At 67.7% G+C, this 57495-nt stretch carries 46 protein-coding genes (2 of these 46 cut by a window edge); 23 read left to right on the top strand and 23 right to left on the bottom strand.

Annotated features, from left to right (window positions below):
* From pdxA to lptF, 5 genes are all read right to left on the bottom strand, one after another.
* Positions 1–861, bottom strand: the 5' portion of a protein-coding gene (pdxA, locus tag FO470_RS10850) for a 4-hydroxythreonine-4-phosphate dehydrogenase PdxA (RefSeq protein WP_144342980.1). Its footprint begins 177 nt before the window's first position; 861 of the gene's 1038 nt are visible here — the first part of the coding sequence; its start codon is at positions 859–861; its stop codon lies off the left edge, out of view.
* Between the two features lie 7 nt (positions 862–868).
* Entirely contained in the window at positions 869–1852 is a 984-nt protein-coding gene (locus FO470_RS10845; protein ID WP_144342979.1) for a SurA N-terminal domain-containing protein, read from the bottom strand.
* A 96-nt stretch (positions 1853–1948) separates the two neighbouring features.
* Positions 1949–4222 (bottom strand): LPS-assembly protein LptD, encoded by a 2274-nt coding sequence (locus FO470_RS10840; protein ID WP_246659555.1) that lies wholly within the window; start codon positions 4220–4222, stop codon positions 1949–1951.
* 212 nt (positions 4223–4434) lie between these two features.
* Entirely contained in the window at positions 4435–5520 is a 1086-nt protein-coding gene (gene lptG / locus FO470_RS10835) for an LPS export ABC transporter permease LptG (RefSeq protein WP_144342977.1), read from the bottom strand.
* Between the two features lie 55 nt (positions 5521–5575).
* Positions 5576–6733 carry an LPS export ABC transporter permease LptF gene (gene lptF, locus FO470_RS10830; RefSeq protein WP_144342976.1) on the bottom strand — a complete coding sequence of 386 codons (1158 nt, stop codon included), beginning with the start codon at positions 6731–6733 and terminating at the stop codon, positions 5576–5578.
* A gap of 208 nt (positions 6734–6941) precedes the next feature.
* Here lptF and FO470_RS10825 point away from each other — a divergent pair, with 208 nt between their 5' ends.
* The 3 genes from FO470_RS10825 to FO470_RS10815 all read left to right on the top strand — a co-directional run bounded on the left by FO470_RS10825 (position 6942) and on the right by FO470_RS10815 (position 10573).
* Positions 6942–8450 carry a leucyl aminopeptidase gene (locus tag FO470_RS10825; RefSeq protein WP_144342975.1) on the top strand — a complete coding sequence of 503 codons (1509 nt, stop codon included), beginning with the start codon at positions 6942–6944 and terminating at the stop codon, positions 8448–8450.
* 67 nt (positions 8451–8517) lie between these two features.
* On the top strand, positions 8518–8964 hold the full coding sequence (locus tag FO470_RS10820; protein ID WP_144342974.1) for a DNA polymerase III subunit chi: 447 nt from the start codon (positions 8518–8520) through the stop codon (positions 8962–8964).
* A gap of 319 nt (positions 8965–9283) precedes the next feature.
* Positions 9284–10573, top strand: coding sequence for a porin (locus FO470_RS10815; protein ID WP_246659554.1), 1290 nt, complete (start codon positions 9284–9286; stop codon positions 10571–10573).
* Positions 10574–10982: 409 nt separating this feature from the next.
* Here FO470_RS10815 and FO470_RS10810 read toward each other — a convergent pair whose 3' ends face one another.
* Complete coding sequence (locus FO470_RS10810; RefSeq protein ID WP_144342973.1) at positions 10983–12854, bottom strand: ABC-F family ATP-binding cassette domain-containing protein; 1872 nt, start codon at positions 12852–12854, stop codon at positions 10983–10985.
* 81 nt (positions 12855–12935) lie between these two features.
* Positions 12936–13469, bottom strand: a complete 534-nt coding sequence (locus FO470_RS10805; RefSeq protein WP_144342972.1) for a DinB family protein — start codon at positions 13467–13469, stop codon at positions 12936–12938.
* A gap of 252 nt (positions 13470–13721) precedes the next feature.
* On the opposite strand from FO470_RS10805, the gene FO470_RS10800 reads away from it, so the two are divergent.
* On the top strand, positions 13722–14414 hold the full coding sequence (locus tag FO470_RS10800) for an aquaporin (RefSeq protein ID WP_144342971.1): 693 nt from the start codon (positions 13722–13724) through the stop codon (positions 14412–14414).
* A gap of 398 nt (positions 14415–14812) precedes the next feature.
* On the opposite strand, the gene FO470_RS10795 is transcribed toward FO470_RS10800, so the two are convergent.
* Both FO470_RS10795 and FO470_RS10790 read right to left on the bottom strand, forming a co-directional pair.
* Positions 14813–15031, bottom strand: a complete 219-nt coding sequence (locus FO470_RS10795; RefSeq protein WP_144342970.1) for a hypothetical protein — start codon at positions 15029–15031, stop codon at positions 14813–14815.
* A 257-nt stretch (positions 15032–15288) separates the two neighbouring features.
* On the bottom strand, positions 15289–15492 hold the full coding sequence (locus FO470_RS10790) for a hypothetical protein (RefSeq protein ID WP_144342969.1): 204 nt from the start codon (positions 15490–15492) through the stop codon (positions 15289–15291).
* 219 nt (positions 15493–15711) lie between these two features.
* On the opposite strand from FO470_RS10790, the gene ndk reads away from it, so the two are divergent.
* The 4 genes from ndk (at position 15712) to FO470_RS10770 (ending at position 20283) form a co-directional block, all read left to right on the top strand.
* Positions 15712–16134 (top strand): nucleoside-diphosphate kinase, encoded by a 423-nt coding sequence (gene ndk, locus FO470_RS10785; protein ID WP_144342968.1) that lies wholly within the window; start codon positions 15712–15714, stop codon positions 16132–16134.
* A gap of 360 nt (positions 16135–16494) precedes the next feature.
* Entirely contained in the window at positions 16495–17196 is a 702-nt protein-coding gene (locus tag FO470_RS10780; RefSeq protein WP_144342967.1) for a TerC family protein, read from the top strand.
* 171 nt (positions 17197–17367) lie between these two features.
* Complete coding sequence (locus tag FO470_RS10775) at positions 17368–18117, top strand: TerC family protein (RefSeq protein WP_144342966.1); 750 nt, start codon at positions 17368–17370, stop codon at positions 18115–18117.
* Positions 18118–18183: 66 nt separating this feature from the next.
* Positions 18184–20283 carry a molybdopterin-containing oxidoreductase family protein gene (locus FO470_RS10770; protein WP_144342965.1) on the top strand — a complete coding sequence of 700 codons (2100 nt, stop codon included), beginning with the start codon at positions 18184–18186 and terminating at the stop codon, positions 20281–20283.
* A gap of 9 nt (positions 20284–20292) precedes the next feature.
* On the opposite strand, the gene purN is transcribed toward FO470_RS10770, so the two are convergent.
* The 3 genes from purN to FO470_RS10755 form a co-directional block, all read right to left on the bottom strand.
* Entirely contained in the window at positions 20293–20946 is a 654-nt protein-coding gene (gene purN, locus FO470_RS10765) for a phosphoribosylglycinamide formyltransferase (RefSeq protein WP_144342964.1), read from the bottom strand.
* An 8-nt stretch (positions 20947–20954) separates the two neighbouring features.
* A complete protein-coding gene (purM, locus tag FO470_RS10760) occupies positions 20955–22034 on the bottom strand; it encodes a phosphoribosylformylglycinamidine cyclo-ligase (RefSeq protein WP_144342963.1) in 1080 nt (359 codons plus the stop codon).
* An 82-nt stretch (positions 22035–22116) separates the two neighbouring features.
* Positions 22117–23262 (bottom strand): benzoate/H(+) symporter BenE family transporter, encoded by a 1146-nt coding sequence (locus FO470_RS10755; protein ID WP_144342962.1) that lies wholly within the window; start codon positions 23260–23262, stop codon positions 22117–22119.
* Positions 23263–23518: 256 nt separating this feature from the next.
* Here FO470_RS10755 and FO470_RS10750 point away from each other — a divergent pair, with 256 nt between their 5' ends.
* Genes FO470_RS10750 through FO470_RS10735 form a run of 4 tightly spaced genes read left to right on the top strand, consistent with a single transcriptional unit; the run spans position 23519 to position 29228 of the window.
* Complete coding sequence (locus FO470_RS10750) at positions 23519–24637, top strand: AI-2E family transporter (protein ID WP_144342961.1); 1119 nt, start codon at positions 23519–23521, stop codon at positions 24635–24637.
* Positions 24638–24640: 3 nt separating this feature from the next.
* Positions 24641–25387: a P-loop NTPase family protein gene (locus tag FO470_RS10745; protein WP_246659553.1), complete on the top strand. Its 747-nt coding sequence runs from the start codon at positions 24641–24643 to the stop codon at positions 25385–25387.
* Between the two features lie 18 nt (positions 25388–25405).
* Positions 25406–27706 carry an RNA degradosome polyphosphate kinase gene (locus FO470_RS10740; protein ID WP_244616569.1) on the top strand — a complete coding sequence of 767 codons (2301 nt, stop codon included), beginning with the start codon at positions 25406–25408 and terminating at the stop codon, positions 27704–27706.
* A gap of 4 nt (positions 27707–27710) precedes the next feature.
* On the top strand, positions 27711–29228 hold the full coding sequence (locus FO470_RS10735) for a Ppx/GppA phosphatase family protein (protein ID WP_144342960.1): 1518 nt from the start codon (positions 27711–27713) through the stop codon (positions 29226–29228).
* 45 nt (positions 29229–29273) lie between these two features.
* Here the strand turns inward: FO470_RS10735 and rnd are convergent, their stop codons facing one another.
* Positions 29274–30431, bottom strand: coding sequence for a ribonuclease D (rnd, locus tag FO470_RS10730; protein ID WP_144342959.1), 1158 nt, complete (start codon positions 30429–30431; stop codon positions 29274–29276).
* Positions 30432–30585: 154 nt separating this feature from the next.
* Here rnd and FO470_RS10725 point away from each other — a divergent pair, with 154 nt between their 5' ends.
* Positions 30586–31053, top strand: coding sequence for a DUF992 domain-containing protein (locus FO470_RS10725; protein ID WP_144342958.1), 468 nt, complete (start codon positions 30586–30588; stop codon positions 31051–31053).
* A 147-nt stretch (positions 31054–31200) separates the two neighbouring features.
* Entirely contained in the window at positions 31201–32973 is a 1773-nt protein-coding gene (gene aspS / locus FO470_RS10720) for an aspartate--tRNA ligase (protein ID WP_144342957.1), read from the top strand.
* A gap of 94 nt (positions 32974–33067) precedes the next feature.
* On the opposite strand, the gene FO470_RS10715 is transcribed toward aspS, so the two are convergent.
* Positions 33068–35062 carry a hypothetical protein gene (locus FO470_RS10715; protein ID WP_144342956.1) on the bottom strand — a complete coding sequence of 665 codons (1995 nt, stop codon included), beginning with the start codon at positions 35060–35062 and terminating at the stop codon, positions 33068–33070.
* A 163-nt stretch (positions 35063–35225) separates the two neighbouring features.
* Here FO470_RS10715 and FO470_RS10710 point away from each other — a divergent pair, with 163 nt between their 5' ends.
* The 4 genes from FO470_RS10710 to FO470_RS10695 all read left to right on the top strand — a co-directional run bounded on the left by FO470_RS10710 (position 35226) and on the right by FO470_RS10695 (position 38911).
* Positions 35226–37505: an NADP-dependent malic enzyme gene (locus FO470_RS10710; protein ID WP_144342955.1), complete on the top strand. Its 2280-nt coding sequence runs from the start codon at positions 35226–35228 to the stop codon at positions 37503–37505.
* A 107-nt stretch (positions 37506–37612) separates the two neighbouring features.
* On the top strand, positions 37613–37930 hold the full coding sequence (locus tag FO470_RS10705) for a glycine zipper domain-containing protein (RefSeq protein ID WP_144342954.1): 318 nt from the start codon (positions 37613–37615) through the stop codon (positions 37928–37930).
* A gap of 262 nt (positions 37931–38192) precedes the next feature.
* Positions 38193–38405, top strand: coding sequence for a cold-shock protein (locus FO470_RS10700; RefSeq protein WP_144342953.1), 213 nt, complete (start codon positions 38193–38195; stop codon positions 38403–38405).
* A 290-nt stretch (positions 38406–38695) separates the two neighbouring features.
* Positions 38696–38911: a cold-shock protein gene (locus tag FO470_RS10695; RefSeq protein ID WP_013165949.1), complete on the top strand. Its 216-nt coding sequence runs from the start codon at positions 38696–38698 to the stop codon at positions 38909–38911.
* Positions 38912–39038: 127 nt separating this feature from the next.
* Here the strand turns inward: FO470_RS10695 and FO470_RS10690 are convergent, their stop codons facing one another.
* Both FO470_RS10690 and FO470_RS10685 read right to left on the bottom strand, forming a co-directional pair.
* Positions 39039–39449, bottom strand: a complete 411-nt coding sequence (locus FO470_RS10690) for a GFA family protein (RefSeq protein ID WP_144342952.1) — start codon at positions 39447–39449, stop codon at positions 39039–39041.
* 115 nt (positions 39450–39564) lie between these two features.
* Entirely contained in the window at positions 39565–43281 is a 3717-nt protein-coding gene (locus FO470_RS10685; RefSeq protein WP_144342951.1) for a vitamin B12-dependent ribonucleotide reductase, read from the bottom strand.
* Positions 43282–43844: 563 nt separating this feature from the next.
* Between FO470_RS10685 and FO470_RS10680 the strand changes: the two genes are divergently transcribed.
* The 3 genes from FO470_RS10680 (at position 43845) to FO470_RS19860 (ending at position 46344) form a co-directional block, all read left to right on the top strand.
* Complete coding sequence (locus FO470_RS10680; RefSeq protein ID WP_144342950.1) at positions 43845–45035, top strand: MFS transporter; 1191 nt, start codon at positions 43845–43847, stop codon at positions 45033–45035.
* Positions 45036–45148: 113 nt separating this feature from the next.
* Complete coding sequence (locus tag FO470_RS10675) at positions 45149–45562, top strand: NADH:ubiquinone oxidoreductase subunit NDUFA12 (RefSeq protein WP_272482971.1); 414 nt, start codon at positions 45149–45151, stop codon at positions 45560–45562.
* A gap of 131 nt (positions 45563–45693) precedes the next feature.
* Positions 45694–46344: a DUF2155 domain-containing protein gene (locus FO470_RS19860; RefSeq protein ID WP_144342948.1), complete on the top strand. Its 651-nt coding sequence runs from the start codon at positions 45694–45696 to the stop codon at positions 46342–46344.
* Here FO470_RS19860 and aat read toward each other — a convergent pair.
* The 6 genes from aat to FO470_RS10640 all read right to left on the bottom strand — a co-directional run bounded on the left by aat (position 46275) and on the right by FO470_RS10640 (position 51736).
* Positions 46275–46955, bottom strand: a complete 681-nt coding sequence (aat, locus tag FO470_RS10665) for a leucyl/phenylalanyl-tRNA--protein transferase (protein WP_144342947.1) — start codon at positions 46953–46955, stop codon at positions 46275–46277. The two genes, FO470_RS19860 and aat, sit on opposite strands and share 70 nt — an antisense overlap.
* 54 nt (positions 46956–47009) lie before the next feature.
* Positions 47010–48362, bottom strand: coding sequence for an acetyl-CoA carboxylase biotin carboxylase subunit (accC, locus tag FO470_RS10660; protein WP_144342946.1), 1353 nt, complete (start codon positions 48360–48362; stop codon positions 47010–47012).
* A 10-nt stretch (positions 48363–48372) separates the two neighbouring features.
* Positions 48373–48855 (bottom strand): acetyl-CoA carboxylase biotin carboxyl carrier protein, encoded by a 483-nt coding sequence (gene accB, locus FO470_RS10655; protein WP_418655053.1) that lies wholly within the window; start codon positions 48853–48855, stop codon positions 48373–48375.
* A 33-nt stretch (positions 48856–48888) separates the two neighbouring features.
* On the bottom strand, positions 48889–49326 hold the full coding sequence (gene aroQ, locus FO470_RS10650) for a type II 3-dehydroquinate dehydratase (RefSeq protein ID WP_144342944.1): 438 nt from the start codon (positions 49324–49326) through the stop codon (positions 48889–48891).
* Positions 49327–49490: 164 nt separating this feature from the next.
* Positions 49491–50276 carry a DsbA family protein gene (locus tag FO470_RS10645; protein WP_144342943.1) on the bottom strand — a complete coding sequence of 262 codons (786 nt, stop codon included), beginning with the start codon at positions 50274–50276 and terminating at the stop codon, positions 49491–49493.
* 68 nt (positions 50277–50344) lie between these two features.
* Positions 50345–51736 (bottom strand): M48 family metalloprotease, encoded by a 1392-nt coding sequence (locus FO470_RS10640; RefSeq protein ID WP_335880663.1) that lies wholly within the window; start codon positions 51734–51736, stop codon positions 50345–50347.
* 216 nt (positions 51737–51952) lie between these two features.
* Between FO470_RS10640 and FO470_RS10635 the strand changes: the two genes are divergently transcribed.
* A complete protein-coding gene (locus FO470_RS10635) occupies positions 51953–53155 on the top strand; it encodes a pyridoxal phosphate-dependent aminotransferase (RefSeq protein ID WP_186291924.1) in 1203 nt (400 codons plus the stop codon).
* A gap of 79 nt (positions 53156–53234) precedes the next feature.
* Here the strand turns inward: FO470_RS10635 and FO470_RS10630 are convergent, their stop codons facing one another.
* Entirely contained in the window at positions 53235–55952 is a 2718-nt protein-coding gene (locus tag FO470_RS10630; protein WP_144342941.1) for an Rne/Rng family ribonuclease, read from the bottom strand.
* Between the two features lie 773 nt (positions 55953–56725).
* Here FO470_RS10630 and FO470_RS10625 point away from each other — a divergent pair.
* Positions 56726–57495, top strand: the 5' portion of a protein-coding gene (locus tag FO470_RS10625; protein WP_144342940.1) for an N-acetylmuramoyl-L-alanine amidase. Its footprint extends 538 nt past the window's final position; only the first 770 of its 1308 coding nucleotides appear in the window; its start codon is at positions 56726–56728; the stop codon falls past the right edge of the window.

The raw sequence follows: 57495 nt of genomic DNA, 5'->3' as shown, positions 1-57495 counted from the left end.
CGCGCGGTCGAAGGCGAGGGCCTTCACCGGCGCCAGCACCTGATCGTGATAGGCGCCGATGGCGACGTCGTAGGTCTTGCGGGCGGCGGCATGGAACAGCGTGTCGGCCGGAAGCGGGCCGCGCGCGTCGATGCCTTCCTGGCGCAGGGCCTCGACGGCCGGGCGCGTGACGATCTCGTCCTCCAGCCCGAGCGTGCCTTCCTCACCGGCATGCGGATTGAGCCCGCAGATCGCAAGCCGCGGGGCGGCGATGCCGAAGCGGCGGGTCAGGTCGCGGGCGGTGATGCGCGCGGTTTCGATCAGCAACTCGCGCGAGAACAGGTGGGGCACCTCGGCGAGCGGCACATGAATGGTGGCCGGCACCACGGCGAGTTCCGGCGACCAGATCATCATGACCGGCCGGGGGGCAGGATCGCCAGAGAGATAGGCGAGGTACTCGGTGTGGCCGGGAAAGGAGAAGCCGGCGGCGTAGAGCACCGCCTTGGAGATGGGATTGGTGACGATGGCGGCGGCACGTCCCGCCTGGACGAGCCCCACGGCCGTATCGATCGCCGCACGCGCGGCCGGCGCGCTCGACGCATCCGGGCGACCGGGCGCCGCCGTCGTGGCGGGACCGGTGGGGACGACGGGCAGGGCAGTGGCGAAGTGCGCGGCCGCGTCTTCGGGAGCGCACGCGACGACCGGCACGGCAAGGCCGAGATGGGCGGCGCGGGCGCGCAGCAGCTCGGCATCGCCGGTGATGAAGAAGGGCGGAAGCTGGTGCTCTTCCCGCCGCAGCCAGGCGGCGAGGGCGACATCGGGGCCGATGCCGGCAGGCTCGCCCGCCGAGAGGGCCAGGGCGGGCGAGAAAGCGCGCGTCATGACCGTATCAGCGGCGATACTGGATCATGGCGGACTTGCGCGCGTCCTGGAGCAGGCGCTTGGAGACCGCCTCGAACTGCTTGTTCTCCAGCTCCGCGCGCACTTCGCGCTTCTGGGCGCTCTCGCCGACGACCTCGCGGCGGGCACAGATGGCGACCATCTCGATGCCGGCGCGGGTGACTTCCGGCGGCGTGAGCTGGCCGACCGGCGTCTCGTCCATGAGCTTGCGCACGGGAGCGCTCATGTCGGCGCTGGTGCGGATCACCGGATCGCGCACCACGGTCTCGCGCATGCCGCGCACCCGGTCGACGCTGCCTTCGCAATCGTTGAAGGTCTTGCGCAGGCTGTTGGCCTCGCCGAGGCGCCGCGAACGTTCCGCCGGATTGGCCGTGCGGCCGACGACGAGGACGACCTGGCGGATGGTGTATTCGGTGGTGCGCTGGGCGCGGGTGAGGTCCTCGCCCTTGGTCTGAAGGGCGGCGAACACGTCGGAATCACGCACCGTGGCGGCCGAGGAGAAACGGCCGCGCACATAGTTGTTCCACACATAGTCCGCCCGCATCTTGGTCTTCAGCATGCGGGCGTCGAGGCCGGACTGGGCGAGCGCCTGGGTGAGCTGGTCGGCCGTGCGGCCGGAACGGCTCGCCATGCGGGCGAACATGCGGTTCAGCTCTTCCTGATCGGCGACGATACCGTAGCGCTCGGCGGTGATGATCTTGAGCCGCTCGTCGATCAGGTCCTCGAGCGCTTCCTTCTGGGAGAGGTTGCGGCGCTCGGTGAGCTGGGTCAGCTTGGCGCGCTGCGCGACGTCGAAATTGGTGATCGGCTGGCCCTGCACCATGACGAGGATCTGCTGGGCCTGGGCCATGGCCGGCAGGGCGGTGGCGGCACCGAAGGCCACGAAGCCGGCAACAAGTGCCCGGGCGAGCCCGCTACCCACCCGACGCCGGCCGTCCGGCCGGCTATCCCGCTTCCAAGCACGTCCGAGCATTTCCGTTCCGCTCTCCTCCGGTCCGCCGTCAGGCGAACGATCCCGCAATCGACGCTGTTCTGATCGGCGGATGTGGCGTCAATGCGACGCTTACCGTCAGTTGTCGCTCGATGATCCGAAGCCCGATCCGACATCCGTCTGGAAGCCGACTTCGCCCAGCGTCTTGAGGGTGATCGTCACGAGGACCGTATCGACCCGCTGGCGGTTGCCGCTCTCGGTGTAGTCCGAGCGGTAGCTGAGCGCCAGACCGAAGCATTCGTCGATATAGGAGATGCCGAACAGCGTGTAGTCGACCTCGTCGAGGTTGAGGTTGTAGCGCGCCGCAGCCCGGATGCTCCAGTTCTCGTTCAGCTTGAGCGTGCCGGTACCGAGAATGCCTTCGCGCTCCTCGTAATAGCCGAGCTCGGGCTGGGCCGTGTACAGGCCGTACAGGGCGGAGACCGACAGCTTGTTGAAGAGCTGGGCGCGCCCCTCGACCTCGTAGCGCTGGACCGACCAGTCGTCGCGGTCGAAACGGAAGCGGTTGATGACCGAGAAGTCCTTGGTCGGCTGATAGTAGAGGCGCGCGACATAGTCGGACGCGTCGTCCTGCAGGCCCGACTCGGCGCCCGTGTTCGCCATGTCCTCATAGGCGTACGAGTTCTTGCCGAAGAGCTGGTAGGACTGGCCGAACAGCGCGTTGATCTGGCTGCCGTCGTTGAAGTTGGCGGTATACTGCACGCCGACATTGGCGCGCCCGCCGCCCTCGACGCGGTCATAGCCGGAATATTTGTTGATCTCGAACAGGTTAGTGTCGTCGAAGATCAGGCTCTGCGCGTCTTCGTTCGGGAACTTGCCGATATCGCTCTCGTCCGGGCGGATGATGACCTGGGCGATGGGCTCGATCGTCTGGGTTCCCCAGCTCTGCGTCGCGATGAACGGATAGCGGTATTCGAGGCCGACGGCCGGCATGGCACGCACGAGCGACTCGTCGCCGCTGGGCAGCCACGGATAGTCTTCGGCCTCGGTCTGCACCGACGCGACGTCGAGCTGCATGTTGAAGAACGGCGTCCACATCTGGCCGGCCGAGTCGATGACGGTCCGGCGCCAGTCCACCACGCCGGACAGGCGGGTGTAGGTGCCGGCCATGCCGCGCATCAGGCAGTCTTCACGCTGCTTGGCCGGATCTATGCCGACCTTGGTGAGGTCGCACTGGTTGGTGGGGCCGTCATAGAGCGTCGGAAAAGTCGGCGCGAAGGCCGCCGAGGTGGCGCGCAGGTCGATCTCGTTGCGCGTCAGGCTGGTGAAGTTGACGTCATAGCTGAACTGGCCGCCGAAGACCGACTCGCCCAGCGTCTTGCTGTAGTCGATCACCGGGTGGATGACCGGCTGCTGATCCTGGATGTCATAGGAAGTCAGCCCGGTGAAATACATCGCCCGCGCGTCGAAATAGCTGCGATCGCCCTGGCCCACGAGGTAGAGCTGCGAGGTGACCTCGCGGACGTTTTCGCCGATGAGCTTGTAGTCCTGCAGGAAGGTCTCGTCCGACGTCAGCCAGCCGTCCCAGCCCCAGTACCAGTTCTCGTTGATGTTGAAGCGGCCGTGCGTCTCGACCATGCCGCGCTGGTCGCGATAGCCGGGCTGACCGAAGAACTCGTCCTTGTCCTGCTGCTCGATGCCGGCCGCGCGGATGCTGTAGCTGCCCGTCTCCAGCCGGTGGCGGAACTCGCCTTCGAGCATCACGCCCTGCTTGGAAACGATGAGCGGCGAGAACGTCACGTCCATGTTGGGCGCGATGTTCCAGAAATACGGGATCGAGGCGCCGTAGCCGATTTCCGACGTGTGGATGAAGGTCGGGATCAGGAAGCCCGATTTCCGCTTCACCGTCGGATCCGGCATCTCCATATAGGGAGCCCACGCGATCGGAACGCCCAGGAACTCGAACCGGGCGTCCTCGAAATAGATCATCTGTTCTTTTTCTTTGTGGATGATCTTGGCGGCCTTCACCTGCCAGAACGGCGGCTTCTCAGGCTTTTCCTTACAGGGTTCGCACGGCGTGTAGGCGCCGCTGGTCAGCACCGTCGTGTCGCCGCCGGAGCGGTCGGCGCGCGCGGCGACGAAATGCATGTCCTCGGCCGTGTCGATGCGCAGCGAGTTCACGAAGCCGTCGGTGAAGTCCTGCGACAGGTCGAGATTGTCGGCGGCGATGACGGTGCCGTCCTTGTCCTTGAGACGGACGCCACCTTCCGCGCGCAGGCGGTTGCTGTTGCGGTCATAGACGACGCGCTTCGCCTCGAGGACGGCGCCGTCGTAATAGATCTGGACGTTGCCTTCCGCGATCACCTCGTTGCGCGTGTTGTCGTAGACCAGCTGGTCCGCCGTCACGAGCATCTTGGCGTTCGGGTCCGTCTGGCGATTGCCGACGATTCCCGCCGCGAGAGGCGAAGTTCCTGGATTTTGGGCAAAAGCCGTCGACGCCGGTCCAAACGCGACCAGCGTAGCGGAAGTTACCGCGAAGAGCAGCCAACAGGCAGAAGCGTTGAGTCGGCGGCGATGCCGCTTGCCCACCGTTTCTGCCTGGCCGGCGATCACGCTGCCGACCTTCATCCGTCCTCCCGGTGAAGCAGGATGAGAACTCCCATCAGTGCCCCAACGACCGCTGGAAACCACGCTGCAATAACGGGATGCACAATCCCGGCCTCGCCAAGGTCCTCGGCGAGCTTGGTAGACACATAAAGCAGAAAGCCGGCGGTGACGCCACCGAGAATCGTCTGCCCGATCCCGCCGAACCGGAAAACGCGCAGGCTTACCGAGGCGGCAATAAGCACCATCGCGAGCAGCAGCATAGGCCGCGCCAGCAGGCTCTGATATTGCAGCCGGTAACGCTCCGCGCCGAACCCGACGCGGGTTGCCGCGTCGATCGCGGCCGGCAGGTCCCAGAACGGAACGGTATCGCTTTGCAGCGTTTCCTGGACCTGATTCGGCGTGAGGTTGGTGGCGAGCATGTAGACCTCATACTCCTGCAACCCTATTCCAGGAGTTAAGACGCGCGCATTTTCCAGCCGCCATGCACCGACATCGAGGACAGCCCGACGCGCCTCGATGCGCTCGATGAGCTTGTCGTGATCGTCGAACAGGAAGACGTTGACGCCGGTGAGCTCGCGCCCGCCATTGCCGGTGGCCGCCGCCTGGATGATCGCCTGCCCGTCCACGCTCTGCTGGCGCATCCAGAAGCCGCCGGTGGTCGTGGAGAACAGGCCGGTCTGCCGGTTGAAGATCTCCGCCTCCATCCGGCTGGCGCGGTCCTTGAACTCGGCCGAGGCGGGATTGTAGACGGTCGTCGAGAACACGCCGAGCAGCACGGCGAGCAGGCAGGCGGGTGCGATGAACTGCCACGCCGAGATGCCCGCCGCGCGGGCCACCACCAGTTCCAGCCGCCGTGACAGCGTGAGGAAGGTGCCGATGGCACCAAAGAGCACGGCAAAGGGCAGGAGCTGCTCGGTGAAGAACGGCATCCGGTAGAACACCAGCAGAGCCAGCGTGCCGAAATCGACGTCGCGCTCGCCCACGCGCCGCGACAGCTCCAGCAGGTCGATGAGCATGATCAGCCCCGCGCACCCGACGAAGATGCCGAGAACCGAGGAGAGGAATCGCCGGCCGAAATAAACCCCGAGCGTGCGCCCGATCACGAGGCGGCTCCGCTGCTGTCCCGGACGATGTCGTCGTGTCGCGTCATGTAAGGTCCTAGTTCACGGTAGCGCGCACCACGCGCTGCGCGAGCCGGTCCACCCGGCGCCGAATCGCTTCCGGCATGCGCGGCTTGAAGCGGCCGCTGAGCGAGAGCAGGGAGCCCACGATGAAGACGATCGGCACGATATACACGAATGGTATGAGATCGGGATTGCTGCGCACCTGATTGATGAGGCCGAAGCTTGTCACCTGCAAGGTGATGATGAAGGGGGCCGTCGCCGCCAGCGCCAGGCCGCGGCCCTCGCGCGTGGTGCGTGGTTCCGCCAGGGCCGCGCAGGCGATGCCGAAGAAGGCGAGCACATAGAGCGGCAATGACAGCCTTCGGTGGATCTCCTCGGTGAAGCGTCCGGCTTCCAGAAGGAAGGCGACGTCCTGCGAACTGGGATTCAGCAGGTCGCGGAAGGAGCGCTCCGGCGCGCGGTAGACCGTGGCTTCCCCGTTCGAGGTGAAGGGGGAGAGGTCGAAGGCGTAGCGCTGGAATTCCACCACGTTGCTGTCCGGCTTGCCGGTCGTGCGGCGGTGGATGGCGCCGTCCTCCAGCACCAGGAAGGTGCCCTCGGCGCTGTCGACCACCTGCCCGCGCTCGGCGAGGTAGGTGTTGACCTGATTGGGATCGCGCGCGTCGTTGATGAAGATGCCGCCGAGCACGCCGTTCGCGTTGCGCTCGCGCACATGGAACACCATGCCCTGCGCCAGCGTGGTGAAGCGGCCGGGCTGGGCGATGAACGCCACCACGTCCGCCCGCACGCGCGAGATCTCGAACCGGAACTGGCGCAGCGCCGCCGGCACCAGCTCGAGCGAGAGCGCCGCGCAGCACGTCGCCACGATGAGCGCGAGAATCACCAGCGGACGCAGGAAGCGCCACGTCGAGATGCCCGCCGCGCTCGCCACGACGATCTCGGAATCGCTGTTCATGCGGAAGAGCGTGTGCGCGACCGCCATGAACAGCGCCGCCGGCGCGAGGCCGAGGATGAGCGCGGGCAAGGCGAGGCTGGTGATGAAGACGAAGGCCAGGATGGTCTGGCCCTGCGTGGTCATGATGTCGAGCTCGCGCAGCGCCTGCGTGACCCAGATCATCGCGGTCAGCACCAGAAGCGTTCCCAGAAAGGCCGTGGCGGCCGATCGGAACACGTAGCGGTCCAGGCGGTTCATCGAGCGGCGTTCCCTGACTTCCCGAATCTGCGAAACGTCCGCCGCCCCGGCGCGACCGTCTTCACTCCCGATGAATAATTGCCCGCGCGATCGGGCGCAAATCGGGCAGCGTGGCCTAATCGTCGCGATCGCCCCGGAAGGCTCGTCGCCCGGCCCGCATTCGGCTAAAGAGAAGGGATCGACTGCCGAGGCCATTCAAGGTGCGAAAATGCCCGATAACGTGAAGATCAGTTTCGCCAAGCTCCCGACCGCCCTGGAAGGGATCGTCGTGCTTCTCGCCGCCGAGCCGGCGGAAGGGGAGGGGCCCGCCTTCGCTCCGGCGGTCGAGGCGCTGCTCGCGCCTGCCGGCGATCTGGTGTCGCGCGCCGCGAAGGCGGACCGCTTCACCGGCAAGAATGGCAAGGTGCTCGAGCTCGTGGCGCCGACGGGGCTCGACGCCTCGCGCCTCATCGTGGTGGGCGTGGGCAAGGCGGCCGAGCTGAAGTCGCTCGACTGGCTGAAGATCGGCGGTTCCATCATGGGCCGGCTGCCGGCCTCGGCGAAGGATGTGGGCGTGGTGCTCGCGCTGCCCGGCGGCGAGGTGCCGGCGGAGGCCGCGGCCGAAGTGGCGCTGGGCCTGCGGCTGCGCGCCTATTCCTTCGATCGCTACAAGACCAAGAAGAAGGCCGACGAGGCGACGCCGAAGCCCAAGGCGACTCTATATATAGAGGACGACGCGGCGGCGAAGCGCGCGTGGAAGAAGCGCGAGGGCACCGGCGAGGGCGTGATCATCGCCCGCGACCTGGTGAACGAGCCGGCCAACGTGCTGACCCCGACCGAATTCGCCAAGCGCACCGGCGACCTCGCCAAGGTCGGCGTGGACGTCGAGGTGCTCGGCGAGAAGGAACTGCGCAAGCTCGGCATGGGCGCGCTTCTCGGCGTCGGCCAGGGCTCGGCGCAGGAGAGCCGCGTCGTGGTGATGCGCTGGAACGGCGGCAAGGCCGGCGAGGCGCCCGTCGCCTTCATCGGCAAGGGCGTGGTGTTCGACACCGGCGGCATCTCCATCAAGCCGGCGGCCGGCATGGAGGACATGAAGGGCGACATGGCGGGCGCGGCCTGCGTCGTCGGCCTGATGCACGCGCTGGCGAGCCGCAAGGCGAAGGTGAACGCGGTCGGCCTCATCGGCCTGGTGGAGAACATGCCCGACGGCAACGCGCAGCGGCCGGGCGACATCGTCACCTCGATGTCCGGGCAGACGATCGAGATCATCAACACCGACGCCGAGGGCCGCCTCGTGCTCGGCGACGTGCTCTGGTACGCCAAGGAGCGCTTCAAGCCGCAGTTCATGGTCGACCTCGCCACGCTCACCGGCGCGATCATGGTCGCGCTCGGCACCGAGCATGCCGGCCTGTTCTCCAACAATGACGCGCTTTCCGAGCGGCTGACCGATTCGGGCCTGTCGACGGGCGAGAAGGTGTGGCGCCTGCCGCTCTCGCCCGACTACGACAAGCTGATCGATTCCAAGTTCGCCGACATGAAGAACACCGGCGGGCGATTCGGCGGCTCGATCACCGCCGCGCAGTTCCTGCAGCGCTTCGTCGGCGACGTGCCGTGGGCGCATCTCGACATCGCCGGCACGGGCATGTCCTCGCCGGCGAACGAGTTCAACAAGAGCTGGGGCGCGGGCTGGGGCGTACGCCTGCTCGACCACCTGGTGGCGCGCCACTACGAATCGTGACGTGCCGGCGCCTGCGGTGGAAATGTCTGCCGCAGGCCGAACGGCAGAGGGATGAGCGAAGCCCTTCATGACGGAAGTGTTCTTCTATCATCTGCAGAGCCGGCCGCTCGAGGCGGCGCTGCCGCAGCTTCTGGAGAAATGCCTGGAGCGCGGCTGGCGCTGCGCCGTCCAGACGACCTCCTCCGAGCGGGTCGACGCGCTCGACCAGCTGCTGTGGACCTATGACGAGGCGTCGTTCCTGCCGCACGGCACCGATCGCCAGCCCGAACCGGCTCGCCAGCCGATTCTCCTCACCACCTCCGAATCGAATCCGAACGAGGCTGCGGTCCGATTCCTGATCGACAGCGCGTCGATACCGGACCTCTCGCCCTATGAGCGGGTGATTCATCTGTTCGACGGAAACGATTCCGACGCCATCGATCAGGCGCGTGGCGCGTGGCGCGAGGCGCGGGCCGGAGGGCACGAGGTGGCCTATTGGCAGCAAGGGCCGGACGGGCGCTGGCAGCGGCGTTGAATCCGGCGGGATGGCGGCAGGCCGTGCCATAATTCAACGGCGCGGCTCGTTCGGCGGCGTTTGACGCCTTTTGTTAAGCCTTGATTTACCAAGGCTTTCCACCATGGCCCCTGCGGGAGCCATCTGCCGGCCGGGCCGTCGTGAAAATTGTGTCTCGATGGCAACACTTCGATGCCGAATGGTCAGCCAGGGCACTTTCCGGCCACTTTCGCTTTGCACCGCCGGGGCGTTTCAAACAATATCACTGTGGATGCCGCGCTTCGCGGCGGGGTCCTGACAATTGAAAACCCAACATTGGTCCAATTTGGGGGAGAATGAAGTGAAGACGGTCATCAAGAATGTGCTGCTCGGCTCGGTTGCCGGGCTTGCTATGGTCGGGACTGCTGCGGCGGCCGATCTGCCTGTGAAGGCGAAGGCTGCGGAATACGTGAAGATCTGCTCCACCTACGGCGCGGGCTTCTATTACATTCCGGGCACCGATACCTGCCTCAAGGTCGGCGGTTACGTCACCGCTGATACCTACTGGACGGATCTGGACGTCAAGGATCGCTACGCTGGTCTGCCGGTTGCCGGTGGCCGTCTCGATCCCGACGGGCAGTTCGACTTCACGACCCGCGCGGCGATCCAGCTCGACGCCCGCACCCAGACCGAGTACGGCACCCTGCGTTCGTACATCGAAGCCCGCTTCGAGGCTGGTGAGTCGTTCGGCTACGGCCAGAACGAAGACGGCACCTCCTTCGGCTTCGACGACGTCGGCGGCAGCGATGCCTACCTGAAGTACGGCTACATCCAGTTCGCCGGCTTCACCTTCGGTCGCGCTCAGTCGACCTTCGACTTCTGGGCCGGCGACTTCTGGTACGGCATCCGTCCGGGTAACTTCTACTCGGATACGACCACCCAGCTCGTGTCGTACACCGCTGACTTCGGCAACGGCTTCTCGGCGACCATCGCCCTCGAAGACGGCTATGCTCGCGACGGCGACTTCGGCGGCACCTACTTCCTGCCCGACTTCACCCTCGACTCCGGGCAGCAGGTTCCGGACGTGGTGGCCAACATCGCTTACGAAGGCACCTGGGGCGCCTTCAAGCTGTCGGGCGCTTACCACGACATCGGTGACGTCTCCTGGTTCGGCGCGCCGGTTTACGGTTCGGACAGCTCCGGCTGGGCGGCTCTGGCCGGCGTTCGCTTCGACTTCGCTGAGACCACCACCCTGTACGTCGAAGGCGCTTACGCCGACGGCGCGCCGGGCTACCTCGGCCTGAAGGGCGCGATCCCGACCGTTGACTACTTCGGCAACACGGTCTCCGGCTGGTACGTCGGTGGTGCTCTCCAGCACTACTGGACCCCGTCGGTGTTCACCAGCGTGGTCGGCAGCTACACCCAGACCGACTCCTTCCAGATCTTCCCGGACGTCAGCGCTGAGTTCGTTGGTTACAACGTCGGCGCCAACATCGGCTGGATCCCGGTCAAGGGCCTGACCCTCGTCCTGCAGTACGACTACCTGTCGGCTGAGTACAAGGGCACGGACGCCTTCTTCCTGCCGCCGGTCGGCTACAGCGAAGAGACCACCCAGAACCGCATCACCTTCTCGGCGAAGCGTTCTTTCTGATCTCTTCCGAGATCCTGACTACGGAAAGCCCCGGCCTTGTGCCGGGGCTTTTTGCTTTTGAGCCGATGCGGATGGGAAGGGGTGAGCCGTGGACGCACGGGGGCGAGGCTCGTGCCAACGAATGAGTGGCTGAAGTGGAAGCGTGACGAACGCCGGCTCGCCCGCGTGGTGAGGGCTCCGCCTGCCTGCCCCTTTGATCGCCGTGTGCAACAGGCAAGGCGCCCAGCTCGACGGGGCGTGCGGGGAGGTCGCTTTGCCGGCACATGGAGAACCCCGTCCGAAGCCATCCTGATACGGATTGGCGAACGGGCTCGGCGTGGCCGAAAATCGGCGGCGCGTTACGAAAGGCGGTGAGCCCGCGGCAGGGCGTGGAGGCCGATGGCAGGGAGCTCCCCCCGGGGCCTTTCGTTCAGGAAGCCATGGCCTCGTCGAGCGCGGCCGAGTGCTCCAGCCACTCTTCTTCCGCCCTTGCCAGGGCCAGGGCGGCGTCGGCGCGCTCGCGGGCGAGGCGCTGGGCTTCGGCCGGATTCTTCACATAGAGCGCTTCGTCGGCCAGCTTCTCGTCGAAGACGGCGATGCCCCGCTCCAGCTTGGCCATCGCGGTCTCGATCTCCTTGATCTTCTTGCGCAGCGGAGCGGTTTCCGCCCGCCGGTCGGCGGCCTGCCGCCGTTCGTCTGCGCGCGAGCTCGTCGCCTCCTTGCGCTGGGACGATGCACTGCGACCGACGACGAGCTTCTGATACTCGTCGAGATCCCCGTCATAGGGGCGCACGGTTCCCTCGGCGACCAGCCAGAGGCGTTCGGCGCTGGCGTCGAGCAGCGAGCGGTCGTGGCTGATCAGGATAACCGCGCCGGGAAAGTCGTTGATCGCTTCCATCAGCGCCTGACGCGCGGCGATGTCGAGATGATTGGTCGGCTCGTCGAGGATGAGCAGATGCGGTCCGTGGAAAGCCGCGAGGCCGAGCAGCAGCCGGGCCTTCTCGCCGCCGGACAGCGCGGAAATGGTGGTGTTGGCGGTAGCGCCGGAAAAGCCCATCTCGGCGGCACGCGATCGTACCTTGGCTTCGGGCGTCTCCGGCATCAGCCGGCGCACGTGATCGTAGACCGTCTCGCCGGCGACGAGCTCGTCGAGCTGGTGCTGGGCGAGATAGGCGATCTCCAGGCCCGCCGCCTGGACCATCTTGCCGCCGAGCGGCGCCAGGCGCCCGGAAATCAGCTTGGCGAAGGTCGACTTGCCGTTGCCGTTCGGCCCGAGCAGGGCGATGCGGTCGTCATGGTCGATGCGCAGGGTGAGGTTGCGCAGGATCGGCCGCCCCGGCTCGTAGCCGGCGGATACGCCGTCGAGGGTGAGGATGGGCGGGGAGGGAATGCGCTCGGGGTGGCGGATGGAGATCGCCGCCGCGCTCTCGCCGACGGCCTCGGCGATCGGGGCGAGCCGCGCCAGCGCCTTCAGCCGCGATTGCGCCTGCCGCGCCTTGGATGCCTTGGCGCGGAAGCGCTCGACGAAGGCCTCCATGTGCTTGCGCTTGGCTTCCTGCTTGAGGCGCGCTTTCTGGTCGAGCGCCTGCTTTTCGGCCCGCTGGCGCTCGAAGGAATCATAGCCGCCACGCCAGAGCGACAGCTTGCCCTGGTCGAGATGCAGGATGAACTGCACGGATTCGTTTAGCAGCTCGCGGTCGTGACTGACGATGAGCACGGTGCGGGGATAGCGGGCGAGGTAATCCTGCAGCCAGAGCGTGCCTTCGAGATCGAGATAGTTCGTCGGCTCGTCGAGCAGCAGCAGGTCCGGCTCGGCGAAGAGCACGGCGGCGAGCGCCACGCGCATGCGCCAGCCGCCGGAGAATTCCGAGCAGGGCCGCTGCTGCGCCGCTTCGTCGAAGCCGAGGCCGGCGAGGATGCGGGCGGCGCGGGCGGGAGCCGCATGGGCGTCGATATCGACGAGGCGCAGCTCGATCTCGGCGATGCGGGCCGGGTCCGTCGTCTCCTCGCGCTCCCTCAGCAGATGCGCGCGCTCGGTGTCGGCGGCAAGCACGACGTCGATCAGCTTCTCCGGCCCGGCGGGGGCCTCCTGCGCGACCTGGCCGATGCGCGCGCCGGCGGGAATGCGGATGTCGCCGGTCTCCAGCGCGATGTCGCCGGTGATGGCGCGGAACAGCGTCGTCTTGCCGGTGCCGTTGCGGCCGACGAGGCCCACGCGCCCGTCCTCGGGCAGGATGGCGGAGGCATGGTCGATCAGCAGTCGCCCGGCGACGCGCAGCGAGATGTCTTCGAATACGATCATGGAGCGTCTTGTGCCGTGCAGCCGCCCGCCCGGCAAGAGCGATGGCGGGGCTCAAGGCGCCTGGCGGAGCCTTTGTGGCGCCTAGCCCGGCCGCGCGAGGCCGCTCTCGCGCTGGAAGGCGATGAGATCGAGCGACGGCGCGCCCTCATTGCCGAGAAAACCGCTGACGAGGCAATGCAGCTGGCCCCGGTGGTGGGTCTGGTGATTGAAGAAATGGTCGAGCACGGTGGCGAGCGGCTGGACGAAGCGGGCACCCGCCACATTCGCGTAATGCAGCTCCGCCGCGAGGGCGGCGGCGTCGAGGCCGTCCATATGGGCGGATATGCGTGCATCCTCGGCGGTCCGTGCCTCGGCAAGCTCCGGCAATGTCCGGAACAGGATGGTATCGAGGCGCGCCGGCTCGTCGCCCGTGCCAGTGATCCGCCGCATCCACAACCGGTCGCCCACAAGCAGATGGTTCAGCGTGCCGTGCACCGAACCGAAGAAGGCGCCGCGATCGGCCCGGTACTGGCCGTCGCCGAGCCGGCCAACCGCCGCGTAAAGGCGCCGGTTGGCCCAGGCGTTGTAGGCGGCGAGATCGCGGTAGCGGCGGACGAAGAGCTGGTCGGGCGTCATGGCTGGGCTCGCGGGGACAGGGATCCGGTGCCGCTGGGCGGCGCTGCACACTGATTGGGCCATGCTGCCCGGGCGGGATGTCGTTGGCCAATTCCCTCTCGTGATGGCCGCCATCACACGCGCATGTGAATGGTAGGCCGATCCGTGCCCCTCAAGGGCTTGACCCGAATCGCCGTGAGGCATCTCCTCGCCGGAGGTACGTACCTATGGGGCGTATCCCAATTCGGGCGTCATTGAACAAGGAATAGGCGCATGAAGAAATATGTCGCTGAATTCATCGGCACCGCCGTTCTGGTGCTTTTCGGGTGCGGTTCGGTCGTCGTGACCGGCTTCGCCGAGGCCTCGCCGGTCTGGTTCCTGGCGGTCGCCTTCGCCTTCGGTCTGTCGGTAACGGCGATGGCCTATGGCATCGGGCCGATCTCGGGCTGCCACATCAACCCCGCCGTCAGCGTCGGCGTGTGGGCGGCCGGACGTCTCTCCTTCGCCGACCTCATCGGCTACATCATCTTCCAGGTGCTCGGCGGCATCGCCGGCGCGGCGCTGCTCTACCTCATCATGTCCGGCAAGATCGGCGGCTTCGATATCGCAACCGCGGGCCTCGGCCAGAATGGCTGGGGCGAGGGCTATGGCCGCAACTTCGGCCTCTCGACCGCGATCCTTGCCGAGCTGATCGGCACCTTCGTGTTCCTTGTCGTGATCCTCGGCGCGACCAGCAAGGCCGGCACCACCCCGGTCGCGGGCCTCGCCATCGGCCTGACGCTGGTGCTGATCCACATCGTGTTCATTCCGGCCACCGGCGTGTCGGTCAACCCGGCCCGCAGCATCGGCCCGGCGCTGTTCGTCGGCGGCAAGGCGCTGGAGCAGCTCTGGCTCTTCGTCGTGATTCCGCCGATCGGCGCGCTGATCGCCGGCCTGCTGTTCAAGGCCAAGCTGCTCGAAGACTGAGTTCGGCATCGAAGGCACCGGGCGGCGGAGGATGCTTCGTCGCCCGGTTCTTTTCCGGCATCCGGACGGGTGCCCAGAAACGGCGACGGTCCGGACCGGACCGTGCTTGCGGCGACAAAATAAACCCCGGCCCTGCGAGGACAGGACCGGGGCTTTTTTTTCGAGCGCGTGCCGGGTCGGCGGGAACGGCCTGCGTCGAGCGATCTTCCGTTGCCGGAACGCGCTTATCCTGCACGCGCCAGTGCAACGGCGGCTGAACGCGCCGTTGGCCGATGTTCATCTTCCGGCGGGCGGATAAAAGTTGCCCCGGCTCCCTGGGGGAGGAGCCGGGGCGCTAAGGGCTCGCGTGGGGCTTGGGGGAGTGGGGATGCCGCGAGCCAAGTCTCGAAAAGCCAGCGTCAGTAGCAGACCGCGCGTTCGACCTGGACCATGCGGCCCGCGTCGCTCAGCCAGCGGCCCTGGGTCACGCAGTCGCCGGCGACTTCCTCAGTCGGAATCTCCACCGTCGCGACCGGTACCTGACGCTTGAAATATCCAGTGGCGGATGCCGCGCCGATGAACAGGGCGGTGAAGCCCATGGCTGCAGCAACGGCGCTTATGACAATGGTCTTGAACATGCCCGCACCTCATCCACCACCCGGTGGACGGGGCCACCGGCGTTCTAACCAGTCATTACTTCTCTCTCAACTTCGGAAGGAGACGCGGAGGCCGCCACATACTCGCCTGCGTCGCGATTATTTCTCGCGCGTCTGGCGGAACGAAACAATACGCGTTCGTTCATACGTGTTTGCCTCAATCCAATCCGTTAACGTCCCCTTAACGTGCGTGCTCGCGGTAAAGTTCCAAGGGGCGTTCATGAAGTCGTGATCGACTTTTATTCGGCGAATACGCAGCGGCGTTCCCTGATCATGCGCGGCGCGCCGTCCGTGAAGGTGGCGCGGCGTTCCATGAAGCAGGTCTTGTAGCCCGCCGGCTCTTCGGCGCTGGTCGTCGCGTCGGCGGGCGGCAGGAAGGAAAGCGTGAGCAGGCCAACCACGATAGCGGCCGCGCTCAAGGCAATGATCAGGCACTTCTTCATCTTCGTCATCCCTGCGGGCGGTCGGCCGCCTCGTGTCGACGAACAGATGGCGCGTTGCGCGACGCTCCGCAACCTAGCCCTTTCGACGTCGCACGATTCCACCGGACAGCTGTCCAAACGCTGTCGAGAACGCCGCGTTCCCTCATCTTGTCCGGATCGGGAGGCGCCGCTATAAGCCGCTGCGAACCAACGTCCCCCACAGTCCCAGGGAATGAGACCATGGCGCTCGAGCGCACTTTTTCGATCATCAAGCCCGACGCCACCCGGCGTAACCTCACGGGCGCCATCAACGCCTATATCGAGAAGGCGGGCCTGCGCATCGTCGCGCAGAAGCGCATGCTGCTGACCCGCGCCCAGGCCGAGACCTTCTACGCGGTGCACAAGGAGCGTCCCTTCTTCGGCGAGCTCGTGGACTTCATGATCTCCGAGCCGATCGTCGTGCAGGTGCTGGAAGGCGAGAACGCCGTCGCCAAGTACCGCGACGTGATGGGCGCGACCAACCCGGCCAACGCCGCCGAAGGCACCATCCGCAAGGATTTCGCCCTCTCGGTCGGCGAGAACTCGGCCCATGGCTCCGATAGCCTGGACAACGCCAAGATCGAGATCGCCCAGTTCTTCGCGGGCAACGAGATCGTCGGCTGATCGCCACAGTTCTCGCGGCTTCCTCCGCTAAGGTCACGCCCCGTCGGTACATGCCGGCGGGGCGTTGTCGTTTTGCGCAGCAGCGTAGAACTGCGCGCCCGCAGCACGATCCGGCCAGGAAATTTCGGTATTCGGGCTTGGCCACCCCATGAATTATTATGTATGTTGCTGTCATGGCGCTGCGGGGGTCCGGCCACGGAGAAGTGGCCCGCAGCGGGGATGCCGTTATGGCGCGCCAAGAGCGCCCGGGAGTGGGCCCGCCGGAGCCACCTCCTCTTGCCTCACCGTAGCACGGCGCGCCAACGCCGAACGAACCATATTCTTGTCCCGTCCACGCGGACGGGCGGTGAGGGAACGACAATGAGCTATCTTGAGCCGCTTTTCTGGCTGGCACTGCTGAAAATCATCTGGATCAACGTGCTGTTGTCCGGCGACAACGCCGTGGTCATCGCCATGGCCTGCCGTTCGCTGCCCGACCGGCTGCGGCGCACGGGCATGATCCTCGGCGCGGGCGTCGCGGTCGGCATGCGTGTCGTCTTCACCGCCATCATTGCGGTGCTGCTCGGCCTGCCCTGGCTGCGCATCGTGGGTTCGCTGGCGCTGATGTACATCGCTGTCGATCTGGTGCTGCCGGAAGAAGCCGAAGATGGCGGCGTCGCGGCTCATGACAGCCTGTGGCGCGCGGTCGGCACCATCGCCGTGGCGGATCTGGTGATGAGCCTCGACAATGTGGTGGCCATCGCCGCCGTGGCCGACGGCAACTGGGCGCTTATCGTTATCGGCCTCGTCATTTCCATTCCCATGATCATCGCCGGCGCGGCGCTGATCATGGGCCTGCTGTCGCGTTTCCCCGTGCTGGTCTGGGCCGGCGCGGCGCTGCTCGGCTGGGTCGCGGGCGAGATGTTCATGTCGGACGTCAAGGTGCTCGAATATCTCGGCGAGAGCGTTGTTCATAATGTCGAGTACGTCGCTGCCGCGGTCGGCGCGGCACTGGTGCTGGCGATCGGATGGACGCTGTCGCGCCGGCGCAGCGCGCATTCGACGGGTTCGCACGGTTCGTAAGAGCGTCGGGATTCCCTCCCCGTAGACGCCCGCGGCCTCGCACGTCGCGGGCGTCTTCAGTTCGAGGGGAGAATGCTGGCCTACTTAATAAGGTATGCCAGTTTTCTTCCCATGACGGGGGACAGGAAACTCTCGCGACGCATCAAGGCTTAGACGATCAGAGAGGATAAGATGGATTTCACAAGCCCCGTCTTCTGGGTGTCCCTGCTCCAGATCATCTGGATCGACCTGCTGTTGTCGGGCGACAACGCGGTCGTCATAGCGCTGGCGTGCCGCTCGCTGCCGGAGAAGCAGCGCAAATGGGGCATCCTGCTCGGCGCCGGCGCGGCCGTCGGCCTGCGCATCCTGTTCGCCCTGGCGGTGTCCTTCCTGCTCGGCGTGCCCTTCCTCAAGGTGGTCGGTGCCGTCCTGCTGTTCTGGATCGCGATCAAGCTGGTCCTCGACGAGGGCGGCGAGGGCCATCATGTCGAGAGCGCGGACAGCCTCTGGAAGGCGGTGCGCACCATCGCCATCGCCGACGCGGTGATGAGCCTCGACAACGTGGTGGCCATTGCCGCCGCGGCGCGCGGCCATGCCGAGCTGTTCATCTTCGGCCTGTTGCTCACCATCCCGCTCATCGTCTTCGGCTCGCAGCTCATCCTGAAGCTGATCTCGCGCTTCCCGATCCTCGTCTGGTTCGGCGCGGCGCTGCTCGGCTGGATCGCCGGCGAGATGCTGGTGAGCGACAAGGTGGCGCTGGAGGCCATGCAGGGCTGGTCGGCAAACCTCGTCGAGGTGGTGCAGGACCCCGAGGATCCGATCGGCCTGAAGGCGGCGGCGCTGCCGCACTATCTGGCGGCGGTGATCGGCGCGGCCTTCGTGATCGGCTTCGGCTGGATCGTGAAGAGCCGCCGCTCGGAGGCGGCCGTCGGCTCGCACTGAGCCGGTCCTCCGTTACGGTGTGAAAAGACAGGGCGCTCCGCTACCATGGTGGCGGAGCGCCTTTTCATGAATCAGCATATTTCGCCGACCATCCCGCCTGTCCGCACCGGCTATTCCGCCTGCCCGCACGACTGCCCCTCCACCTGCGCATTGGAGATCGATATCTCCGGCGGGCGGATCGGGCGCGTGCGCGGCTCCAGCGCCAACACCTTCACCGCCGGGGTGATCTGCGCCAAGGTCGCGCGCTATGCCGAGCGCGCGAACCATCCCGACCGGCTGACGCAGCCGCTGCGGCGCGTCGGGCCGAAGGGGGAGGGTGCGTTCGCTCCCATCTCCTGGGACGAGGCGCTGGACGAGATCGCGGAGGCGTTCCGCAAGGCCGAGCGCGCGCACGGGCCGGAGGCGATCTGGCCCTATTACTACGCGGGCACGATGGGGCTGGTGATGCGCGACGGCATCAACCGGTTGACCCACGCCAAGGGCTATTCGCGCTTCTTCTCCTCGATCTGCGTCAATCCGGCCTGGAGCGGCCTTCTCGCCGGCACGGGCAGGCTGGCGGGGCCCGACCCGCGCGAGATGGCCAAGGCGGATCTGGTGGTGATCTGGGGCACCAATCCGGTGGCGACGCAGATCAACGTGATGACCCATGCCATCCGCGCCCGCAAGGAGCGGGGCGCGAAGATCGTGGTGGTCGATGTCTATCGCTCGCCGACCATGGAGCAGGCCGATATCCCGGTGCTGATCCGCCCCGGCACGGACGGTGCGTTGGCCTGCGCCATCATGCATGTGCTGTTCCGCGACGGCTTCGCGGATCGCGCCTATCTCGCCGCGTTCGCCGACGATGCCGCCGGCCTCGAAGCGCATCTTCGCACGCGCGATCCGGAATGGGCGGCCCACATCACCGGCATGCCGGTTGCCGAGATCGAGGCACTCGCGCAGGCCATCGGCCGGACGCCGAAGACCTTCATCCGCGCCGGCTACGGCTTCACCCGCTCGCGCAACGGCGCGGTGGCGATGCACGCGGTGAGCTGCATTCCCACGGTGACCGGCGCCTGGCAGCACGAGGGCGGCGGCCTGTTCCATTCCAACAGCGCCATCTATCGCTGGAACAAGCAGATGGTCGAGGGGCGCGACATCCGGGGCGTCACCTCGCGCGAACTCGACCAGTCGCGCATTGGGGACATCCTGACCGGCGATGCGGAAGCGCTGGTCGGCGGGCCGCCGGTGACGGCCATGCTGATCCAGAACACCAATCCGGTATCCGTCGCTCCCGATCAGGAGAAGGTGCGGCGCGGCTTCGCGCGCGAGGACCTGTTCGTCGCCGTGCACGAGCAGTTCATGACCGAGACGGCGCGGATGGCGGATATCGTGCTGCCGGCGACCATGTTCACCGAGCATGACGACCTCTATCAGGGCGGCGGCAACCAGTATGTCATCCTCGGCCCCAAGCTGGTGGAGCCGCCGGGCGAATGCCGTACCAACCACGAGGTGATCTGTGCGCTGGCCGAGCGCCTCGGCGCCGAGCACCAGGGCTTCCGGATGAGCCCGCGCGAGCACATCGACTGGATGCTGCAGGCGACCGACCGCGGCACGGTGGAGGAGCTGGAGGAGAAGCGCTTCCTCGACATCCAGCCGGATTTCGAGACCGCGCACTATCTGAAGGGCTTCAGCTGGCCGGACGGCAAGTTCCGCCTCAAGCCGAACTGGGCGAAGGTGCCCTATGCGGCGCCGGCCAAGTTCGGACCCTACGAGACCATGCCGCAATGGCCGGACCACTGGGCGGTGATCGAGGAGGCGACGGAGGATTTCCCCTTCCGCCTCGTGACCTCGCCGGCCCGTTCCTTCCTCAATTCCAGCTTCACGGAGACGCCGGGCTCCATCGCGCGCGAGAAACGGCCGGAGCTGATGATCCACCCCGAGGACGCCGCCGCGCACGGGCTCGGCGAGGGCGATCTCGCCCGGGTGACGAGCGAACGCGGCGCCGTGCTTCTCCATGTGCGGCTGTTCGACGGGCTGCGGCGCGGCGTGGTGGTGGCTGAATCGATCTGGCCGAACCGCTCTCATCAAGGAGGCCGCGGCATCAACAGCCTGACGGGCTCCGACCCCGTCGCCCCCGTGGGCGGCGCGGCGCTGCACGACAACCGGGTGCGGATCGAGCGGGCGTGAGGCGCGCCCTTATCCCGCCGGCGGCACGACGAGGGCGGGAGGGATGGTCTCGAATTCGTCGACGGCGACGCGGTTTCCCGCCAGCCGCGCCCGGCCGTCGCTGACGAGGCGCAACGCGGCCGGATAGATCACGTGCTCCTGCTCCAGCACGCGCGCGCCCAGCGTGTCCGGCGTGTCGCCCTCCAGCACCGGCACGGCGGCCTGCATGATGATCGGCCCGACATCCATCTCGGCGGTGACGAAGTGCACCGTGCAGCCGTGGATCTTCACGCCTTCCGCCAGCGCCCGCTCATGGGTGTGCAGGCCCTTGAAGCTGGGCAGCAGGGCGGGATGGATGTTGATCATCCGGCCCGACCATTTCTGGGTGAAGCCGGCGGTGAGAAGGCGCATGAAGCCGGCCAGGCACACGAGGTCGACCTGCTCCTCCGCCAGCGCCGCGTCGAGCGCCGCGTCGAAGCCGGCGCGATCCGCGAAGGCCTTGTGGTCGATGGCGCGGGTCGGGATGTTGGCCGCCTGCGCGCGGGCGAGGCCGTGCGCGTCGGGCCGGTTGGAGATCACCACCGCGATCTCCGCCGGAAAGTCCGGCGCGGCCGCCGCCTCGATCAGCGACATCATGTTGGAGCCGCGCCCGGAGATGAGGACGGCGACGCGGGGCTTCGTCATCACGGGCCTCAGAGCGGCTCGCCGACGGCCAGCGTGCCGTCATAGACGGTGCGCGCGGCGCCTTCGCCCGGCTCGATGGCACCGAGATGCACCACCTCTTCGCCGGGATCGGCGAAGGCGTCCGCCACCGTCTCGGCATCCTCGGGCGCGCAGACCACGACCATGCCGATGCCGCAGTTGAAGGCGCGCAGCATCTCTTCCGGCGCCACCTTGCCGACCTGCGCCAGCCAGCGGAACACCGGCGGGACGGCGAGCCCGGAGAGATCGATGCGCCCGATCGTGTGCTTGGGCAGCACGCGCGGGAGATTCTCGGTGAGGCCGCCGCCGGTGATGTGGGCGAGCGCCTTCACCTTGCCGGTCGAGCGGATCGCCGCCAGCGAGGACTTCACATAGAGCCGCGTCGGGGTGAGCAGCGCCTCGCCGAGCGTCATCGCCGGCGCGAACGGCGCGGGCGCGTCCCAGGGGAGCCCGGAGACCTCGACGATGCGGCGCACCAGCGAATAGCCGTTGGAGTGCACGCCGGAGGAGGCGAGGCCGAGAAGCACGTCGCCCGGCCGCACGTTCGGCGAGGGCAGGAGACGGCCGCGCTCCACGGCGCCGACCGAGAAGCCGGCGAGGTCGTAGTCGCCATCGGCATACATGCCGGGCATCTCGGCCGTCTCGCCGCCGATCAGCGCGCAGCCGGCCTCGGCGCAGCCCTTCGCGATGCCGGCGACGATCTTCGCGCCGACATCCGGCGCGAGCTTGCCGGTGGCGAAATAGTCCAGGAAGAACAGCGGCTCGGCGCCCTGCACCACGAGGTCGTTGACGCACATGGCCACGAGGTCGATGCCGATGGTTTCGTGACGGCCGGTCTCGATGGCGATCTTCAGCTTGGTGCCGACGCCGTCGGTGGTGGCAACGATGAGCGGGTCCTTGAAGCCGGCGGCCCTGGGGTCGAACACGCCGCCGAAGCCGCCGATCTCCGCGTCGGCGCCGGGGCGGCGGGTCGCCTTCACCAGCGGCTTGATGAGGTCGACCAGCCGGTTGCCGGCGTCGATGTCGACGCCCGCGTCGCGATAGCTGAGGCCCTTTTCCGTACCGCTCATCTCAACCCGTTCCGGCCGTTTTCCAGGATGTCCGGGGCTTAGCCGCTTATGGGCGCCCCCGCAAGCCGGAGCGGGTTCGAGGTCAGCGCTTGCCGGCGCGGTCGATGCCCAGCGCGATCAGCCCGGCCGTCAGTCCCCAGAAGGCCGAGCCGATGTCGAACAGCGACACGCCGGAAGCGGTGACGGCGAAGGTGAGCACGGCGGGAAAGCGCTTGGCCGCATCGCCCATGGCGGTGCCGAGCGCATTCACCAGCGGGCCGAGAAGGGCGAGGCCGGCAAAGGTCGCCACCAGTCCGGGGGGGAGGGCGGCGATGAGCGCGACGACGAAGGCGCCGCCGGCGGCCAGAACGAGATAGCTGAGCGCGTAGAAGGGCGTCGCCATCCACCGCTTTTGCGGATCGGGATGGGTGTCCGGCCCGGTGCAGATCGACGCCGTGATGGCGGCGAGGTTGCTGGTCAGCGAGCCGAAGGGCGCGGTGATCAGCGAGGCGACCGCCGTCGAGGCGAGGATGGACTGGGTGGGCGGCTTGTAGCCGGCCGCCTGCAGCACGGCGAAGCCCGGCAGGTTCTGCGAGGCCATGGTGACGACATAGAGCGGCAGGCCGATACCGATCAGCGCCTGCGTGTCGAAGCGCGGCAGGATGAATTCGAGTGTCGGCAGCGGCGTGCCGGAGGGCAGCGGTCCGACGAGGCCGAGGAAGAAGGCGAGCGCGATGCCGATGACCAGCACGGCGAGCACCGAGCCGAACGGGCTGATGCGCCGGGCGACAAGGAAGATCAGCACGAGCGGCAGCACCAGCAGCGGATCGGCCTGCCCGGCGGTGAAGACGGCGGTGCAGAAGCGGAACAGCACGCCGGCCAGCATGGCCGCCGCAATGGCGACCGGCAGGCGCTGCACCAGCGAGCCCAGCGGCTTGACGGCGGCGGTGACGAGAATGAGCACGCCCGCGAGCAGGAAGGCCCCGACGGCGGTCTCCACGGTCAAGCCGTGCGAGCCGGCGATCAGTGCCGCGCCCGGCGTCGTCCAGGCGGTGATGATCGGCATGCGGTGGCGCCAGCCGAGCCAGGCGGAGGTCAACGCCATGGACAGGCACAGGCCGACGACGCCCGAGGTCGTCTGCCCCGGCGTGGCGCCGACCGCCTGCGCGGCGGCGACGATCAGGGCGAGCGTGCCGCCGAACCCGACGAGGGCGGCGACGACGGCGGAGGTGACGAGGGAGGAGCGCATCGGAGGGATCACGGCAGGCAGACCAGGACACCGCCTTGTGCCACGTCGCGGCCGATGCGTCACGGTCCCGCAGGGTGAAGAGTGGCTCTTCTTCCGCGAGGCAGGCGCCGGCGGCGGGCCGTGGCGGCCGCCCGGACCACCCCACCGGCCTTCACGGCTGTGAATGGCGGGGGCGGTATCGCTTGTACATCGCTCGCGCCGCATTTTCCTGTATCTATGATGCGACGCGTAACGGTTGTTGGTGAGGTGCGTTCGCATGGCCTGGCACAAGCAGGTGACGTTCTGGCTGACGGTGCTGGCGCTGTTCATCGCGGCGGCCTGGCTGCTCAGCAGCGTGCTGCTGCCCTTCGTCGCCGGCCTCGCGCTCGCCTATTTCCTCAATCCGGTGACGACCCGGCTGGAGCATTGGGGCGTCAACCGGCTGGTGGCGTCGCTGGCGGCGATCGCGCTGACCCTGCTGCTTGCCATCCTGCTCATGCTGCTGGTGGTGCCGATCTTCGGCGCGCAGCTCGCCGCCTTCATCCAGCGGCTGCCCGAATACATCGTCAAGCTGCAGAATCTGATGACCGGCGAGCGGGCCGAGTGGCTGCGCGACTTCGTCGGCGACCGCATGCCCAGCATCCAGCAGGGGCTCGGCGATCTGGTCACCCAGGGCGCAGCCTACATGCTCACCCTGATCCAGGGGCTGTGGACCGGCGGGCAGGCGCTGATCTCGCTGTTCTCGCTGCTGGTCATCACGCCGGTGGTCGCCTTCTACATCCTGAACGACTGGAACCACATGGTGGAGAAGGTCGATTCCTGGCTGCCGGTGAAGAACCGCGAGGTGATCCGCAGCCTCGCCATGCAGATGGACCGCGCCATTGCCGGCTTCGTGCGCGGGCAGTCGATGGTGTGCGTGATCCTCGGCAGCTTCTATGCCGTCAGCCTCACCATGGCGGGGCTGAACTTCGGCTTCGTCATCGGCTTCGTCTCGGGGATCATCACCTTCATCCCCTATGTCGGCTCGCTGACCGGGCTGGTGCTGGCGGGCGGCGTCGCCATCGTGCAGTTCTTCCCCGACTACACCATGATCGCGGTGGTCATCGGCATCTTCATCTTCGGCCAGTTCATCGAGGGCTACATCCTCTCGCCCAAGCTGGTCGGCGACAGCGTCGGGCTGCACCCCGTCTGGCTGATGTTCGCCCTGCTGGCCTTCGGCTATCTGCTCGGCTTCCTCGGCCTGCTGCTCGCCGTGCCGCTGGCGGCAGCCGTGGGCGTGCTCGTTCGCTTCGCCATCAGCCGCTACCTCGAAAGCCCGCTCTACACGGGCGAGGGTGAACCCTCGGGCGCGCCGCCGGAACCCGCCCTGACGGCGCCGGAAGTGCGGGCGCACTGAGCCATGGCGTCGCGCCAGCTGCCGCTCGACCTCCCGCACGCCGACAGCCGGACACGGGACGACTTCCTGCCCGGTCCGGCGAACGAGGCGGCCCTGGCGCTGATCGACGCCTGGCCGGACTGGCCGGCGCGCGCGGTCGCGCTGGTGGGGCCGGAGGGGTCGGGCAAATCGCATCTTTCGGCCATCTTCGCGGAGGCGGCCGAGGCGCCCGTCGTGGCGGCGGCGGCACTCGACATCGCCGCCATTCCCGCCCTGCTGGCCGGCGGCTCGCTGGTGGTGGAGGACCTCTGCGAGGGAGAACTGCCCGAGGCGGCGCTGTTCCATCTGCTCAATCTGGTCGGCGAGCAGCGCGCCAGCCTTCTGGTGACGGCCCGCCGCTCTCCCGCCGCACTGGCGGAGACGGTGGCGACGCGCGATCTGGCCTCGCGCCTGCGGGCGATGCCCGCCGTCACGCTTGGGCCGCCGGACGAGCCATTGCTGGCGGCGGTGGCGGTCAAACTGTTCGCCGACCGCCAGATCGTTCCCGACGAGGGGCTGCTGAACTACCTTCTGCCGCGCGTGGAGCGCTCCATCGCCGGCCTTCGCGATATCGTGGCCGAGCTCGACCGCGAAGCGCTGGCCCGCAAGCGACCCCTGACCCGGGCGCTGGCGTCGGAATTGCTGCGTGCCCGCATGGCGGTAGCGGAAGGCGAGGGCCTCAGCCACGAGGAGACGTCCGACGCCGTGCCCGCCCACCCCTTCACGACTTGACCATAGGTTAGGCGCATCATGTCATCCAGCCGTCACGAAGCCCGGCGACCTTCCCGCCGGACAAAGCGGGTACCCCGCAAGAAGGATGGAGTGGCAAGGGTGAGCGAAACCGAATCGCAGGTCGAGGCGGAAGTCGAGGTGGGACAGGCCCCGGCGCATGAGCCCGTGGCGACGCGGCCGCTCGAGGACGAGCTGATGACCTCGCCCGAGCGCTTCATCAACCGCGAGCTTTCCTGGCTGCAGTTCAACCGCCGCGTGCTGGAGGAGGCGTCCAACGGCGAGCATCCGCTGCTGGAGCAGCTGCGCTTCCTCTCCATCTCCGCGAACAATCTGGATGAGTTCTTCATGGTCCGCGTGGCGGGCCTGAAGGAGCAGGTGCGCGAGGGCTATGGCGGGCGCAGCCCGGACGGGCTGACTCCGGCCGAGCAGCTTCCGCTGATCGGCGCCGCGACGGCGCAGCTTGCCCAGGACCAGCAGGCGCGCTGGGGTGAGCTGCGGAAGGAGCTCGTCGGCAGCGGTATTGTGCTGGTGGACGGCGCGGATGTCGAGCGCACCGACCGGGCCGTGCTGGACGACTTCTTCCTGGCTCACGTCTTCCCGGTGCTGACGCCGCTGGCTATCGACCCGGCGCATCCTTTCCCGTTCATTCCCAATCTGGGCTTCTCGCTGGCGCTCCAGCTCTCCCGCATCCATGACGGGCGGGCGATGAACGCGCTCATTCGCGTACCGGCGAAGATCGACCGGTTCATCCGCCTGCCGGACGGCGAGAACGGCACGCAGCGCTTCATCACCCTGGAGCAGATGATCGGCCTGTTCATCGGCCGCCTGTTCCCCGGCTATCAGGTGAAGGGGCAGGGCGGCTTCCGCATCATCCGCGACAGCGACCTCGAAGTGGAGGAAGAGGCCGAGGACCTGATGCGCCAGTTCGAGACGGCGCTGAAGCGCCGGCGCCTCGGGCAGGTGATCCGGCTGGAGATCGACGCGTCCATGCCGGAGGAGCTGCGCTCCTTCGTGGCCCGCGAACTCGGCGTCGCCGGGGACGAGATCTTCCTCGTGGACGGCGTGCTGGCGCTCAACGAGTTCAGCCAGCTCGTCGGCATCGATCGGCCGGACCTCAAGTTCAAGCCATATAATCCGCGCTTTCCCGAGCGCATCCGCGATCATGCGGGCGACTGCTTCGCGGCGATCCGCGAGAAGGACCTCGTGGTCCATCACCCTTACGAATCCTTCGACGTGGTGGTGCAGTTCCTGCGTCAGGCGGCGCGCGACCCGAACGTCGTCGCCATCAAGCAGACGCTCTACCGAACCTCCTCCGACAGCCCGATCATCAAGGCGCTGGCCGAGGCGGCGGAGGCCGGCAAGTCGGTCACCGCGCTGGTCGAGCTCAAGGCGCGCTTCGACGAGGAGGCGAACATCCGCTGGGCGCGCGATCTGGAGCGCGCCGGCGTGCAGGTGGTGTTCGGCTTCCTGGAGCTGAAGACCCACGCCAAGCTGTCGCTGGTGGTGCGCCGCGAGGGCGGCTCGCTGGCGAGCTACTGCCATGTCGGCACGGGCAACTACCACCCGATCACGGCCCGCATCTACACCGACCTGTCCTTCTTCACCGCCGATCCGGTGATCGGCCGCGACGTGGCGCGCATCTTCAACTTCATCACCGGCTACGCCGAGCCGGCGGAGCTGGAGACGATGTCCATCGCCCCGCTCACGCTGAAGAAGCGCATCCTCGAGCACATCGACGCCGAGATCGGCTTCGCCAAGGCCGGCAAGCCGGCGGCGATCTGGCTGAAGATGAACTCGCTGGTCGATCCGATGATCATCGACGCGCTCTACCGCGCCAGCCAGAACGGCGTGCCGATTGACATCGTGGTGCGCGGCATCTGCTGCCTGCGTCCCGGCGTGCCCGGCCTGTCGGAGAACATCCGCGTCAAGTCCATCGTCGGGCGCTTCCTGGAGCACGGGCGCATCTACGCCTTCGGCAACGGCCACGGCCTGCCGCATTCGGAGGCGGCGCTCTACATCTCCTCCGCCGACCTGATGCCGCGCAATCTCGACCGCCGCGTCGAGACGCTGTGCCCGATTACCAACCCTACCGTCCACATGCAGATTCTCGACCAGATCATGGTCGCCAACCTGCGCGATAACCAGCAGAGCTGGAACGTGTTGCCCGACGGCTCCTCGCAACGCATAGTGCCGGCCGAGGGCGAGGAAAAATTCAACGCCCAGCAGTATTTCATGACCAATCCGAGTCTGTCTGGACGTGGCAAGTCGCTCAAAGAATCGTCGCCGCGAAACCTCCTCCGACGCCGCGAGCGTGCGTGATCGCATGAGCGATAATTCGCGTGAGGCCGGCGACGGCCTCGTCTCCGGTGCGCCGATCGCGGTGATCGACATCGGTTCGAACTCGGTGCGTCTCGTCGTCTATGAGCGCCTGTCGCGCAGCCCGACGCCGATCTTCAACGAGAAGGCGTCGTGCGGGCTGGGGCGGGAGGTGCTGACCACCGGGCGGCTCAATGCCGACGCGGTGGCGAAGGCGCTGTCCACGCTGCGGCGCTTCCGCGTGCTGTGCGACCGCATGGGCGTCGGCAAGCTCTATGTGCTGGCCACCGCCGCGACGCGTGATGCCTCGAACGGGCCGGACTTCGTCGCCGCCTGTACCGAGATCTGCCGGACCGAGGTCGAGGTTCTGTCCGGCAAGCGCGAGGCCCAGCTCTCTGCCCTCGGTATCCTTTCCGGCGTGCACCACGCCAATGGCGTGGTGGGCGATCTCGGTGGCGGCTCGCTGGAGCTCGCGGACCTCCACGGCCAGCGCATCGGCTCGGGCGCGACCTTCCCGCTCGGCGGTCTCGCGCTACAGGACACGTCCGGCCGCTCTCTCAAGAAGGCGGACAAGATCGTCAAGGACCTGCTGACCAAGGAAACGCACCTCGAGCATCTCAAGGGGCGGACCTTCTATGCGGTGGGCGGCACCTGGCGCGCGCTGGCGCGGCTGCACATGTTCCAGCGCGGCTACCCGCTGCATGTGATGCACGGCTATTTCATCCCCGGGAAGGAGGCGCTCGAGTTCTGCCGCCTCGTGCGCCGCGTGCCGGTCGACACGCTCTCGCGCATCGACACCGTGTCGGACGTGCGCCGCCCCCTGCTCGCCTATGGCGCGCTGGTGCTGGAGCACATCATCCGCATCGGCAAGCCGGCGAACGTCTACATCTCGGCGCAGGGCGTGCGCGAAGGGTTGCTCTACGAACTGCTGTCCGATGCCGAGCGGCGTGCCGATCCGCTGATCGCCGCCGCCGCGGAGCTGAACGAGGTGCGCTCGCGCTCCCCCGCCCATGGCGCGGAGCTGATCGACTGGACCGACCATTTCATGGAGACGACCGGCATCGACGAGAGCGTCGAGGAGAAGCGGTTGCGTCACGCCGCCTGCCTGCTCTCCGACATCAGCTGGCGGGCGCATCCGGACTATCGCGGCGAGCAGAGCCTGAACCTCATCGCCCATGCCGCCTTCATCGGCGTCGATCATCCCGGCCGCGCCTTCCTGGCGCTGGCGATCTACTACCGACATGTCGGCCTGATCGACGAGGACCTGTCGCCGCGCATCCGCGAGCTGGTCTCCGCCCGCTTCCTCGACCGGGCGCGCATTCTCGGCGCCGCGATGCGGGTCGCCTATATCCTCTCCGCCGCCATGCCGGGCACGCTGCCGCTGACGCCGCTGACGGTGGAACGCGGCAAGCTGGCGCTGAACCTCAAGGGCGATCTCGCGCCGCTCGGCGGCGAGCGTATCGCCAACCGGCTGCGCACGCTGGCGCGGCTGATCGGGCGCGATCCGCTGCTCGTGACGGAGTAGGGGCGTCCCGCTCCGTCCGCTTCTTTCCTGAGAAGACCGGCGCTCTTAGGCGTCCGGCCGGTCGAGTGCGATGACGCGCCCGCGTTGCATGGCGAGGGCGAGATGGCCGGACTTGAGCGCCAGCGCCCGGTCGCCGAACAGCTCGCGCCGCCAGCCGTGCAAGGCCGGCACGTCCGGTTCGTCTTCCGAGGCGATGCGTTCGAGATCGTCGACGGTGGCGATGACCTTGGCGGCCACGCCGTGCTGCTCGGACGTCATGCGCAGCAGGACCTTCAGCAGCTCGACCGTCGCCGACGCACCATTGGAGAGCGGCTTGTCGCGCTCGATGCGCGGCAGGGTCTTGGGATCGCGGGCGAGGCCCGCCTTCACCGCCTCGACGATCATCTCGCCGGCGCGCGAACGCTCGAAGCCCTTGGGAACGGAGCGCAGCTGGCCCAGCTTCTCGATGGTGGCGGGGTGCTGGGAAGCGATCTCGCCGATCACGTCGTCCTTGAGGATGCGCGAGCGTGGCGTATCGCGGGACTGTGCCTCGCGCTCGCGCCACGCCGCCACCTCCATCAGCACGGCGAGGTCCTTGGGCTTGCGCGCGCGCGAGCGCAAACGCTCCCAGGCGCGCTCGGGCTCCTGACGATAGGTGTCGGGTGAGGTCAGCACCGCCATCTCCTCGCCCACCCAGTCGGCGCGGCCGCGCTTCTTCAGGTCCGCGTCGAGCTTGAGGAAGACGTCGCGCAGATGGGTGACGTCCGCTTCCGCATAGGCGATCTGCGGGGCGCTGAGGGGGCGGCGGGACCAGTCGGTGAAGCGCAGCGACTTGTCGAGCACGTGGCCGGTGAGCCGCTGGACGAGCTGGTCGTAGGAGATGGAGTCGCCGTGTCCCAGCACCATCGCCGCCACCTGGGTGTCGAACACGGGATGGGGGATGATGCCGGCGAGGTGCCAGACGATCTCGATGTCCTGCCGGCCGGCATGGAAGACCTTCAGCACCTTCTCGTTCGACATCAGCGCGAAGAAGGATGAGAGGTCGATGCCGTCGGCTACCGCGTCGACCACCACCGCCTCGTCGGGGCTGGCGAGCTGCACGACGCACAGCTTCGGCCAGAAGGTGGTCTCGCGCAGGAATTCCGTGTCGACGGTGATGAAGGGATGCCGGGCCAGCCGCTCGCAGGCGGCGTCGAGAGCGTCGGTTGTCGTGATCATGTTCATGTTGAACCGTTACATAGCGGAGTCGGGGCGGCGATACGACTCCCGAATGGCGCCGCCGGCCCGCCGGCAAGCGTTAACCATCTTCGACTAGCATCGATGACGATTCGGCGCCGGGCGTACCGGCTGTCCGTGCACCATCCCAAGGGGACCATTCATGAAGAAGGCAATGCTTGCTCTCGCCGCCGCCGGGGTTCTGGCTTCGGCGTTCTCCGCCCACGCGGCCGATCGCGTCGATGCCGGCGTACTGGTCTGCTCCGTCGGCTCCAGCATCAGCATGATCGTTGAGTCCAAGCAGGAGCTGAGCTGCACCTACAAGCCGACGCAGGGCCCGGACGTGACCTATACCGGCGTGATCCAGCGCGTGGGCGTCGATCTCGGCGTCACCGGCGCGGGCATGCTGACCTGGGGCGTGGCCGCCGTGACCAAGGCCGTGGCGCCCGGCGCGCTGGCCGGCAAGTATGCCGGCGTTTCCGGCGATGTGGCGCTCGGCATCGGCGTCGGCGCCAATGCGCTGGTGAGCACCGACAATTCCATCGCGCTCAACCCGGTTTCGGTCGAGGGCAATATCGGCGCCTCGCTGGCGCTGGGCGTTGCCGAGCTGACGCTGACCTACAAGCCGTGAGCCTTCGCGCTGGCGCCGGGACCCTTTCGGCACCAGAGCATTCTTGACAAAGCCAAGCCTCGCATGCACCCCTCCGCGCGCCCCGCGCAGAGGGGTGTTTTGTTATTTCCGCCGCGGATCGGCGGCACTCAAGCCCGGGAAGATGCCATGCACCGCTATCGCTCGCATACCTGTGGAGCCCTTCGCGCGAGCGATGTCGGCGCCACCGCGCGGCTGTCCGGCTGGTGTCATCGCATCCGCGACCATGGCGGCGTGCTGTTCATCGATCTGCGCGACCATTACGGCCTGACGCAGGTGGTGATCGATCCCGACAGCCCGGCCTTCAAGCTGGCCGAGACGGTGCGTTCGGAATGGGTGATCCGCGTGGACGGGCGCGTGCGCTCGCGTCCCGCCGGCACCGAGAACCCCGAGCTGCCGACCGGCCAGGTGGAGGTCTACGCGGCGGAAATCGAGGTGCTGGGCGCCGCCGCCGAGCTGCCGCTGCCGGTGTTCGGCGATGTCGAGTACCCGGAAGAAACGCGCCTGCGCTACCGCTTCCTCGACCTGCGCCGCGAGAAGCTGCACAAGAACATCATGACGCGCGGCGCCATCATCGACGCCATGCGCGCGAAGATGAAGGCTCAGGGTTTCTTCGAATTCCAGACGCCGATCCTGACCGCTTCCTCGCCGGAGGGCGCGCGCGACTTCCTCGTGCCGAGCCGCCTGCACCCGGGCAAGTTCTACGCGCTGCCGCAGGCGCCCCAGCAGTACAAGCAGCTGATCATGATGAGCGGCTTCGACCGCTACTTCCAGATCGCGCCCTGCTTCCGCGATGAGGACCCGCGCGCCGACCGCCTGCCGGGCGAGTTCTACCAGCTCGACCTGGAGATGAGCTTCGTCGAGCAGGACGACGTGTTCGCCGCCGTCGAGCCGGTGATCACCGGCGTGTTCGAGCAGTTCGCCGACGGCAAGCCGGTGACCAAGAACTGGCCGCGTATCCCCTATGCGGTCTCGATGCAGAAGTACGGCACCGACAAGCCGGACCTGCGCAACCCGATCGAGATGCAGGACGTCTCCGAGCATTTCCGCGGCTCGGGCTTCAAGGTGTTCGCGCGGCTGCTGGAGGCCGAGCAGAACCGCGTCTGGGCGATCCCAGGCCCGACCGGCGGTTCGCGCGCCTTCTGTGACCGCATGAACTCGTGGGCGCAGGGCGAGGGCCAGCCGGGGCTCGGCTACATCATGTGGCGCGAGGGCGGAGAAGGCGCCGGCCCGATCGCCAACAACATCGGCCCGGAGCGCACGGCGGCGATCCGCGACCAGCTGGGTCTCAAGGAAGGCGATGCCGCTTTCTTCGTTGCCGGCGATCCCTCGAAGTTCGTGAAGTTCGCCGGCGCCGCCCGCACCAAGGTGGGCGAGGAGCTGGACCTCGTCGATCACGACCGCTTCGAACTCGCCTGGATCGTCGACTTCCCCTTCTACGAGTGGAGCGAGGACGAGAAGAAGATCGACTTCTCGCACAACCCCTTCTCCATGCCGCAGGGCGGGCTCGACGCGCTGAACGGGCAGGACCCGCTCACCATCAAGGCGTTCCAGTACGACATCGCCTGCAACGGTTACGAGATCGCCTCCGGCGGCATCCGCAACCACCGTCCCGAGGCGATGGTGAAGGCGTTCGAGATCGCCGGCTATGACGAGCAGACGGTGATCGAACGCTTCGGTGGCCTCTACCGCGCCTTCCAGTATGGCGCGCCGCCCCATGGCGGCATGGCGGCGGGTGTCGACCGCATCGTGATGCTGCTGTGCGGCACCACGAACCTGCGCGAGATCTCGATCTTCCCGATGAACCAGCAGGCGCAGGACATCCTCATGGGTGCGCCGAACGAGGCGACGCCGAAGCAGCTTCGCGAGCTGCACATCCGCACCAACGTGCAGGATAAGTGAGCGCTTGGGCGGCTCTTGCCTGCGGATAAAGGGAAAGGGCGGCCGCGAGGCCGCCCTTTGCTTTTGGAGGATCGGTCGCGCCAGTAACCGGGGTTCAGGGCGTGTCGGCGACCTCGACGTCGAGCTCGTCGACGACGCCGAGCGGGTTGTCGCCGTTCAGCGTCTCGACGATCGTCATCACCGGGAGCGGCTCGCTGCGCGGAGTGATGCGCAGCGCCAGCGTGCTCATCGGCTTCTGGATGAAGCTGACGAAGGCCTGCACCGCGGGGCCGAGCTCGGGCCGCTCCGACACCGTCTCGGACAGTAGCAGCTCGGCGAAGCCGGCGAAGAGCTGGCGGATTTCCGCCGGCTTGATCCCCTGTTCCTTGGCGGCCTCCTCCAGCTTCTGGTCGTAGAGGCCGGCATCGGTGACGCTGATGACGAGCTGGCCCAGATTGACCTGCGCCGCGCCGGCGATGGCCTCGTCGGGCTGGGCGGAAAAGACGGAATCGTCCACGTCGTTCAGCGTGAGCCTGGCCGACACGGCAAAGGCGTCGGACACTTCGACATAGATGGGATCGAGCGTGGCCGTTCCGCTGCCCTCGTTCCAGTCGGCCTTGACGTCCATCGCGACGTTGACGCGCTGCGCCTGACCCGGCACCAGCGCGAAGGCCGTATCGGCGGCGCTCACCGCGTCGGTGGGACCGGTCATGCGGAGCGTGGCGGCGATGCGGGTCGGCAGCGCGTCGGTCTCGCCGTTCCAGGAGAGCGAGAGCTTGTCGATATTCACGGGCTCGCCCTTGTCGGTGGGGGCTTCCGCGTCGTCGAGCTCGAAGGTTCCCAGCACGCTGAAAAGCCGCGCCGGCCAGTTGAGCAGGGCCTTGGCGTCGCGGGTCGCCTCGGCGGCGAGGTCCATCATCGTGCCGGGCCGAAGGCCCCCGACGAAGAGCCGGGCGACGCGGAAGGTCTTGCCGTCCGCCTCGGTGCCGCTGAGCTTGTCGAGCGCGATCTGGTCGAAGCGGCCGCCTTCCAGCGGACCGGCCTTGAGAGAGGCGAGGGACGCCTTGCCGCCGTCCGGCGTGGTGCCGTCCATGCCGTCAAAGACGATGGAGCCGATGCGCAGCCCCTCGTCATAGACGCCGGCCACGAGCTGCATGATCTGAGCGGCTTCTTCCGGCGAGGGCTCCTTGCCTTGCGTGGCGAGCTGTTGCAGGCGCTGGCCCATGGCGAACAGCTCCTCGGCCGGTATGGCGGAGGGGCGGATGGCGAGGTCGCGCAGCGCCATGGACTTCCACCGCTGGCGCAGGCCTCCGTCGGTGGTGACCTCGTAGCCGTCCACCGAGATGGCGCCATAGACGGTGCGGAACGCATCCGCCGCCAGCCGCCGCTCCGGATCGAGCAGGACGAGCATGGCGCCGACATCCACCCCTTCGGCGCTGACCCGGCCGACGGAGCCCTTGCCGGCATTCCGCGGGGCGCCGCCGAGGGTGAAGGTGGAGGGTTCGATCGTCGCGGTGGCGAAGCGGCCGTCGACCAGCCGTTCGAACGTCACCGCGCCGTGGGTCACATCGGTCTCGATCCGCGAATCGCCGGCGCCGGCGCGCGTCGAGACCGTCGATTCGGGAATGGCGATGCGGTCGGCGGTGACCTGCTCGAGGAAGGCCAGCGCGACCTGCCATGCGGTTCCCGCGCCCGGCGTCGCGGAAGGAATCTCCAGCGCCGTCACGTCGATGCGCGGCGCGCGGTAGCTGGCGTCGATCTCCGGCGCCAATGGCAGCGGCCCGTCGAAGACGATGCCCTCGATCTCCACCTTTTTGGCGAAGAGGCGGGCGGGGGAGGGGCGCTCCACGCCGGTGGCGAGGAAGGAGGCGACCTTCAGCGCTCCCTGCCCCGGTGCGGCAAGGGCGATGTCGCGCAGCTCGAAGCGGCCGTCGAACACATCGTAGCGGACCTCGCCGGTCGTCGCCTCCACGCCGTTCGCCTTGAGATTGGCCAAAACAGCGGCGACATGGCTGCGGGCGAGATAGCCGACATAGAAGGTGAAGCCGAAGTAGCCGCCTATGCCTGCGACCAGGAGAGCGACGAGAGCGACGATGAACGTCTTGCGCATGCGGGCATGACCTGAGAAGGACGGGGGCGCGGCCTCGGGCCGCACGCCTGGGAGGGCACCATAAACCAACCGTCGAAAGGCGGGCATTACAAAATGGGAAAGACGTTGTACGGCGAAGCAGAAACCCTATGCTCCGCCGCCAGCTCCGGGGGAAGGAAACGTCATGGCGTCTTATATTTCCGATGATCTGCGCTCGGGCGCGATGTTCTATCACCGCATGCCCCGGCCGGGTAAGCTGGAGATCCAGCCGACCAAGCCGCTCGCAAACCAGCGCGATCTCGCTCTTGCCTATACTCCCGGCGTTGCCGCCGTCTGCGAGGCGATCGCGGCCGACAAGCCGCTGGTCTCCGAGCTTACCGCCCGGCAGAACCTCGTCGCGGTGGTGTCGAACGGCACCGCGGTGCTGGGCCTCGGCAATATCGGCCCGGAGGCTTCCAAGCCGGTGATGGAGGGCAAAGCGGTCCTCTTCAAGAAATTCGCCGGCATCGACGTCTTCGACATCGAGATCAACGCGCTGGAGCCCGACCACGTGGTGAGCGTGGTGGCGGCGCTGGAGCCGACCTTCGGCGGCATCAACCTCGAAGACATCAAGGCGCCCGAGTGTTTCGAGATCGAGACCCGGCTGCGCGAGAAGATGAACATCCCGGTGTTCCACGACGATCAGCACGGCACGGCGATCATCGTCGCGGCGGCGATCGTCAACGCGCTGCACATCGGCGGCAAGCAGCTGTCGGACGTGAAGATCGTCACCTCCGGCGCCGGCGCGGCGGCCATCGCCACGCTCAACCTGCTGCTCTCCATGGGCGCCGCGCGCGAGAACATCTGGGTCACCGACATCGAAGGCGTGGTCTATGAAGGCCGCGAGAAGCTGATGGACCCCTATAAGGGGGCCTTCGCGCAGAAGACCGACGCGCGCTCGCTCGCCGAGGTGATCGTGGGCGCGGACATCTTCATCGGCCTGTCGGCCGGCGGGGTGCTCAAGCCCGAAATGCTGAAGACCATGGGCGAGCGTCCGCTCATCATGGCGCTGGCCAACCCGACGCCGGAGATCATGCCGGACCTCGCCCGCGAGGCGCGCCCGGACGCGATGATCTGCACCGGCCGCTCGGACTTCCCGAACCAGGTCAACAACGTCCTGTGCTTCCCCTTCATCTTCCGTGGCGCGCTGGATGCCGAGGCGACCACGATCAACGAGGAGATGAAGGTCGCGGTGGTGAACGCCATCGCCGAGCTGGCGCGGGAGACGCCTTCCGACGTCGTCGCCCGTGCCTATGGTGGCGAGACGCCGGTGTTCGGCCCCAACTCGCTCATTCCCTCGCCCTTCGATCCGCGCCTCATCCTGCGCATCGCCCCGGCGGTCGCCAAGGCGGCGATGGATTCGGGCGTCGCCAGGCGGCCGATCGCCGATTTCGACGCCTATCTGGAGCAGCTCGACCGTTTCGTGTTCCGTTCCGGCCTGGTGATGAAGCCGATCTTCACCCTCGCCAAGCAGGCGCCCAAGCGCGTGATCTACGCCGAGGGAGAGGACGAGCGCATCCTGCGCGCCGCGCAGGTGGTGGTGGAGGAGGGGCTGGCGCGCCCGATCCTCATCGGCCGTCCCTCGGTGATCGAGACCCGCCTTCAGCGCTTCGGCCTGTCCATCCGCCCGGGCCAGGAGTTCGACCTCATCAATCCCGAGGACGATCCGCGCTACCGCGACTATGTAAGCACCTATGTCGAGCGCGCCGGCCGCCGCGGCGTGACGCCCGAGCTCGCCCGCACGCTGGTGCGCACGACGCCGACCGTGATCGCCGCCCTAGCGGTGCTGCGCGGCGATGCCGATACCATGCTGTGCGGCGTGGAGGGGCGCTTCATCCGCCACCTGCGCCACATCCGCACCATCATCGGCATCGCGCCCGGCGTGCGCGACGTGGCGGCGCTCTCCATGCTGCTGACGTCGAAGGGCGCGTTCTTCCTGTGCGATACGCAGGTCACGCTCGACCCTTCGGCCGAGGATCTGGCCGAGATGGCCCAACTCGCCGCCGCGCATGTGAAGCGCTTCGGCATCGAGCCGAAGGTGGCGCTGCTGTCGCACTCCGACTTCGGCAGCCGCGACGACGCCAGCGCCACCAAGATGCGCGATACCCTCGAGCTGCTGCTGGAGCGGGCTCCCGGCCTGATGGTCGACGGCGAGATGGAAGGCGACAGCGCGCTGGTGCCCGAGATGCGCGAGCGCGTGATGCCGGAGAGCCGCCTGCAGGGCGTCGCCAACATCCTCGTGATGCCCAATCTCGATGCCGCCAATATCGGCTACCAGATGGTGAAGGTGTTCGGCGATGCGCTGCCCGTCGGGCCGATCCTGCTCGGCACGGCGCGGCCAGCGCACATCCTCACCCCCTCGGTCACGGCGCGTGGGATCGTGAACATGACGGCCATCGCGGTGGTCGAGGCGCAGGGCTGCTGACCGTTTAACGGTTCGCTCGCCAGTTTGATCGGGCGCAAGGGCGCCCGCTCACCGGATCGGCTAGGCAGGTGCGAGGGATCGCGCCTGCCTTTTTCCTGGAGAGTTTCATGTCGCATCGCTGGACATTCGCCGCCCTGCTGGCCGCCGGGCTGGCCCTCTGCTTCGCCGCGCCGGCGAGCGCGCGCAATGACACGGCGCGCGGCGCCCTGATCGGTGGCGCGACCGGCGCGGTCATCGGCGGCGCGGTGACGGGGAGCGGCGGCGGAGCCGCGGCGGGGGCGCTCATCGGCGCGGGAACGGGCGCCGCCGTCGGCGCCAACCGCAGCCGCCGTGCGCGCTCTTCTTATTTCTGGCGAAACGGGCGGTGCTATGTGCAGCAGCGCAATGGCCGGATCGTGCGGGTGGACCGCCGCCACTGCCGTTGAGCGGGTGCTTCGTTCCGCTCTTCAGTCAGCATCGGAGCGATGACGTAGCGGAATGTTTTTCGCCTAAAAGCTGCTTTGTGCTCGAAATGTGGCCGTTCTTGCCGTGGAATTGCCATATTTCTGACCAAGCTGCTGGGCGGCACGAATTTGTCTGAATGACTGGGCGACCCTCCGGGCGAGCGGTTCTTCGCAAAAGTCGGCTGCGAAATCGGCGGTCCTCGCGGGGCGCCGGCTGTTACACAGGTCTCGAAGGTTCTTTCTAATGGCGGATACCGGCACGGTTAAGTGGTTCAACGAGCAGAAGGGCTATGGTTTCATCCAGCCCGACAGCGGCGGCAAGGACGTGTTCGTCCACATCAGCGCGGTCCAGCGTTCGGGCCTGCAGGGCCTGCGCGACGGTGACAAGATTTCCTTCGAGCTGCAGACCGACCAGCGCTCGGGCAAGACCTCCGCGGTCAACCTGCGCCCGCTCTGAGCCGCGCTTTCGACGCGCGCGAAACGGACTGGGTTGTCCGTTTGGAGGAAATACAATGTCGTCGCTCCTCTTGGATCGACGACATTTCTGCTGCGGGCGATTCATATAATGTTGCTGCCCCTTGCAAAGACAGCCATTCGCGCTAGTCTCCTGCGCAGACTTTGGCTGGACTCTGGGCCGTTTCACCTTGCGCACGCAGGTGCACGTTCAGCTTTTCTTCCAAATTCGACCCAGCGGTGGGGGCCATGTCCCCGCTGAATGTGCAACCTCGATGCGAGAGACTACCCACTATGTCTACCCAGACCGGCACCGTTAAGTGGTTCAACGACCAGAAGGGCTACGGCTTCATTCAGCCTGATGGCGCGGGCAAGGACGTGTTCGTCCACATCAGCGCGGTCCAGCGTTCGGGCCTGCAGGGCCTGCGTGACGGCGAGAAGGTGTCCTTCGAGCTGCAGACCGACCAGCGCTCGGGCAAGACCTCCGCGGTCAACCTGCGCGTCGGCTGATTGCCGGAGGCGTCCGGCGGGCCGCCTCACACGATCAAGATCGGAAAAGCCGCTGGCCTTGGGCCGGCGGCTTTTTTGTTTCCGTGCTCATGGTCGAAGGGCGGGGCATGGGCGCCTCGTCCCGGTCTCAGGCGGCGCGCCCGTTGAACGGGGTGGGCGAGAGTTCGGCAAGATCGACACCGTGCAGCGCGCGCACATTGACCGCCACCATCGCCGAGCCGTCCGGCGCGGTGCCGCGGGCAAAGGACTCGACTCCGCAGGCCGCGCAGAACAGATGGCTGATCACATGGCGGTTGAAGCGGTATTCCTTCAGCTTGTCCTCGCCGCTGAGCAGCGCTAAGCCGCTCGTCGGCGCGAAGGCGAGGATCAGTCCCTTGGTGGTGCAGATCGAGCAATTGCAGGCGATCGCCTTCGACAGGTCCAGGCTCGTCTCGAAATGGACGGCGCCGCAATGGCAGGAGCCGCTGAAACGGCGCAACGGCGCGGGCTGCGATACGTCGTCCGTCGTCACCGCGCCTGTCTCCTGATCCGTGCTCATGTGCTCCTCCCGGCGAGCTTTCGTTGGCGCGCACCTTCCGCCAGCCGGGGAGGGCCGTCAAACGCAAACGGCCGGGCAAGCGCCCGGCCGTCGCGTCTGTCGATGTCCGGCGAACTCAGCTGCAGCCGGTGGTCGAGCCGCAGGTCTCGCACTTCAGGCAGGTGCCGTTGCGCACCATGGTGAAGTTCTGGCACTCGGGGCAGGCCTCGCCCTCATAGCCCTTGGCGCGGGCGATGGCACGGGCCTCCGCCTTGGTCGGCGCGGCCGCCGCGGCGACCGGAGCGGTGGCGGGCGAGCTCCAGGGGAGGGCGTCGGTGCTGCCCGCCGCCTCTTCCTCGGCTTCCGGCTCGGCCTTGAGGGCGGTTGCGCCCTGGATGCCGCCGCGCAGGGCGGTGACGTTCGAGGTGGCCGGCGCGACGGTCGTGCCCGCCGGCACCACCATCAGGCCCACCGACTTGCCGCGCGTCAGGCCCTTGGAGACCATGCGCGAGGCCGGGGTAGCGGTCGGCGTCGCCTTGCCTTCGTCCACGCCCTTGCCGAGCGCGTCGAAGTTCGACTCGCCGGCGTCGACATGGCCGAGATCGTTGCGGCCGAGATAGGATACGGCCAGCTCGCGGAAGATGTAGTCGAGGATCGACGTCGCGTACTTGATCGTGTCGTTGCCCTGCACCGGGCCCGCAGGCTCGAAGCGGGTGAAGGTAAAGGCGTCGACGTACTCCTCCAGCGGCACGCCGTACTGGAGGCCCAGCGACACCGAGATGGCGAAGTTGTTGATGAAGGAGCGGAGCGCCGCGCCTTCCTTGTGCATGTCGATGAAGATCTCGCCGAGGCGGCCGTCATCATATTCGCCGGTGCGCAGATAGACCTTGTGGCCGCCGACCACCGCCTTCTGGGTGTAGCCCTTGCGGCGGTCGGGCATCTTCTCGCGCTCGTGCACGGCGACGATGCGCTCGACGATCTTCTCCACCACCTTCTCGGTGATCTGCGCGGCGCGGGCGGCGGCGGGCTTGTCGAGGAACGCCTCGATCGCGTCCTCCTCATCGTCTTCGTCGGCGATGAGCTGCGAGTTGAGCGGCTGCGAGAGCTTGGAGCCGTCGCGGTAGAGCGCGTTGGCCTTCAGCGCCAGGCGCCAGGAGAGCAGGTAGGCCTCCTTGCAGTCCTCGACGGTCGCCTCGTTCGGCATGTTGATGGTCTTGGAGATCGCGCCCGAGAGGAAGGGCTGCGCCGCCGCCATCATCAGGATGTGGCTGGTGACCGAGAGGTAGCGCTTGCCGATGCGTCCGCAAGGGTTGGCGCAGTCGAACACCGGGTAGTGCTCGGTCTTCAGGAACGGCGCGCCTTCGAGCGTCATGGCGCCGCAGACGTGGATGTTGGCGGCTTCCACGTCCTTCTTGGTGAAGCCGAGATGGGCCAGCAGGTCGAAGGCCGGGTCGGCGAGCTTGTCGGCCGGCACGCCGAGCTTGGCCAGGGCCTCGTCGCCGAGCGTCCAGCGGTTGAATACGAACTTGATGTCGAACGCGCTCTTCACGCCGGCATCGATCTTGGCGAGCATCGCGTCGTCGAAGCCCTTGGCGCGCAGCGTCGAGTGGTTGATCGCCGGGGCCTGGGTGATCGAGCCGTGGCCGACCGCATAGGCCTCGATCTCGCCGATCTGGCTTTCCGAGTAGCCGAGCGTGCGCAGCGCTTCCGGCACGGCGCGGTTGATGATCTTGAAGTAGCCGCCGCCGGCCAGCTTCTTGAACTTCACCAGCGCGAAGTCGGGCTCGATGCCGGTGGTGTCGCAGTCCATGACGAGGCCGATCGTGCCGGTGGGCGCGAGCAGCGTGGTCTGGGCGTTGCGGTAGCCATGCTCCTCGCCCAGCGCCAGCGCCTGGTCCCAGGTCGCCTTGGCGCGCTCGACGAGGATCGGCTGCGGGACCTTGCCATGGTCGAGCGGCACGGGGTTGGTGTTCAGCCCCTCATAGCCGCCCTTCTCGCCATAGGCGGCGCGACGGTGGTTGCGCATCACGCGCAGCATGTGCGTGGCGTTCGGCTTGTACTCGGGGAACGGGCCGAGCTCCCTGGCCATCTCCGCCGAGGTGGCGTAGGCGACGCCGGTCATGATGGCGGTCAGCGCGCCGCAATAGGCGCGGCCCTCGTCGGAATCGTAGGGAATGCCGGAGGTCATCAGCAGGCCGCCGATATTGGCGTAGCCGAGGCCGAGCGTGCGGTACTCGTAGGAGAGCTTGGCGATCTCCTTCGAGGGGAACTGCGCCATCAGGATCGAGATCTCGAGCACGACGGTCCACAGCCGGCAGGCATGCTCGTAGCTCTCCACGTCGAACGTGCCGTCCGCCTTGCGGAACTGCAGCAGGTTCAGCGAGGCGAGGTTGCACGCGGTGTCGTCGAGGAACATGTACTCCGAGCACGGGTTGGAGGCGCGGATGTCGCCGCCCGCCGGGCTCGTGTGCCAGTCGTTGATGGTGGTGTGGAACTGGATGCCGGGATCGGCGCAGGCCCAGGCCGCGTAGCCGATCTTCTCCCACAGCTCCTTGGCCTTGAGCGTCTTCGTCACCTTGCCGGTGGTACGCGAGACGAGGTTCCAGTCGCCGTCGGCCTCGACCGCGGTGAGGAAGGCGTCGTCGACGCGCACCGAATTGTTCGAGTTCTGGCCGGAGACGGTGAGATAGGCTTCCGAATCCCAATCGGTGTCGTAGATCGGGAATTCGATGTCGGTGTAGCCTTGGCGCGCGAACTGGATGACGCGACGGATGTAGTTCTCCGGCACCTGCGCCTTCTTGGCGGCGCGGATCTCGCGCTTCAGCGCCGGGTTCTTCTCCGGCTCGAAGCAGTCGTCGTCCTCGCCCTCGCAGTTCACGCAGGCCTTCATCACGGCCTTCATGTGCTTGGCGACGGTCTTGGAGCCGGTGACGAGGGCGGCGACCTTCTGCTCCTCCTTCACCTTCCAGTCGACATAAGTCTCGATGTCGGGATGGTCGGCGTCGACCACCACCATCTTGGCGGCGCGGCGGGTGGTGCCGCCCGACTTGATGGCGCCGGCAGCGCGGTCGCCGATCTTGAGGAAGCTCATCAGGCCGGAGGAGCGGCCGCCGCCGGAGAGCTTCTCGCCCTCGCCGCGCAGCGCCGAGAAATTGGAGCCGGTGCCCGAGCCGTATTTGAACAGGCGCGCCTCGCGCACCCACAGGTCCATGATGCCGCCCTCGTTCACCAGGTCGTCGGAGACGGACTGGATGAAGCAGGCATGCGGCTGCGGGTGCTCATAGGAGGACTTGGAGCGCGTCAGCTTGCCGGTGGCGTAGTCGACATAGAAGTGGCCCTGGCCGGGGCCGTCGATGCCATAGGCCCAGTGCAGGCCGGTGTTGAACCACTGCGGCGAGTTCGGCGCGGCCATCTGCATGGCGAGCATGTAGCGATGCTCGTCGAAGAAGGCCTGCGCGTCCTCCTCGCTATCGAAATAGCCACCCTTCCAGCCCCAGTAGGTCCAGGTGCCGGCGAGGCGGTCGAAGACCTGGCGGGCATCGGTCTCGCCGACGAAGCGCTCCTTCTCGGCGAGGGCGCCGAGCGCCTTCTCATCCGCCGCGCCGCGCCAGAGGAAGGAGGGAACCGTCTCCTCCTCGACCTTCTTCAGGCGCGCGGGGACACCCGCCTTGCGGAAATACTTCTGGGCGATGATGTCGGTCGCAACCTGGGAGAAATGCTCGGGCACGTCGATCCCTTCGAGGCGGAACACCACCGACCCGTCGGGATTGCGGATTTCGCTGGTCGCCTTGCGGAACGCGATGTCCGCATAGGGTGAACGGCCGGCCTTCGTGTAACGGCGCTCGATGCGCATTCTCTTCGTCCCCGCTTCGCGGCGAGCCCTGTCGTCCGGCCCGCTCATCGACATTCAAAGCCACGGATCTCGGTCCGCGCACGCCTGTCTTCCGGCAACGTGATCGACCTGACGGCCGTTCCGCTCCCGCTTGTTTTTGGCACGCACAACGCCCCGCCGGGATCAACATGCCGGCGACGGAGTCCGCTTCAATCTGGATGATGCCGGGCACAAAACCTACGCTGCGTCCGACGAGGCCAAACTGGCCGACTCCCTTTTTTTCGTCAACCTTCCGTCACAAACTCTAGTGTGGAAGGGATGAAAAATATCTAAATATAGATGGTGACGCCAGTCCTCGCGCGCCACCCCGCGAAGCTCCAATCGAGCGCGGATTCGCGCCGTGAGTCCAGTCTGAATGCAGGCCCCCGCGAGGGGCGGTGAAGAACGGGGATGTCGGGCATGCCTCTGTCGGGAGCGCACGGCAGGGATGCGCGGGCACGCGAACTGACCTACCGGCATCTGGACAGGCGGCCCCCGCGCCCTCAAATGGCATGTCTCCGCCATTTTTGCCCCGGCCATATCCCATGACCCAATCCACCGACGCGGCTCCCGCCGCCGGCGCGCTCACCTTTTTCCTGCTCGCGCTGGCGGCGGGGCTGGGCGCCGCGAATCTCTACTACGCCCAGCCGCTCATCGCGCTGATCGCCGACGACATCGGCCTCGACGAGACGCTGGCGAGCCTCGTCGTGACGGTCGGCCAGATCGGCTACATATTGGGGCTCCTGCTGCTGGTGCCGCTGGGCGACATACTGGAGAACCGGCGGCTCATCGGCTCCATCATCCTCGCGGCGGCGGCGGGTCTTGGCCTCGCCTTCGCCTCCACCACACCTTCGCTCTTCCTGCTCGCCGCGCTGGTCTACGGCATCGGCTCGGTGGTGGCGCAGGTGGCGGTGCCCTTCGCGGCGCATCTGGCGCGGCCGGAGGAGCGCGGGCGCAAGGTGGGCAGCGTGGTCAGCGGGCTGATGACCGGCATCCTGCTCGCCCGGCCGGTGTCCTCCATGGTGGCGCACTGGTTCGGCTGGCGGGCGGTGTTCCTGATCGCGGCGCTGGCGATGCTGGCTTTGGCCGTCGGGCTGCGCGCGGCGCTGCCGCAGCGCCATCCCGGCGGGAAGGCGACCTATCGCGCGCTCGTCGGCTCGCTCTGGCCGCTCATGCGCTCGCAGCCGGTGCTGCGCCGGCGCGCCGCCTATCAGGCCACCATGTTTGGTGCCTTCACCCTGTTCTGGACCGCCGTGCCGCTGCTGCTCTCGGCGCCGCAATTCGGGCTCGGGCAGCAGGGAATTGCCATCTTCGCGCTCGCCGGGGCGGCGAGTGTCGTCATCTCGCCGCTGGCCGGCTGGTTCGCCGACCGCGGCTTCTCGCGCGCGGCGACGGGCGTGGCTCTCCTTTTGGCGATCGCCGGCTTCCTCGTCACCGAACTCGGCGCGGCGATGTCCTCGGTCGTGGTGCTCGCCATCGGCGCCATCGTGCTGGACTGCGCGGTGACGGCAAATCTCGTCTTCGGGCAGCGGGCCATCTTCATGCTGGCGCCGGAGATCCGCTCGCGTCTCAACGCGCTCTATATCGCGACCTTCTTCTTTGGCGGCGCCCTCGGCTCGGCGCTGGCGAGCCCGCTCTATGAACGGGGCGGCTGGGGCGCCGTCACCATCGCCGGCATCGCCATCATCGCCCTGGCGCTCGCCTACTACACGACGGAGTTCCGCCGCCGCGATTGAGCGCCTCGCTCCATCGTGCGTAAGCGCCGCGCGGGCGCTCGCGCGGCTGGACACCGGGCGGCTCGGGTGGCATGTTCCGCCCGAGCTTTAAAGCCGGCGCAGGGACGAATTCCGTGAAGCTTTCCGACTTCATCACCGAGACCTTCACCTGGTGGAAGGGTCAGACCATGGGCACGCGTTTCCACACGTGGCGCTACGGTGAGTTCGTTGGGGAGGACGAGTTCGGCAATCGCTACTATCGCACCAAGGGCCGCAAGATCGACCCGACGCTCGGCTTCGAGCGCCGCTGGGTGATCTTCAACGGCTATGCCGAGGCGAGCGCCATTCCGCCGGGCTGGCACGCCTGGATGCACCAGCGCTCCGATGTGCCGCCGAGCGAGGAAACCTACGTTCCCCGCGAGTGGCAGAAGCCGCATCGCCCCAACCCGACCGGCACGGCGAACGCCTATCACCCGCCGGGCTCGACGCTCGGCTTCGGTCACCGCCCGGCCGTCACCGGCGACTACAAGGCCTGGACGCCCGAGTGACATCGCATCCGCCGGCAAGGCGCGCGGGGGATCGTGCACCCGTGTCCCGCTCGCCCCGACATCGCCGCATTGCCCCGCATCTTGGCCGGTGGCGCGCCCCGGACGAGGCGCGCGGCTTTCGAGGCTATCCGATGTTCGCCGGTCCGCTCCGTTCTGCGCTCCTGACGGCCGTGGCGCTCCTCGCGCTCGCCGGCCCGCTCGCCGCCCAGCAGGGCTGGCAGGGCGGCGTCGATTCGCAGCCGCTGGCGCCGCCGGCCGACGTGCCGTCCGGCGCGGTCGACAATCCCGATTCGCCTCCGCCCGGCGGTCCCGGCGTTCCCTCCATCATGGAGGATCCCGACGCGGACGCGCCGCGCGCGCCGGCCCCGACACAGCCCGAGGTGCCCGGCCAGGCCACGGTCGGTCCCAGCGGCGACATCGAGGTGGTGCAGCCGCCCGATCAGAAGATCGAGAACAAGACCGCCGTGTTCTCCGGCCTCGACAAGATCACCGGCCGCATCATCAGCTTCGACGTGGCGATCAACGAGACCGTCCAGTTCGGCGCGCTCCGCATCACGCCGCGGGCCTGCTACACGCGGCCGCAGACCGAGCAGCAGAACACCACGGGCTTCGTCGAGGTCCAGGAAATCACGCTGGAAGGCAAGATGCAGCCGTTGTTCGGTGGCTGGATGTTCGCGTCCAGCCCGGGCCTGCACGGCGTCGAGCACCCGATCTATGACGTGTGGCTGACCGACTGCAAGCAGAGCGCGCCGGTGATCGCCTCGCCGGGCGGCCAGCAGTAGAAATCGCCCTCGCCATCCGCCAGGGCCTGCGACAGTAGCCGGTGATAGTGCCGCCGGGGCACCTCGATGGCGCCGAAGCTCTTGAGATGATCGGTGACGAACTGCGTGTCGAGCAGGGTGAAGCCGCCCTGCTTCAGCCGCGCCACGAGATGCACCAGCGCCACCTTCGAGGCGTCGCGCGCGGTGTGGAACATGCTCTCGCCGAAAAAGGCGCGGCCGAGCCGCACGCCGTAGAGCCCGCCGACCAGCTCGCCATCTTGCCACGCCTCCACCGAATGGCAGTAGCCGCGCGCGAAGAGATCGCAGTAGAGCTTGCGGATGCGCCGGTTGATCCAGGTGGAGCCGCGCCCTTCGGCGGGTGCCGCGCAGCTGTCGATCACCGCCTCGAAATCATGATCGATGCGGACCTCGAAGCGGTCCGAGCGCACGGTGCGCGCGAGCCGGCTCGAAATGGAGAACCCGTCGAGCGGGATGACGCCACGCCGCTCCGGCTCGATCCAGTAGAGGCCGGGGTCGTCCGCGCTTTCGGCCATCGGGAAGATGCCGCAGGCATAAGCCTTCAGCAGCACTTCCGGGGTGATCTCGACCTGATGTTCGCGCGGGTGTGACATGCCGCCAGCATGGCGGAGATGCGCGGCGCTGTGAAGGCGCCGCGCATGGGAGACTCAGCTTGCCGGCTCGCCTTCCGCGAGGAAGTGCTCGAGCCAGTGGATGTCGTAGGCGCCGCGCTTGATGTCGTCGTTCTCGACCAGCTCGCGGAACAGCGGCAGCGTGGTCTCGATGCCTTCCACGACGAACTCGTCGAGCGCGCGACGCAGGCGCGCCAGGCATTCCTCGCGGGTGGCGCCGTGGACGATGAGCTTGCCGATCATGCTGTCGTAATAGGGCGGGATCACGTAGCCCTGATAGACGGCCGAATCGATGCGCACGCCGAGGCCGCCCGGCACGTGCCAATAGGCGAGCTTGCCCGGCGAGGGCCGGAAGGTGCGCGGATGTTCGGCATTCACCCGGCACTCGATGGCATGGCCCTTCAGCACGACGTCTTCCTGGCGGAAGCTAAGGGGCTCGCCGGCGGCCACGCGGATCTGCTCGCGGATGAGGTCGAAGCCGGTGATGGCCTCCGTCACCGGATGCTCCACCTGGATGCGGGTGTTCATCTCGATGAAATAGAACTCGCCATTCTCATAGAGGAACTCGATGGTGCCGGCGCCGAGATACTGCATGTCGCGCATCGCCTTGGCGACGGTCTCACCGATCTGCGCGCGCTGCTCCGGCGTGATCACCGGGGAGGGGGCCTCCTCGAGCACCTTCTGGTGCCGGCGCTGCAGCGAGCAGTCGCGCTCGCCCAGATGCACGGCATTGCCGCGACCATCGCCGAAGACCTGGATCTCGATGTGGCGCGGCGTGCTGAGATATTTCTCGATATAGACCGCATCGTCGCCGAAATTGGCGCGCGCTTCCGAGCGGGCCGTGGAGAGCGCCGTGGACAGCTCTTCCGGCGAGCGGGCGACCTTCATGCCGCGTCCGCCGCCGCCGGCGGCGGCCTTGATGAGCACGGGGAAGCCGATCTCGGCGGCGACACGGGCCGCTTCCTCGTCGGTGGAGACCCCGCCTTCCGAACCGGGCACGCAGGGGATGCCGAGCTTCTTGGCGGTCTTCTTCGCCTCGATCTTGTCGCCCATGATGCGGATATGCTCGGGCTTCGGTCCGATGAACTTCACGCCGTGGTCGATGAGGATCTCGGCGAAGCGGGCATTCTCGGACAGGAAGCCGTAGCCCGGATGCACCGCCTCGGCCCCGGTGATCTCGCAGGCGGCGAGAAGGGCCGGGATGTTGAGGTAGCTGTCCTTGGCGGGCGGCGGGCCGATGCACACGCTCTCGTCGGCGAGCTTGACATGCATGGCATCGGCGTCGGCGGTGGAGTGCACCACGACGGTGGCGATGCCGAGCTCCTTGCAGGCGCGCAGCACACGCAGCGCGATCTCGCCGCGATTGGCAATCAGGATCTTGCCGAACATCAGGCGGACCTCACTCGATGATCAGGAGCGGCTCGCCATACTCGACCGGCTGCGCATTCTCCACGAGGACACGGGTCACGGTGCCCGCGCGGGGAGCGGGGATCGCGTTCATGGTCTTCATCGCCTCGACGATGAGGAGCGTCTGGCCTTCCTTCACCACGGAGCCGACATCGACGAAGAACTTCGCGCCGGGCTCGGGGCCGAGATAGGCCGTGCCGACCATCGGCGAGGTGACGAGACCGGGGTGCTTCGACACATCCTCGGCGGCAGCGGCAGGCGCGGCGCCGATGGACGGGGTCGGCGCGGCGGCGATGGGAGCGGGTGCGGCCACGGCCACCGGGGCCGGCGCGGCGTAGACCGTCGGCGCGGCGCGGGCGACGCGGATGCGGAGATCCTCGTGCTGCACCTCGATTTCGGTGAGGTCGCTCTCGGAGAGCAAGTTGGCGATCTCGCGCACCAGCGCAGGGTCGATGTTGGGCTTGTTGGTTTTCATCATGATCCTGTGACGGTGCTCCCCGTCTCCCCTTCAGCTCACTCGACTGCCGGCGAGCGCGTCGATGGCGAGCCGGTAGCCGTCGATCCCCAGCCCGCAGATCACCCCACGGGCGACCGGCGAAATGTATGAATGATGGCGGAAGGCTTCCCGCGCGAAGACGTTGGACAGGTGGACTTCGACGACATTGAGGCCGACCGCCTTGATGGCGTCGGCGACAGCGACGGAGGTGTGGGTGTAAGCGGCGGCGTTGAGGACGACGCCCAGCGAGCCGCGCGCTTCCTGCAGGAAGGTGACAAGCTCGCCCTCGTGATTGGTCTGGCGGAAGACGAGCCCGAGGCCATGGCGCTCGCAGGCGGCGCGGCAGGCGGCCTCGACATCGGCCAGCGTCGCGCGACCGTACACCTCCGGCTCGCGCGTGCCGAGCAGGTTGAGGTTCGGACCGTTGAGTACATGCACCGTATCGGGCATCGCGCCTCAGGAAGCCAGCCGCCGCCCGACCCGTGTCGGAACGGCCGCGGGTTTATAGGCAATGGCTTGGCTCGCGCCAAGCCCTGCCGTGCTTTGCGGGCGAATAACCCCCAGCCGGTTATGCGCGACTGGTGTTCCGGTAGTCCCGGCCGGCCTCACGTGACTCAGCACTGGGTCTTGCCGCAGGACCGCATGGACTGGATGGCATCGCGGATCTGGTCGTGGCCGACCGCACCGACGATGACCGAGTCGCCCAGCACATAGCTCGGCGTGCCGTCGATGCCGAGCGCGTCGGCGATCTGCAGGCTTTCCTGCAGCGAGGCGTCGATCTCCGGGTTCGCCAGCGCCTTCTCCAGCTTCGCCTTGTCGATGCCGACCTCGGCGGCGGCTTCCAGCGCCTTGGCCTTGTTGGCCTGGCCGCGGTCGCTGAGCAGCTTCTGGTGGAAGGCGTAGTACTTGTCCGGCTCGGTGAGGCGGACCGCGACGGCGACGCGCGCCGCCTCCACCGAGCCCGGGCCGAGCACCGGGAATTCCTTCAGCACCACCTTGAGCTTGGGATCGGACTTGACCAGCTCGACGAGGTCGCCAAGGGCGCGCTTGCAGTAGCCGCAATTGTAATCGAAGAACTCCACGAGGGTGACGTCGCCCTTGGGGTTGCCGACGACCACGCCGCGCGGGGAATCGAAGATCAGTGGCTTGAGCTCGGTCAGCGCCTTCTGGCGCTGGCCCGCCTCGGCGGCGGCCTGACGCTTCTGGAGCTCCATGATCGCTTCCTGGATCACCTCGGGATTCTTCAGCAGGTAATCGCGGATGACGCCCTCGAACTCCTGACGCTGGGCGTCGTCGAGTGCGGAGGCGGGCGTGAGGCTGGCGCCGGCGGTGAGGCCGAGGACGAGCGCGGTGGCGATGGCGCCGCGTCCGAGACGGCGAAGGAAGGTCAGCGGCAGCATGGGTATCTCCGAGGAAAAGGGGCGAGGCAGGGGGCCATCCGCCCCGGCATGGGTCGAACCGGCGTCGTCTACGGCGGAGGCTTCTTCCGGGCGCGTGGATCGACGGGCGGCTTGTAGTTGACGATATCGTCGGCCTTCAGCCATCCGGGCGTGCCGAGCTTGAAGCCGTTGCGCGCCCGCGTCGCCAACTCCCGCGAGAGGCGGAAGTCGCCGCCCATGAAGGCGGACTGCGCGGAGGCGAGGTCGGCGTTCGGAATGTCGCCCTTGCGGCCATAGGCCATGGCGAGATAGCGCCAGCCCGCCGGTGAGGACGGCTCGCGCTGGAGGCTGAAATTCAGCTCGCGCACCGCTTCGTCCATGGTCGACTTGTCGTCGGTGGCGACCAGCGCCTGGCCGAGGAGCATGCGGATGAGCGGATTGCCGCCGGACAGCGCCACGGCGCGGCGCAGCGGCGCCACCGCCTCGCGGGCCCGGCCCGCCTCCAGCAGCGCCTGACCCTTGATCTCGTGGAAATAGGCGTTGTTCGGCTGCTCGGCGATCAGCGCGTCGATCTGCCGGACGGCGTCGGGCACCGCGCCGAAGCGATAGGCGGAGATGGCGCGCGCATAGCGGGCCGGCAGCGAATTGTCGGAGCGCGGATAGACGCGGCTCACCGACTCCGGCGGCTGGGTGAAGCCGACGAGCTTGGCGCGCATCATGTCGTGGCGGGCCTGCAGCGCCGGCGAATCCTTGGTCTCGAAATAGGGGCTCTTCTGCGCCAGCTCGGACAGGAGCGCGATGCGCTCCGTCGCCATGGGATGGCTCAGCACATAGGGATCGACCCGCTGGCTGAGGAACATCTGGTCGTTCTGGAAGCGCTCGAACGTCGTCAGCATGCCGCGCGCGGACTGCTTGGTGGCGTTGAGGTAGGTCACCGCCGCTCGGTCGGCGGAGGCTTCCTGCCCGCGCTGGTAGGACAGCAGCGAGCGGCGGATGATCTCCTGCGGCGCGGCGATGGCGCCCGCGGCCGCCCCGCCCATATTGGCGCCAGCGGAGGCGCCGGCCGCCACGCCGCCGGCCGCCAGCAGCATGGCCACGATGGAGGCCGTCTGCGCGGCTTCGAGCTGCTGGCGCATATTTGCCAGATGGCCGCCAGCGATGTGGCCGGTCTCGTGCGCCAGCACGCCGATGATCTCGTTCGGCGTCTTGGACTGCTTCAGCGCACCGATGTTGATGAAGATGCGCCGGCCGTCGGCGACGAAGGCGTTGAAGCTGTCGCTGCCGACCAGCACCACCTGGATGTTCTGCTGGCTCAGGCCGGCGGCCTTGAAGATCGGCCGCGTGTAATCCCGCAGCAGCGTCTCGATCTCCGCGTCGCGGATGATTCCGGGCTGTCGGCCTTGCCCCTGTGCCTGGGCAGCCGGGCCGGCGAGCGTGGCGGCGGCGAGAAGGCCGAGCCCCTGCGCCGCGCGCACGGCCATGCGGGCGAGACGGCCGGAACCGGCGGCACTTCGCCGAAGCGGGGGGTTGTCAAGCAGCGGTGCAGGCATCATCCATCGACACGAGCGAGTTCGGGGCGAACTGACGCTGTTGCGGCAACAGGGTCAAGCCTCGGTTTCATCATCTTCTATTGAACGTCAGCCGAGACGAGCCGGAGAATACGGCGCAGATACGGCGGTTCGGCAAGGTCTGGCAACATGAACCCGACATCCACGTCACCCCGTCTGGCGGCGGCGGCCGCGCTGACCAGCGCTTCGCGCCGCAGCGAGATCGCGCCCTTCATCGTCATGGACGTGATGGAACGCGCGGCCCGCATCGAGGCGGCCGGCGGACATGTGATCCACATGGAAGTCGGCCAGCCCGCCGCGTCGGCTCCGGCCGCGGCACGCGAGGCGGCGCGCCGTGCGCTCGACCACGGCCGCATCGGCTACACCACGGCCCTCGGCCTGCCTTCGCTGAGGGCGCGCATCGCCCGCCACTACGGCGAGACCTACGGGGTCGGCCTCGACCCGGCGCGGGTGGTGGTGACGACCGGTTCCTCCGCCGGCTTCCTGTTCGCCTTCCTCGCTCTGTTCGAGCCGGGCGACCGGGTGGCGATCGCCAATCCCGGCTATCCGCCCTATCGCCATATCCTCACGGCGCTCGGCTGCGAGCCAGTGCTGATCGAGACCGACGCCGCCTCGCGCTGGGTGATCACGCCCGAGGCGCTGATCGAGGCTCATCGCAAGACGCCGCTCAAGGGTGTGCTGGTGGCGAGCCCGGCCAATCCCACCGGCACGATGATGCGCCCGGAGGCGCTGGCCGAGCTCATCCGCACCGCCGAGGGGCTTGGCATCCGCTTCATCTCCGACGAGATCTATCACGGGCTGGACTACGCCTTCCCCGCCTCGACGGCGGCGGCGATCAGCCCGAACGCGACGATCATCCATTCCTTCTCGAAGTATTTCTGCATGACCGGCTGGCGGGTCGGCTGGATGGTGATGCCCGAGGGGCTGGTGCGGGCGGTGGAGCGGCTGCAGCAGAACCTGATGATCTCCGTGCCGACGCTCTCGCAGGTCGCCGCCGAGGCCGCCTTCGATGGCGCGGCGGAAATGGAGGCGGTGAAGCACGGCTATGAGGTCAACCGTCTGATCCTCACCGAAGGGCTGCCGAAGGCCGGTCTGCCGGAGTTCCTGCCCGTCGACGGCGCTTTCTATCTCTATGCCGATGTCTCGCATTTCACCGACGATTCGGCGGCCTTTGCCCGGCGGCTGCTCGACGAGGCGCTGGTGGCGGCGACGCCGGGCGTCGATTTCGACCCACATCGCGGCCATCACTATCTGCGCCTGTCCTATGCCGGCGCGGCCGACGAGATGCGTCAGGCCGTCAACCGCATCGGCGACTTCCTGCGCAAGGGCTGAGCCCGGCTGAGCCCGCTCCAAAAAAGAAAACGGCGCCGCGAGGCGCCGTTTCCGTATCGTGGGCCGGGAGTGAGGAACCTCACTCACCGAAGATCTTGCGCTGCCACCAGCCGGTGCGGCGCGGACGATCATCGGCCGGGGCGGGGGCGGAAGCCTCGACGGCGGGCGTCACGGCCTCGGGCTCCTCGGCGGGGGCCGCCGGCGCTTCCGCAACCGTCTGCGTGGCGGCCGGCGCCTCCGGCGCGGCCGGGGCCACCGTCTCGTCGGTCACCACCGGAGCGGGCTCGCGCACCGTGGAGCGGCGGCGGCGCGGCTTGGGCGTCTCGACCGGTGCCGGTTCGGGCTCCGGCGCAACGGCCACGGGGGCCGGCTCACGCACGGTGCTGATCGTCCGGGCGGCCTTGGCACTTGCCGGCTCGGGGCTCGCTTCGGCGTTCTCGGCCGCGGCGCTCTCCGGGTTCGCCTCGTCGGCCGCCTTCTCCGCACGGGTGCGGCGACCACCGCGACGGCCACGACGCGGACGGGCCTCCTCGGCCGGCGCTTCGGCCGCTTCAGCGGGAGCTTCCGCCGGCTCGGCGGCGACAGGCGCCTCGGCGACGGCCTCGCTCGTCACGCTGGCAGCCGCTTCGGCCGTCACCTCGGCCGGGGCCTCGTGACCTTCCGCGGCGGCGTCATCGGCCTCGCCATCCTCGCCATCGTCCTCGAACTCGATGCCGGCAGCATCGCTGCCAGCCTCGCCGTCGGCGGAACGATGACCGTTCTCGTTCTGGCCACCACCGCGACGCCGGCGCCGGCGCCGGCGCCGGCGGCGTCCACCGTCGCCCTGAGCCTGCTCGCCCTCGCTCTCGGCGGAGGCCGGCTGGCTGCGGCCCTCGCTGGTCTCGACCTCTTCCTCGTCGATCTCGTCCTCGGCGATGGCGATCTCGTCCTCCGGCTCGATCACCACCTCGGGCGGACGGGGCAGGGGGATCGGATTGGCGACGGGCTCGCCCTTGTCGATGGCGAAGGGCGTCAGCCCGGTCAGCGTCGGATCGGCGGAGATGGTGATGAGAACGCCGAAGCGCTCCTCCAGCTCATGCAGGTGCGCGCGCTTGTGGTTGAGCACGTAGAGCGCGTTCTCGGTCCGCGTGCGGATGACGAGATTGTGCGTGTTCGAGCGCTGGAGCATGTCCTCGGCGGCGCGCAGCAGCTGCAGCGCGACCGAGGGCGAGGAGCGCACATGGCCGGTGCCGCCGCAGTGCGGGCAGACCTCGGTGGAGCTTTCCAGCACGCCGGTACGGATGCGCTGGCGGCTCATCTCCATCAGGCCGAAATGCGAGATGCGGCCGAGCTGGATGCGCGCGCGGTCGTTCTTCAGGCATTCCTTGAGCTTGCGCTCGACCGCCCGGTTGTTGCGCTTCTCGTCCATGTCGATGAAGTCGATCACGACGAGGCCGGCGAGGTCGCGCAGGCGCAACTGGCGGGCCACCTCCTCGGCGGCCTCCAGATTGGTCTTCAGCGCGGTGTCCTCGATGTTGTGCTCGCGGGTCGAGCGCCCGGAGTTCACGTCGATGGAGACCAGCGCCTCGGTCGGGTTGATGACGAGATAGCCGCCGGAGCGGAGCTGCACCTGCGGCAGGAACATCGCGTCGAGCTGGCTCTCCACCCCGAATCGGGTGAAGACCGGCTGCAGATCCTTGTAGACCTTCACGTTCTTCGCATGGCTCGGCATGAGCATGCGCATGAAGTCCTTGGCCTCGCGATAGCCCTCGTCGCCGGCGACCAGAACCTCGTCGATGTCCTTGTTGTAGAGGTCGCGGATCGAGCGCTTGATCAGCGAGCCTTCCTCATAGACCAGCGAGGGCGCGGTGGAGCCGAGCGTCAGCTCGCGCACATTCTCCCACAGCCGCAGCAGGTATTCGAAGTCGCGCTTGATCTCCGGCTTGGTGCGGTTGGCGCCGGCGGTGCGCAGGATGACGCCCATGCCCTCCGGCACCTCGAGGTCGGAGGCGACCTCCTTCAGCCGCTTGCGGTCCTCGGCCGAGGTGATCTTGCGGGAGATGCCGCCGCCGCGCGCGGTGTTTGGCATCAGCACCGAATAGCGGCCGGCGAGCGAGAGATAGGTGGTGAGCGCCGCGCCCTTGTTGCCGCGCTCTTCCTTCACGACCTGCACCAGCATGACCTGCCGGCGCTTGATCACTTCCTGGATCTTGTAGGTGCGGGCGCGGCCGCGCGGGGCGGCGCGCTCGGGCACTTCCTCCAGCGCGTCGTCGGAGCCGACCTCGTCGACGACCTCTTCCTCGCCGGCGATTTCCTCGACCTCGCCGCCGGCCTCGTCGTCCGAGGAGGGGCGGCGGCGCGAGCGGCGGGCGGGGGCCGCCTCGGCGGCTTCCTCGCTGGCGGGAGCGTCGCCGGAGGCAGCCTCCTCGGAGACGGCCTCGTCGCCGGCTGCGGCCTTGGCCGCGCCGCGGCTACGACGGGAGCGGCCCTTCGGCTTCTCCTCGGCCTCGGCCTCGGCTTCCTTGCGCTGCTGGCGCTCTTCCTCGGCGAGCAGCGCCTGCCGGTCGGCGACCGGGATCTGGTAATAGTCGGGATGGATCTCGCTGAAGGCGAGGAAGCCATGCCGGTTGCCGCCATATTCGATGAAGGCGGCCTGGAGGGAGGGTTCTACCCGCGTGACCTTGGCGAGGTAGATGTTGCCGCGGAGCGGCTTGCGGTTGGCGGCCTCGAAGTCGAATTCCTCGACTCGGTTGCCGCGCACCACCACGACCCGAGTCTCCTCGGGATGGGTGGCGTCGATGAGCATCTTGTTGGCCATTGAACTCTCATGTGCGGCAGCGGCCGCGTCGACGTCTCTGAGGACGCCGGACGGCGGAGGCCGTGCCTGTAAGCGGTGACCGGAAGCGGGATGCGGCGGGAGGGACGGAGCGCCTCGCATGCGGGGCGCCGACGCGATGCAGGGGCCACAGGGCGGCGGGCATGTGCGCGACGGGAAAACCCGTGGCGCATGTCACCCCCACTCGCCGGCTGACGCATCATCGTAGGCTGCCGTCCATTCCTCGACCGAACAGGACAAGCCGCGACCGCGCGCGATCCGGCTCGAGACATATGGCGTCGAAAATCGCGGGCGCACGAAATTTTGAAACTCGCGCGTGAAAACCGCGTCCGATGGCCCGGGAGAGACGGAGCGGAGCCGCGATCCTGCAACGCGCGGCCAAGCCTGACCGCATTCGGCACCGCCACGCGCTCCTGAGGGGAGCCCAATCGTCGCTGTGTGCCGGGCCCATCCATCGCTGGATCGCCCATCGCCGCAGGGACCGCGAAAGCCGGACGTCAACGGGCGACCCGGAATGCGAACCATATGCGTGCCCTTAATAGCGGCATGCGTGCCGATTTGGCAAGGATCGCGTCCGACCGAAATCCGGGCGGTGTCGCCGTTGCCCGGCAGCCACGCCGTGCCGCCACGACGAATCGGCAGGCAAGGAACGGTTAACGCTTCGTTCGTATTTCGTTAGAAGGGTCGGGTAGAGGAAGGTCGCTTTCCTCTGGATGGGCGAGGCGCAGAATCGGCGCGGGAGACGGTACGCGAGGATGGTAGTGCGCGCGGGCATGCTCGGTCTCTGGTTGGCGGCGCTCCTGCTGCTGCCGGCGGGGCTGTCGTCGTCCACGCCGGCCCGTGCCAACGAGCCGGTCGTGGCCAGCGATGCCCGTCTCGCCGGGGATGGCGAGCGTACGCGGCTGGTGGTCGATCTTTCCCGTTCCGTGCCGCTCGGCGCCTTCACCTTGGCCGATCCCTACCGCGTGGTCATCGACATTCCGGACGTCGTCTTCGCGCTGCCGGCCTCGGCCGGGCAGGAGGGGCGGGGACTGGTTTCCGCCTACCGTTTCGGGCTTTTCGCCCCCGGCAAGGCGCGCATCGTCATGGACGTCGCCGCTCCGGTGACGATCGACAAGGCCTTCGTGCTAGAGCCGATGGACGACCAGCCGGCGCGTCTCGTCGTCGATCTGGTGAAGACGGACCGCACGAGCTTCCTGAAGACGGTGGCCACCCCCGTCCGGCGCGCCGAGGAGCCGGAGATGCCGAAGGCGGAGGTTGCCGAGGCCGGCGACACGCGGCCCGTCATCGTGCTCGATCCCGGTCATGGCGGCATCGATTCCGGCGCGGTGAACTCGGGATTCGGCGTCACCGAGAAGCAGCTCGTGCTGTCGGTTGCGAGGCAGTTGCAGGAGCGGCTGGACAAGACCGGCCGCTACCGCGTGCTGATGACGCGCAGCAAGGACACCTATGTCTCGCTCGGCCAGCGCGTGCGCTTCGCCCGCGAGAACGCCGCGCGGCTCTTCATCTCGTTGCACGCCGATTC

Source organism: Ancylobacter moscoviensis, from assembly GCF_007559435.1.
Classification (GTDB): Bacteria; Pseudomonadota; Alphaproteobacteria; order Rhizobiales; family Xanthobacteraceae; genus Ancylobacter; species Ancylobacter moscoviensis.
The sequence above is the reverse complement of the archived record's forward strand: the minus strand, read 5'-3'. Positions and strand labels throughout refer to the sequence as shown.

Bases quoted from the DNA above. Each gene is read 5' to 3' on its own strand.
- FO470_RS10755 (WP_144342962.1), bottom strand. From the start codon at position 23,262: ATGCGCTCCTCCCTCGTCACCTCCGCCGTCGTCGCCGCCCTCGTCGGG.
- FO470_RS19860 (WP_144342948.1), top strand. From the start codon at position 45,694: ATGTTCGCCGGTCCGCTCCGTTCTGCGCTCCTGACGGCCGTGGCGCTC.
- aat (WP_144342947.1), bottom strand. From the start codon at position 46,955: ATGTCACACCCGCGCGAACATCAGGTCGAGATCACCCCGGAAGTGCTG.
- rnd (WP_144342959.1), bottom strand. From the start codon at position 30,431: ATGAACATGATCACGACAACCGACGCTCTCGACGCCGCCTGCGAGCGG.
- FO470_RS10745 (WP_246659553.1), top strand. From the start codon at position 24,641: ATGGCGTCGCGCCAGCTGCCGCTCGACCTCCCGCACGCCGACAGCCGG.
- FO470_RS10775 (WP_144342966.1), top strand. From the start codon at position 17,368: ATGGATTTCACAAGCCCCGTCTTCTGGGTGTCCCTGCTCCAGATCATC.
- purM (WP_144342963.1), bottom strand. From the start codon at position 22,034: ATGAGCGGTACGGAAAAGGGCCTCAGCTATCGCGACGCGGGCGTCGAC.
- FO470_RS10840 (WP_246659555.1), bottom strand. From the start codon at position 4,222: ATGCTCGTGACGGCGGACCAGCTGGTCTACGACAACACGCGCAACGAG.
- FO470_RS10805 (WP_144342972.1), bottom strand. From the start codon at position 13,469: ATGACGCCCGACCAGCTCTTCGTCCGCCGCTACCGCGATCTCGCCGCC.
- FO470_RS10780 (WP_144342967.1), top strand. From the start codon at position 16,495: ATGAGCTATCTTGAGCCGCTTTTCTGGCTGGCACTGCTGAAAATCATC.
- purN (WP_144342964.1), bottom strand. From the start codon at position 20,946: ATGACGAAGCCCCGCGTCGCCGTCCTCATCTCCGGGCGCGGCTCCAAC.
- FO470_RS10795 (WP_144342970.1), bottom strand. From the start codon at position 15,031: ATGTTCAAGACCATTGTCATAAGCGCCGTTGCTGCAGCCATGGGCTTC.
- FO470_RS10680 (WP_144342950.1), top strand. From the start codon at position 43,845: ATGACCCAATCCACCGACGCGGCTCCCGCCGCCGGCGCGCTCACCTTT.
- FO470_RS10770 (WP_144342965.1), top strand. From the start codon at position 18,184: ATGAATCAGCATATTTCGCCGACCATCCCGCCTGTCCGCACCGGCTAT.
- FO470_RS10845 (WP_144342979.1), bottom strand. From the start codon at position 1,852: ATGCTCGGACGTGCTTGGAAGCGGGATAGCCGGCCGGACGGCCGGCGT.
- FO470_RS10690 (WP_144342952.1), bottom strand. From the start codon at position 39,449: ATGAGCACGGATCAGGAGACAGGCGCGGTGACGACGGACGACGTATCG.
- lptF (WP_144342976.1), bottom strand. From the start codon at position 6,733: ATGAACCGCCTGGACCGCTACGTGTTCCGATCGGCCGCCACGGCCTTT.
- aspS (WP_144342957.1), top strand. From the start codon at position 31,201: ATGCACCGCTATCGCTCGCATACCTGTGGAGCCCTTCGCGCGAGCGAT.
- ndk (WP_144342968.1), top strand. From the start codon at position 15,712: ATGGCGCTCGAGCGCACTTTTTCGATCATCAAGCCCGACGCCACCCGG.
- FO470_RS10800 (WP_144342971.1), top strand. From the start codon at position 13,722: ATGAAGAAATATGTCGCTGAATTCATCGGCACCGCCGTTCTGGTGCTT.
- FO470_RS10635 (WP_186291924.1), top strand. From the start codon at position 51,953: ATGAACCCGACATCCACGTCACCCCGTCTGGCGGCGGCGGCCGCGCTG.
- FO470_RS10790 (WP_144342969.1), bottom strand. From the start codon at position 15,492: ATGAAGAAGTGCCTGATCATTGCCTTGAGCGCGGCCGCTATCGTGGTT.
- FO470_RS10715 (WP_144342956.1), bottom strand. From the start codon at position 35,062: ATGCGCAAGACGTTCATCGTCGCTCTCGTCGCTCTCCTGGTCGCAGGC.
- FO470_RS10735 (WP_144342960.1), top strand. From the start codon at position 27,711: ATGAGCGATAATTCGCGTGAGGCCGGCGACGGCCTCGTCTCCGGTGCG.
- FO470_RS10630 (WP_144342941.1), bottom strand. From the start codon at position 55,952: ATGGCCAACAAGATGCTCATCGACGCCACCCATCCCGAGGAGACTCGG.
- FO470_RS10695 (WP_013165949.1), top strand. From the start codon at position 38,696: ATGTCTACCCAGACCGGCACCGTTAAGTGGTTCAACGACCAGAAGGGC.
- FO470_RS10710 (WP_144342955.1), top strand. From the start codon at position 35,226: ATGGCGTCTTATATTTCCGATGATCTGCGCTCGGGCGCGATGTTCTAT.
- FO470_RS10700 (WP_144342953.1), top strand. From the start codon at position 38,193: ATGGCGGATACCGGCACGGTTAAGTGGTTCAACGAGCAGAAGGGCTAT.
- FO470_RS10750 (WP_144342961.1), top strand. From the start codon at position 23,519: ATGGCCTGGCACAAGCAGGTGACGTTCTGGCTGACGGTGCTGGCGCTG.
- FO470_RS10640 (WP_335880663.1), bottom strand. From the start codon at position 51,736: ATGGCCGTGCGCGCGGCGCAGGGGCTCGGCCTTCTCGCCGCCGCCACG.
- aroQ (WP_144342944.1), bottom strand. From the start codon at position 49,326: ATGCCCGATACGGTGCATGTACTCAACGGTCCGAACCTCAACCTGCTC.
- FO470_RS10810 (WP_144342973.1), bottom strand. From the start codon at position 12,854: ATGATCGTATTCGAAGACATCTCGCTGCGCGTCGCCGGGCGACTGCTG.
- FO470_RS10725 (WP_144342958.1), top strand. From the start codon at position 30,586: ATGAAGAAGGCAATGCTTGCTCTCGCCGCCGCCGGGGTTCTGGCTTCG.
- FO470_RS10705 (WP_144342954.1), top strand. From the start codon at position 37,613: ATGTCGCATCGCTGGACATTCGCCGCCCTGCTGGCCGCCGGGCTGGCC.
- FO470_RS10825 (WP_144342975.1), top strand. From the start codon at position 6,942: ATGCCCGATAACGTGAAGATCAGTTTCGCCAAGCTCCCGACCGCCCTG.
- FO470_RS10645 (WP_144342943.1), bottom strand. From the start codon at position 50,276: ATGCTGCCGCTGACCTTCCTTCGCCGTCTCGGACGCGGCGCCATCGCC.
- accB (WP_418655053.1), bottom strand. From the start codon at position 48,855: ATGAAAACCAACAAGCCCAACATCGACCCTGCGCTGGTGCGCGAGATC.
- FO470_RS10740 (WP_244616569.1), top strand. From the start codon at position 25,406: ATGTCATCCAGCCGTCACGAAGCCCGGCGACCTTCCCGCCGGACAAAG.
- FO470_RS10685 (WP_144342951.1), bottom strand. From the start codon at position 43,281: ATGCGCATCGAGCGCCGTTACACGAAGGCCGGCCGTTCACCCTATGCG.
- FO470_RS10820 (WP_144342974.1), top strand. From the start codon at position 8,518: ATGACGGAAGTGTTCTTCTATCATCTGCAGAGCCGGCCGCTCGAGGCG.
- accC (WP_144342946.1), bottom strand. From the start codon at position 48,362: ATGTTCGGCAAGATCCTGATTGCCAATCGCGGCGAGATCGCGCTGCGT.